We start from the raw sequence: 56,378 nt of genomic DNA on the forward strand, positions 1-56,378 counted from the left end.
TCCCTGTGAGAGACGAGGCTTCGGCGTTGGTGCGAACAGGGGCGTCGCAGAGGCGCAGCGCAGAACAAAAAGCCGTCCCGAGGGACGGCTTCTATTCAGTAAAGCAAACTTCTCCGCCTACTTCTTGGCAAGAAATTTCGTCGCCAGGTGCACCCAATACGACGAGCCGACCGGCAACAGTTGATCGTTGAAGTCGTAGCTCGCGTTGTGCAGCATGCACGGGCCGGCCCCGTGGCCCGATTCCCGGTGGCCACCATCACCGTTGCCGAGGAATGCGTAGCAACCGGGCTTCTCGAGCAGCATGAACGAGAAGTCTTCGGCACCCATCGTCGGCTCGACCTTCGCGTCCACGCGATCTTCCCCCACCACCTCGCGCATCACTTCCGCCGCAAATTGCGTCTCCGCGCCGCTGTTCACCGTTGGCGGATAGTTGCGAAGGAACGTCACTTCGACCGAGCAGTCGTAAGCCTCCGCCGTGCTTTCCGCGATCTTGCGCAGACGCGATTCGATCAGATCGAGCGTTTCCGTCGTGAACGTGCGAACGGTTCCTGCAATCCAGGCCTCGTTCGGCACCACATTCACCGCGTCTCCGGCATGGATCTGTGTAATCGATAGCACTGCCGTGTCGAGCGGCTTCTTGTTGCGCGTGATGATGCCCTGCAGGCCGTTCGCGATCTGCACGGCCGTGAATACCGGGTCGCGTCCGTTGTGCGGCAGCGCGGCATGCGATCCGACACCCTTGATGTTGATGTGGAATTCATTGCTCGACGCCATGATCGGCCCTTCGGTCACACCGAAGAACCCCGCCGGCATGCCGGGCCAGTTATGGATGCCGAACACGGCGTCCACGGGAAAGCGCTCGAACAGGCCATCCTTGATCATGGCCTTGGCACCGGCGCCGCCTTCCTCGGCGGGCTGAAAAATGAACACGATGGTTCCGTCGAACTGGCCGTGCTTTGCCAGATACTGCGCGGCGCCGAGCAGCATTGCCGTATGGCCGTCGTGGCCGCACGCGTGCATTTTGCCGTCGTTGCGGGAGCGGTGTTCGAAAGTATTGAGTTCCTGAATGGGCAGCGCATCCATATCGGCGCGCAGGCCGATCGATTTCGGGCCGTTGCCGCGCTTTAGCATGCCGACAACGCCCGTTTTTCCCAGCCCACGATGCACTTCGATACCCCATTCGGCAAGTTTCTGGGCAACGAGATCGGCGGTATGGGTTTCTTCGTAGCGTAGTTCGGGATGAGCGTGGATCGTTCGTCGAAGGGTCTGGATTTCGCCCTGGGCGGACTGGATTTCCGGAATCAGTTTCATGGCGAGCTTTGTGTGACAGGTGTGCAGCCGGGAATGAGCCGGCTCTGGACGAACCATTCTACGCCCAACCTTTTTTTTCGCGCCAACTGTCGGGATGGGCTGTCAGGGCTCGTGCAGAGACAGACTAAAATTGCGGTTACGAACCCACGCTTCACCCGATGGATTGCCGATGAACGCCCCAGCCGAATTTGCCCGTGCGGTCTGCCCCCACGATTGCCCCGATACCTGCGCGATGCGCGTGACCGTCGAGAACGGCCGCGCGATCAAGGTCACGGGCGACCCCGATCACCCTCCCACCCAGGGCGTGCTCTGCACGAAGGTGAGCCGTTATGCGGAGCGGGTCCATCATCCGAAGCGTCTGACGCAGCCGATGAAGCGCGTCGGCCGCAAGGGCGAGGGGCGTTTCGAGCCGATCAGCTGGGAGGAGGCGTGCGAGATCGCAGCCGCTCGCCTTGGCGAAATCTCCCAGCGTGCGCCCGAAGCGATCGTGCCTTATAGCTATGCGGGCACCATGGGGCTCGTGCAGGGCGACAGCATCGCCCAGCGCTTTTTCCACAAGCTCGGCGCCTCGCGTCTGGATCGCACCATCTGTGCCGCCGCAGGCGCGGCCGGGCTGCGCTACACGTACGGCGCAGCGCTCGGCATGCACACGGAGTTCTTTGCCGAAAGCGAAGTGATCCTGATCTGGGGCGCCAATCCGATTGCTTCGAACCTGCACTTCTGGACACGCGCCCAGGAAGCCAAGCGCCAAGGCGCCACGTTGATCGCCATCGATCCGTACCGTTCGCTGACCGCCGAAAAGTGCCACCAGCACATCGCGCTGAAGCCCGGCACCGACGGTGCGCTCGCGCTGGGCATGATGCACGTCCTGATCGTGGAAGACCGGCTCGACCACGACTATATCGCCGCGCACACGCATGGCTACGAAGCTCTCAAGGCGCGCGCACTCACCTACACGCCGGCGCATGTCGCGCAGATCTGCGGGATCGACGAGCAGGCGATCGTCGACCTCGCGCGCCTCTATGGCTCCACCCGCAAGGCGGCGATCCGCATGAACTACGGCCTGCAGCGCGTGCGCGGCGGCGGCAACGCCGTGCGTGCGATTGCCTGCCTGCCCGCGCTCACGGGTGCGTGGCGCGAACGCGCGGGCGGCGTATTGCTCTCGTCGTCGGGCTGGGCACCCACGGATGCCGAGGCGCTCCAGCGCCCCGACCTGATGCCGGGGTGGCCGAAGCAGTTGCCGCGCACGATCAACATGAACCAGATCGGCGATGCGCTGACGCACGCGGGCGACGCGGCGTTCGGGCCGAAGGTGGAGGCGATCGTCGTCTACAACTCGAATCCGGTGGCGGTCGCGCCCGATTCGGGCAAGGTCGCCGCGGGTTTCGCACGCGAGGACCTCTTTACCATCGTGCTGGAGCAGTTCCAGACCGATAGCGCCGATTACGCCGATCTGCTGCTGCCCGCAACGACGCAGCTCGAGCATCTCGACGTCCACAAGTCGTATGGACACACGCACGTGATGGCGAACCTGCCCGCAATCGCGCCGGTGGGCGAGGCGCGTCCGAATACCGAAATCTTCCGCATGATCGCGCGCAAGATGGGCCTGACCGAGCCAGCGCTCTTCGAAAGCGACGACGAGGTCGCGGCCCAGGCCTTCCGCTGGGACGATCCGGCATTGGCCGGCACCGACTGGGAGACCCTGAAATCCAGCGGCTGGGTGAAGCTCAAGATTGCCGACGCGCCGTTCGCAAACGGCGGCTTTCGCACGCCGTCGGGCAAGTGCGAGTTCCACAGCAACGTGCTGGAGCGCGCCGGGCTCGACCCGTTGCCAGACTATCTGCCGCCGTACGAGTCGGCCGACGGCGCCCCCGAACTCGCGGCCCGCTATCCGCTTGCGATGATTTCGCCGCCCGCGCGCAACTTCCTGAACAGCACCTTCGTCAATGTCGAAAGCCTGCGTGCGACCGAAGGCGAACCGCACGTGGACCTGAATCCTGCCGACGCCGCCCCCCGCGGCATCGAGGACGGCGACAAGGTCCGCATCTTCAACGACCGCGGCACGATGCACGCGCGCGCCCGCGTAAGCGAACGGGCCCGCGAAGGTCTCGTGGTCGGGCTGTCGATCTGGTGGAAAAAGCTGGCCCCCGATGGCCGCAACGCCAACGAGGTCACGAGCCAGGCGCTGACCGACCTGGGCGGATCGGCCACCTTCTACGACTGCCTGGTCGAAGTCGAACGCGCCTGATGGTTTCCCCGAGCGCCCGGCGCCGCGCCGGCGGCTGCACCCGTTTGCGCCTGCGTGCGCCTGCAACGGCGTGTCGCCGGCGTTCGAAGGGCTTCTCTAACTTGCTGATTCACCGGATTAAAGCACCGGGCGTCATGCTACGATCCAAGTTTTAGCACGATCATTCGAAAATTGACGGAGGAGACGCCGCATGGAAAAAATCTGGCTGAAATCGTATCCCCCCGGCGTTCCAGCGGAAATCGACCCGGGGCGCTACGCGTCCATCACGGCGCTGCTCGAAGAGAGTTTCAGCGCCTACCGGACGAAGCCTGCTTTCGCATGCATGGGCAAGTCGATCACCTATGGCGAGCTCGACGATCTTTCGCGTCGTCTGGCGGCCTGGTTTCAGTCGCGCGGCATTGCGCGCGGCGCGCGCATCGCCATCATGATGCCGAACGTGCTGCAATACCCGGTCGCGCTTGCGGCGATCCTGCGCGCAGGCTACGTGGTCGTGAACGTGAACCCGCTTTACACGCCGCGCGAACTCGAACATCAGCTCAAGGACAGCGGCGCGGAAGCGATCGTCATCCTTGAGAATTTCGCTGCGACGCTCGATGCGGTGATCGCGAACACGGGCATGAAGCACGTCGTGGTCGCGTCGATGGGCGACCTGCTGGGCGTGAAGGGCTGCATCGTCAATTTCGTCGTGCGGCGCGTGAAGAAGATGGTGCCCGCGTGGACGCTGCCTGGCCACGTGCGCTTTAGCGATGCGCTGTCTGCCGGCGCGCGCGCGAGCTTCAAGCCCGTCGAGCAGAAGCCGGAAGATATTGCGTTCCTCCAGTACACGGGGGGCACCACGGGTGTCTCGAAAGGCGCGACGCTCCTGCATCGCAACCTCATCGCCAACGTGCTGCAGTCGGCCGCCTGGAGCGAGCCGGCGCTTTCGAAGCTGCCGGCCGGCATGCAGCCGGTCACGGTTGCGGCGCTCCCGCTCTATCACGTGTTTGCGCTGACCGTCTGCGGGCTGCTCACGATCCGCACGGGCGGCCTCGCGATCCTGATTCCGAATCCGCGCGATATCGCGGGCATGATCAAGGAACTCGAAGGCTACGCGATCACGACGTTCCCGGCGGTCAACACGCTGTACAACGCGATCCTGAATCATCCGGATTTCGGCAAGCTCGACTTCTCGAAGCTGCTCGTGGCCAACGGCGGCGGCATGGCGGTGCAGGAGGCGGTGGCGAACCGCTGGTTCGAAAAGACCCAGACGCCTGTCGTCGAGGGTTATGGCCTGTCCGAAACGTCGCCCTGCGTCACTTGCAACCCGACCACGGCCACGGAATACACGGGAACGATCGGCCTGCCGCTGCCCTCGACCGAAATCTCGATCCGCGACGACGGGGGCAACGAACTGCCGGTGGGCGAGCCCGGCGAGATCTGCATCCGCGGCCCGCAGGTAATGGCCGGCTACTGGCAGCGCCCCGAAGAGACCGCCAAGGTCATGACGGCCGACGGCTACTTCAAGTCGGGCGACGTGGGCGTGATGAACACGCGTGGCTACATCAAGCTCGTCGATCGCAAGAAGGACATGATTCTCGTCTCAGGCTTCAACGTGTACCCGAACGAGGTCGAAGACGTGGTGGCGAAGCTGCCGGGGGTGTTCGAGGTGGCGGCCGTGGGCGTGCCCGACCCGCATTCCGGCGAAGCGGTGAAGCTCTTCATCGTGAAGAGGGATCCGGCGTTGACCGACAAGGACGTCTTCGAATTCTGCAAGACGCAGCTTACGGGGTACAAGCGTCCGAAGATCATCGAATTCCGCACCGATCTGCCGAAGACCAATGTCGGCAAGATCCTGCGGCGCGAGTTGCGCGACGGCCGCGCCTGAGCGGCCCAAAGCCGTGGCGACCTGCAGCGACCATACGTGTGAAGTGTGAAGTCAGAGCCTGTCCCGATGGGGCAGGCTTTTTTTTGCGCGCGTGATTCCGTGCCGCAAAGAAAAAAGGCGCCCGAAGGCGCCTTTGAGACTGAAGCGGCTGTTCTTCTTAGAACTTGTGGCGGATACCGATACGTGCCGTGAACACGTTGTCGTTGCTCGATGCCGAGAGGCCGTTGATCGCGGCGACAGCCGGATCGTTGAGCGAGTTCGTACCCGAAGCGTGCTGGTACACGCCGACCAGGTAGACGTCGGTGCGCTTGGACAGGAAGTAGTCCGTGCCGAGCGAGTACTGGTAGTACTTCGAACCGTCGTTGCTCGTGCCGTTCTTGAGCGCGACGCTGTTGCCGTCCGTGTAGTCGAACGCGAAGCCAGCCAGCAGGGCCGGCGTGAACTGGTACTTGAAGTTCGCTTCGACGTTGTTGAACGTGGCGTTTTCGCCCTGACGATAGATCGTCGCGCCGTTTGCGCCCAGGTCGCGGAAGCTGACGTTCGAGTACGTCAAGCCGAACGTCGCTGCGCCAAACGTGTACGCGCCGCCTGCGCCGATCACCTGGTAGGTGTTGGCGTTCACGAAGCCCGAGTAAACCGGCGTCGTGACAGCCGATGCCGTCGAGCTCGAGGTGTTGTTGCCGAACAGGCCGCCGGTGTTCGACGGCGTGCGTGCGTTCAGGTAACCGACACCGAGGGTCAGCGGACCGTTGCTGTAGCCCGCGCCCAACGACCAGATCTGGTTCTGCGTGAAGTTGCCAGCCGTGCCGCCGAAGCTGTACGTGCCGCCGAACGTCAGGCCTGCGTAGTTCGCGCTCGTGTACTTGATCGTGTTGTTGGTGCGGTACGCGTTGTTGAAGTTGTCCAGGTCGCCCGGGTGAGCGGCGATGTAGCCACCCCACTGGTCGCCCACTTCCAGCGGACCGACGTAGTCGACGACGGAGTCGTACTGGCGACCCAGCGTGACCGAGCCGTATTGCGAGCTCGACAGGCCGACGTAGGCTTGACGGCCGAACATCAGGCCGCCCTGGCCGAGCTTGCCGGTGTTCACGTCGAAACCGTTTTCGAGCACGAAGACCGCCTTCAGGCCGCCGCCCAGGTCTTCAGCGCCGCGCAGGCCCCAACGGCTGCCTTGCAGCACGCCGCTCGACAGGTTGTACAGGTGCTTGCCACCCGAGTTCGTGTTGATGTTGAAACCTTCGTCGATGATGCCGTAAAGCGTGACGCTGCTCTGCGCGTGAGCAGCACCCGCGAACGCGCCCAGCGCAGCGAGCGCGAGAAGCGACTTCTTCATTGATGGATCTCCAGTGTTTGCGAATCTTGTGCGTCTTATAAACGGAGCCGATTTATTGTCTGACGTTGGCTCCGCCAGCTAACTTCGCGAGAAGTTGCTCGTAATGTAACAAAACGGTTAATCGTGACAAAGGGAAAGCCTGGCGCCGCTAAGTACCTGTTTCGTTTACACAACATGGTCTAGAATATGCGCCTATCTATCGGCGCTGCCCCTTATTGACGGCAGCCCATTTGTTCCTGTAGTGCGGAAGACGGCTGCGCCTTGCGCCCGGGCACCGGAAAGGGAGGTTGGATGACGCTTGACGAGTTGATTACCGAATTCGATCGGGGCCTGCGCTCGATAACGGGCGTGTCGCGCATGACGCGGCCGATGCCTCAGCCGGCCGCGCAGCCCGAAGCCACGGCTCCGGCTCTCGCTGCCGAGGGCGTGGAATCGGCCGGGTCCGCTGGGTCTGGGTCCGCCGGGCCCGGGGAGTCTGCGCCGGGCGCGGCAGGCGAACTCACGCCGGCCGAACGCGCGCACGCCGCCGGCCTGATGCGCGTGAATCACGTCGGCGAGGTGTGCGCCCAGGCGCTGTATCAGGCGCAAAAGCTCGCTACGCGCTCGCCCACGCTCAAAGCGGCGTTCACCCAGGCGGCGCTCGAGGAAGAGGACCATCTGGCCTGGACCGCGCGCCGTCTCCAGGCGCTCGACTCGCGCCCGAGCCTGCTCAATCCGCTCTGGTATGCCGGCGCGATGACGATCGGCCTCCTGGCGGGCCGGTTCGGCGACAAGGTGAGCCTCGGCTTCATGGCCGAGACGGAGCGCCAGGTCGAACATCATCTGGACGGCCACCTCGAAAGCCTGCCGGCCGCCGATCTGGAGTCGCGTGCCGTGGTCGAGCAGATGCGCATCGACGAGATCGCGCACGCCAGGTCGGCGACGGACGCCGGCGGTATCGAACTGCCGCTACCCGTGCGTTCGCTCATGCGTGCGGTATCCAAAGTGATGACCCGTACGGCCTACTATATTTAACCGCTCGAGCGGGACGGCGCGGCTCGCCGTCCCGCTATTGCTTTCGTTGATTTAGCGCTTCACCCGACCCGCTTTAATCCCCCCGGAATCCCACCGCCCCCGCGTTTTTCGCCAAGCTTTTCACGTATCACCTTCACAACCCGCGTTAGCTCATTCATTCATAACGGTTTTTGGCTTTTCGTCTGACTTGAGGAAGTGCCGCTAAGTCCTTGTTCTAACGGATAAATTTCGTCAAGAAATGGCCTCTCTCCCTTGACCCTCGTGGGGCGTTCCTCTAAAGTGGGAGACAGTGTGAGAAAGTGTTTTTTTGTGTGATTCCGGGCGCGCATTCGGGTAAATTCATTTGAATTGGGGCGGGCGGCGAACGACGCCGCGTGAGGGGGAGCAAAAGTGTTCCAGGGGGCGTCGGCGCTAACACTCGATGCGAAAGGACGGATGTCGATTCCGTCGCGCTATCGGGACGCGCTGCAACAACAGGCAGAAGGACGGGTGACGATCACCAAGCACCCGGACGGCTGCCTGTTGCTATTTCCGCGCCCCGAATGGGAAGTGTTCCGTGCGAAGGTCGCCGCCTTGCCGATGGATGCGCACTGGTGGCGCCGCATCTTTCTCGGCAATGCGTCCGACGTCGATGTCGACAGCGCGGGCCGCGTGCTCGTCTCCCCTGAATTGCGTCTGGCGGCAGGAATGGAAAAGGAAGTCATGCTGCTTGGCATGGGTAGTCATTTTGAGTTGTGGGATGCACAGACCTACGCCGCCAAGGAACAGGCGGCGATGGCGCAGGGCATGCCCGACGCCTTGAAGAATTTCACGTTCTGATCGCGGGTGAACGAGCTATGGCATCTGCGATGGGACAAGGCAGTTTGCAGCATCGCACGGTGCTGCTCGATGAAGCGGTCGATGCGCTCGTCACGCGCGCGGACGGCGTCTATGTGGACGGCACGTTCGGGCGCGGCGGCCACAGTCGCGCGGTGCTCGGCCGGCTTTCCGAAGCCGGCCGGCTGATCGCGTTCGACAAGGATCCGCAGGCGATCGCCACGGCCGCGACCATCGAGGATCCGCGTTTCGCGATCGTGCATGAGAGTTTTGCTTCGCTGCGCGAGGCGCTTGCGTCGCGCGGAGCAGGGCGTGTGTCGGGGGTGTTGCTGGACCTTGGCGTGTCGTCGCCGCAATTCGACGACCCGCAGCGCGGCTTCAGTTTTCGCGCGAATGGCCCGCTCGACATGCGGATGGACCCGACGCGCGGCGAGTCTGCTGCCGACTGGCTGGCGCGGGCCACGTTGCAGGAACTGACGGAGGTGATTCGAGATTATGGGGAAGAACGGTTTGCTTTTCAGATTGCAAAGGCGCTTGTTGCTCGCCGGGCAGAGTCCGACCGTCTCGGGCCTCTCGACAGCACGGGCGAGCTTGCCCAAATCGTGGCTAACGTCGTCAAGACCCGTGAGAAGGGTAAGGATCCGGCAACCCGCACCTTTCAGGCTATACGGATTCACGTCAATCAAGAGCTTGCGGAGCTGCAAGTCGTACTAGAGGCGGCGCTCGCGTCGCTTGAGCAGGGGGGGCGGCTGGTGGTGATCAGCTTTCATTCGCTCGAAGACCGGATCGTCAAGCGGTTCCTGCAGGCGCACGCCAGTGCGCCCGCGGTGGATCGCCGCCTGCCGATCCGCGCCGTCGATCTGCCCAGCCCGCCGCTCAAGCTGCTCGGCCGCGTGTTCGCGAGCGACGAGGAAGTCGCCGCGAATCCGCGTGCCCGCTCCGCCGTGATGCGCATTGCGGAGCGCATCACGCCATGAATCGCCTGAACATCTTCCTGCTGATCGTCGTGATGGGCTGTGCGTTGTCGGTCGTCAACGCCACCAACCAGCAGCGGCAGATTTTCATCCAGTTGCAGCGCGCGCAGGCCGAAGAGCGCCAGCTGCAGCAGGACTACGACCAGCTTCAATATCAGCAGAGCGCGCTGTCGCGAACGGCGCGCGTCGAACAGATCGCAACCGATTCGCTCAAGATGCAGCCCGTCACGACCGGACGCACGCAATACCTGACGCTCGCGCCCGGCGCCGCCACCGCCACGGACGCGCCGGTGCCCACGTCGGCGCCGGCTTCCTCCCCGGCCGCTGTCACCGGCCGTCGCGGAGGCGTGCGATGAAAAAGGGCAACAGCCGCAAGAGCGTCGCCTTTTCGTCGAATCCGATCCTCTCCGTGCGCCTGCCGATGTGGCGCTCGAAGCTCGTCGTGTTCATGCTGTTCATGGCGTTCGTCGCGCTTGCCGCGCGCGCGTTCTGGATTCAGGGCCCGGGCAACGCCTTCTATCAGAAGCAGGGCGAAAGCCGCTATCAGCGCACGCTCGAACTGCCGGCCACGCGCGGCAAGATTCTCGACCGCAACGGGCTCGTGCTCGCCACGAGCCTGCCCGTGCGCGCCATCTGGGCGATTCCCGAAGACGTGCCCGACGACCTCGGCGCCGACAAGCTCACGCAGCTCGGCCAGCTTCTCGGCATGTCCACGACCGATCTGCGCAAGAAGCTCTCCGAAGACAAGACCTTCGTCTACGTGAAGCGCCAGGTGCCGCTCGACGTGGCCAGCAAGGTGGCGGATCTCGATATTCCGGGCATTTATCAGCGCAACGAATACAAGCGTTTCTACCCCGAAGGCGAGGTGACCGCTCACCTGATCGGCTTCACCAACGTCGAGGACGAAGGCCAGGAAGGCGTCGAACTGAGCGACGAGAAGATTCTCGAGGGCGTGCCGGGCATCCGTCACGTCATCAAGGACCGCATGGGCCACGTCGTCGAGGACGTGGACGAGCAGGTCGTGCCGCACGACGGCCAGGACGTGAGGCTCTCGATCGACAGCAAGATCCAGTACATCGCCTATTCGAACCTGAAGGCGGCCGTCGAGAAGTTCAAGGCAAAGGCCGGCGCGGCGATGGTGGTGGACGTGCGCACGGGCGAAGTGCTCGCGCTCGTCAACTATCCGACCTACAACCCGAATGACCGCTCGCACCTTACGGGCGAGCAGTTGCGCAACCGTATCCTCACCGACGTGTTCGAGCCGGGCTCGATCATGAAGCCGTTCACGGTGTCGCTCGCACTCGATCTGCACCGGGTCTCGCCGACTACCCTGGTGGATACGGGCTCGGGCCACTTCACGCTGGACGGCGCGACCATCACCGACGATTCGGCGTTCGGCGTGCTCACGGTGGGCGGCGTGATCCAGAAGTCGAGCAACATCGGCGCGACCAAGATCGCGATGACGCTCAAGCCCGAGGAAATGTGGGACATGTACACCAGCATCGGACTCGGTCAGGCGCCGAAGGTCGGGTTCCCCGGCGCGGCGGCGGGCCGCCTGCGTCCGTGGAAGAGCTGGCGCCGCATCGAGCAGGCGACGATGTCCTACGGCTACGGCCTCTCGGTTTCGCTGTTCCAGCTTGCGCGCGCGTACACGGCGATCGCCCACGACGGCCAGATCCTGCCGGTGACGATCTTCCGCCACCCAGGCGACGATCAGCCCGTTACCGGCACCCAGGTGTTCTCGCCCACCACGGCGCGCGAGGTGCGCACGATGCTCGAAAGCGTCGTGTCCACCCAGGGCACGTCGCCCGAAGCGGCCGTTCCCGGCTACCGCGTGGGCGGCAAGTCGGGTACGGCGTACAAGCACGAAAGCCACGGCTACGACAAATCGAAGTACCGCGCCTCGTTCGTCGGCATGGCGCCGATGCCGAATCCGCGCATCGTCGTGGCCGTCTCGATCGACGAACCGACCGCCGGCAGCCACTTCGGCGGCGCGGTGTCGGGCCCGGTATTCTCGGCCATCGTCGGCGACACCCTGCGCACGCTCAACGTGCCGCCCGACATGCCGGTCAAGCAGCTCGTCGTCTCCGACGACAGCGCGCAGGCCGCTGCGTCCAGTGGCGCCTCGGGCGCCGCGGCCGCGCCGCTCAAGCACGCCTCGGCTTCGTCGAAGCCGGCGGTCGCCGCGCGCCGCATGACCGTCGCCGATAACGCCAATAATCGACCCGGAGTTGTCCGATGAGCGCCACGCGCACCCAGCATCCCGCGCACCGGCAGATCGCGGACGCGCTCGCGTGGCTGCGCACGCACGCGGCGGCCACGGCCAACCTGCATGCGGACACGCGCTCGCTTCAGGCGGGCGACGTGTTCCTCGCCTATGCCGTCGAAGGTGCCGATAACCGCCCGCACATCGAGAACGCCGTCGAGCGCGGCGCGGCCGCCGTGCTGTATCAGCCGGAAGGTTTCGCGGGCCAGCCGGACGCGTCGATGTCGCTTGCGGTGCCGCAGCTCGACGTGCTGGCGGGCGAGATCGCGAGCGGCTGGTACGGCGACCCGAGCGACGCGATGCTCGTGGTCGGCGTGACCGGCACGAACGGCAAGACCTCGTGCAGCCAATGGGTGGCGTCGGCCCTTGGCGCCCTCGGCCAGAAGTGCGCGATCGTCGGCACGCTCGGCAGCGGCTTTCCGGGCGCGCTCGTGCATACGGGCTTCACTACGCCCGACGCGCCGCAACTGCAGCGCAGTCTCGCACGGCTGCGCGGCGAAGGGGCGCAGGCCGTGGCGATGGAAGTGTCCTCGCATGCGCTGCACCAGGGCCGCGTGAACGGCACCTCGTTCGACATCGCGATCTTCACGAATCTCACGCAGGACCATCTGGACTATCACCGCACGTTCGAAGCCTACGAGGCCGCGAAGGCGCGTCTTTTCGCATGGCGCGGTCTGCGCGCCGCGGTGATCAATGCCGACGATGCCGCCGGCCGGCGCTTCCTCGCTGCCACGCGCGGCCATGCGCGCACGATTGCTTACGGGGTCGAAACGCCCGCCGCCGATGCGCCGGTCGCGCACGCGTGGCTGCGCGCGTCGAACGTACGGGCGACGGCCACGGGTACGGCGTTTCACCTCGCCACGTCCGACTGGGGCGACGCCGAAATCGAGGTGCAGACGCTCGGCCTCTTCAACGTGAGCAACCTGCTCGGCGTGCTGGGCGCGCTGCTGGCCGCGAACGTGCCGCTCGTCGCGGCGCTGAACGAACTGGCGAAGCTGCAGCCGGTGAACGGCCGCATGGAGCGGCTGGGCGGCCGCGTCGATCATGACGAGCCGCTCGTCGTGATCGATTACGCGCACACGCCCGATGCGCTCGAAAAGACGCTCGAAGCGCTGCGCCCGATGGCGGCGGCGCGCGGCGGCGAACTCATCTGCATGTTCGGCTGCGGCGGCGACCGCGACGCCACGAAGCGTCCGCTGATGGGCGCGATTGCCGAACGCCTCGCCGACCAGGTGGTCGTGACGAGCGACAACCCGCGCAGCGAAGCGCCCGCGGCCATCATCGAGCAGATCGCGGGCGGCATGCAGGAGCCTGCCAGGTCGCGCCGCATCGAGGACCGCGCGAGCGCGATCCTGCAGGCGGTGCGCGGCGCGGCGAAGGAAGACGTCGTCGTGCTGGCCGGCAAGGGGCACGAGGCGACTCAGGAAATCATGGGCAAGAAGCGCGCGTTCTCCGATCAGGACCACGCGCGGCTTGCACTCGCCGCCCGTACGACTCACGGGCGCGGAGGCGGTGAATGACGATGCTTTCCCTGCGCGAAGCGGCAACGTTGATTCCGGGCGCAAGCGTGCTCGGCGACGAAGAGGCCACGTTCGCGCGTATTTCGACCGACAGCCGCACGGCCGGCCCCGGCGATCTGTTCGTCGCACTCAAGGGCGACCGCTTCGATGCGCACGACTTCCTCCCCGACGTGGCGGGGCGCCACGTGAGCGCGGTGCTGGTTTCGCGCAGCCCCGGCGACTGGCGCATTCCGGCGCTGCGCGTGGACGACACGCGCACGGCGCTCGGCGCGCTTGCGCTCGGCTGGCGGCGGCGCTTCACGCTGCCGCTCGTCACCGTGACGGGCAGCAACGGCAAGACGACGGTCAAGGAAATGATCGCTTCGATCTTCGCGGTCGCAGTTGGCGAAGCAAACCGGCTGGCCACGGCCGGCAACCTCAATAACGACATCGGCGTGCCGTTAACGCTGCTGCGTTTGTCCGGCGCGCATCGCCTCGCGGTCGTCGAACTCGGGATGAACCATCCCGGCGAGACGGCGCTGCTCGCGAAGTTTGCCGAGCCGACCGTTGCGGTGGTCAACAACGCGCAGCGCGAGCACCAGGAGTTCATGGCGACGGTGGAAGCCGTCGCGCTCGAACATGCCAGCGCGATCCACGCCCTGAAGCCCGAAGGTGTCGCGGTGTTTCCCGCCGACGACGCGTACGCGGGCATCTGGCGCGTGGCCGCCACCGGTTCGCAGATTCTCGATTTCGCGCTGCATACGGCAGAGCGCGGCGTCGATGCCGCAGTGACGGGGAAGCTCGCGGGCAATCGCCTTGCGATTGCCGCGCCGCAGGGGCATCTCGAAGTCGAACTGCAGGTGCTGGGCGCGCATAACGCGCACAACGCGCTTGCGGCGACGGCGGCGGCGCTTGCAGCGGGCGTGTCGCTCGATGCGATCCGCCGCGGGCTCGAAGCGTTCTTGCCGGTGAAGGGCCGTTTGCAGGTGAAGCATGCCGCGCTCGGGGAACTTGCGGGCGCGACGGTGATCGACGACACCTACAACGCGAACCCCGATTCGGTGCGCGCGGCGATCGACGTGCTCGCGGCGCAGAACGCGCCGCGCGTGCTCGTGCTGGGCGACATGGGCGAAGTCGGCGACGAAGGCCCCGCGTTCCACCGCGAGGTGGGCGCGTATGCGAAGGAGCGCGGCATCGACGCGCTCTACACGCTGGGCAACGCCGCGCGCGACACGTCGGCGGCATTCGGCGCGAACGCGCTGCATGCGGCGAGCGTGGGCGAACTGGTGAACGCATTGGCGCAGGCCGGCTACGGCGGCCGCGCAACGATACTCGTGAAAGGCTCGCGCTTCATGCAGATGGAGCGCGTGGTGGCAGCCCTGACGAATCCGCACAACCCTGCGCCGGACGCTGCGTCCGGCGCGCACTGAAATACGAAGGAATACAAGGCATGCTACTGGCGCTGGCGCAATGGCTGCAGAATGACGCAAGCTTCTTGCGCGTGTTCAGTTATCTGACCTTCCGCGCGGTGATGGCGACCATCACCGCGATGGGGTTCGGGCTCATGCTGGGCCCGTGGGTCATTCGCAAGCTGACCGCGATGAAGGTCGGCCAGGCCGTGCGTACGGACGGCCCGCAAACGCACCTCGTGAAATCGGGCACGCCGACCATGGGCGGCGTGCTGATCCTGTTGGGCATCGCCGTTTCGACGCTGCTCTGGGGCGATCTCACGAACCGCTTCATCTGGATCGTGATGCTGGTGACGTTCGGCTTCGGCCTGATCGGCTGGGTGGACGACTATCGCAAGGTGGTCCACAAGGACCCGCGCGGGATGTCCTCGCGCGAGAAGTACTTCTGGCAGTCGGTGATCGGCCTCTTCGCCGCCGTGTATCTCGCCTTCAGCGTTTCGGAAGCGAGCAACGTGCGCGTGTTCGATCTCTTCATGGCATGGGTGCGGAGCGGTCTCTCGATGGGCCTGCCTGCGCGTGCCGACCTGCTGCTGCCGTTCCTCAAGTCGATCAGCTATCCGCTCGGCGTGTGGGGCTTCATCGCACTCACGTACTTCGTGATCGTGGGCGCGAGCAACGCGGTGAACCTCACCGACGGCCTCGACGGGCTCGTCATCATGCCCGTGGTGCTGGTGGGCGCCTCGCTCGGCGTGTTCGCCTACGTGATGGGCAGCTCGGTCTATTCGAAGTACCTGCTTTTCCCGCACATTCCCGGCGCGGGCGAACTGCTCATCTTCTGCTCGGCCATGGGCGGGGCAGGGCTCGCGTTCCTCTGGTTCAACACGTATCCGGCCCAGGTGTTCATGGGCGACGTGGGGGCGCTGGCGCTCGGCGGCGCGCTCGGCACGATCGCCGTGATCGTGCGCCAGGAAATCGTGCTGTTCATCATGGGCGGCATTTTCGTCGCGGAAACGTTCTCCGTGATGCTGCAGGTCACGTGGTTCAAGTACACCAGGAAGCGGTACGGCGAGGGCCGGCGCATCTTCAAGATGGCGCCGCTGCACCACCACTTCGAGCTGTCGGGCTGGAAGGAGACGCAGGTGGTCGTGCGTTTCTGGATCATCACGCTGATGCTGTGCCTGTTCGGCCTGTCCACGCTCAAGCTGCGTTGAAGTTGCCGGTCGCGCAGTCTGCGTAGTCGAACCGGCGGGTTACACCAGTCATAAAAAGGGAAAGCAAGCGATGTTTGGCGAGAAGTTTCGGGATCGGCAAAAGCCGATGGTGCTCGTGCTGGGGCTCGGTGAATCGGGCCTCGCGATGGCGCGCTGGTGCGCGCGGCACGGGTGCCGCCTGCGTATCGCCGACACGCGCGAGACGCCGCCCGGTTTGCCCGAACTCGCTGCGCACGGCGTCGATGGCGATTTCGTGGGCGGCCCGTTCTCGACGGCGCTGCTCGACGGCGTCGAACTCGTCGCCATCAGCCCGGGCCTTTCGCCGCTGGCCGCCGACCTCGTGCCGCTGATCGCGGCCGCGCGCGAGCGCGGCATCGACGTGTGGGGCGAACTCGAACTCTTCGCGCAGGCGCTCCGGCATCTCGGCGAGAGCGGCTACGCGCCCAAGGTGCTCGCCATTACCGGTACGAACGGCAAGACCACCACGACGAGCCTGACGGGTCTCCTCTGCGAACGCGCAGGCAAGCGCGTGGCCGTGGCCGGCAACATCAGCCCGGCGATGCTCGACAAGCTCGCCGAAGCCATCGACAACACCGCGCTGCCCGACGTGTGGGTGCTCGAACTGTCGAGCTTCCAGCTCGAAACGTCGCACACGTTTGCTCCCGACGCTGCGGCGATCCTGAACATCACGCAAGACCATCTGGACTGGCACGGCGGCCTCGACGCCTACGCCGCCGCGAAGGGCCGCATCTTCGGTGCGCAGACCACGCGCGTGCTCAACCGCGACGACGCCCGCGTGATGTCGCTGGCGGCCGACGCCGGGAACGCCGCACGCATGGTGACGTTCGGCCTCGACGAGCCGCAGCATCCCGGCGACTACGGCATCCTGCGCGAGAGCGGCATGCTCTGGCTCGTGGAAGCGCACGACAAGGACGCGGCCGACGAGCCGGTTTCCCCGCGCCGCCGCAAGCAGCGCGAAGCCGCGCCCGTGAACCTGGGCCTGAAGCGCCTGATGCCGGCGGACGCCCTGCGTATCCGCGGCCTGCACAACGCGGCGAACGCGCTGGCGGCCTTCGCGCTCGCCCGCGCGATCGATCTCGCCGCTGCGCCGCTTTTGCACGGCCTGCGCGAATATCGCGGCGAGCCGCATCGCGTGGAGCTGATCGCTTCGATCGAAGGCATCGATTACGTCGACGACAGCAAGGGCACGAACGTGGGCGCCACGGTCGCCGCGCTCGACGGCCTCGCGCAGCGCGCCGTGCTGATCGCCGGCGGTGACGGCAAGGGCCAGGACTTCGCACCGCTCGCCGCACCTGTCGAGCGCTGGTGCCGCGCCGTGATGCTGATTGGCCGCGACGCGCCCCTAATCCGCGCCGCGCTCGAAACGACGGGCATCGCGCTCGCCGATCATCCGACACTCGAAGCCGCGACGCGCGCGGCGACGGCGCTCGCCGAACCCGGCGACGTCGTGCTGCTTTCGCCGGCGTGCGCGAGCTTCGACATGTTCAAGGGCTACGCCCATCGCGCCGCCGTGTTTCGCGACACGGTCGAGGAAATCGCCGCAGAACGGGGGACGATGATATGAGCTGGTCCGAACGGTTCGGTGCGCGTCTGTCGCGCGAGGGCAATGGCGGTGGGGCGGCCGGCGGCGCACGCCCGGGCGCGAGCGGCCTGGCGAGCGTTGTCAACGGCGTGCGCCCGGCGCGCTCGCGCATGCTCGACTACGACCACTCGCTGTTGTGGGCCGTGATCGCGCTGCTGGGCCTGGGCGTGGTGATGGTGTATTCGGCGTCCATCGCGATGCCCGATTCGAAGAAGTACGCCTCGTACCACGACTACGCGTTCCTCGTTCGCCATATCGCTTCGCTCGTGGTCGCCGCGATCGCAGCCGTGGTGGCGTTTCGAATCCCGATCTCGACGTGGGACCGCTACGCACCGAAGTTCTTCCTGATCGCGCTCGCGATGCTCGTAGTCGTGCTGATTCCGCACATCGGCAAGGGCGTGAACGGTGCGCGCCGCTGGATTCCGCTCGGCATCACGAACATGCAGCCTTCGGAAATCATGAAGCTCGCCGTGACGATCTACGCGGCGAACTACACGGTGCGCAAGCAGGAGTACATGCACAGCTTCGCGAAGGGCTTCCTGCCGATGGCGTTCGCCGTGGGCGTGGTGGGCGCGCTGCTGCTGCTCGAGCCCGACATGGGTGCGTTCATGGTGATCGCCGCGATCGCGATGGGCGTGCTGTTCCTCGGCGGCGTGAACGGCAAGCTGTTCGGCGGCCTCGTGGCGACGGCGGTGGGCACCTTCACGATGCTCGTGTGGCTCTCGCCGTGGCGGCGCGAGCGGATTTTCGCGTACCTCGATCCGTGGGACGACCGCTATGCGCAGGGCAAGGCCTATCAGCTCACGCACTCGCTGATCGCCTTCGGCCGCGGCGAGTGGTTCGGCGTGGGCCTCGGCGGCAGCGTCGAAAAGCTCAACTATCTGCCCGAAGCGCACACCGACTTCATTCTCGCCGTGATCGGCGAAGAACTCGGCTTCGTCGGCGTGCTGATCGTGATCCTGCTGTTCTACTGGATCGTGCGCCGCTCGTTCGAAATCGGCCGCCAGGCGCTCGCGCTCGACCGCACGTTCGCGGGCCTCGTCGCGAAGGGCATCGGCGTGTGGTTCGGCGCGCAGGCCTTCATCAACATGGGCGTGAACCTCGGCCTGCTGCCCACCAAGGGCCTCACGTTGCCGCTCGTGAGCTACGGCGGCTCGGGCATTGTGCTCAACTGCGTCGCCGTGGCGCTCCTGTTGCGCGTGGACTATGAGAACCGGGTCTTGATGCGCGGAGGGAAGGTATGAGCGCAGCACCGCGCACGCTGATGGTGATGGCCGGCGGCACCGGGGGGCACGTGTTCCCGGGGCTCGCGGTCGCGCATCGCATGCAGGCGTGGGGCTGGCGCGTGGTGTGGCTCGGCAATCCCGCAGGCATGGAAGCGACGCTCGTGCCGAAGCACGGCATCCCGATGGAATACGTGCGCTTTGGCGGCGTGCGCGGCAAGGGCCTCAAGACGAAGCTGATGCTCCCGCTGAATCTGCTGCGCGCCTTCACGCAAAGCCGCGCGGCGCTCGCGCGCGTGCAGCCCGATGTGGTGCTCGGCATGGGCGGCTACATCACGTTCCCGGCGGGCGTGATGAGCGCGCTCTCGGGGCGCCCGCTCGTGCTGCACGAGCAGAACTCGATTGCGGGCCTCGCGAACAAGGTGCTCGCAAAGCTCGCGAAGCGCGTGCTCGTGGCGTTCCCGGGGGCGCTCCCGCATGGCGAGTGGACCGGCAATCCGGTGCGCGAAGAACTCGAGCACGTGGACGATCCGCAGGCGCGCTACGCGGCGCGCACCGGTGCGCTGCGCTTGCTCGTCGTGGGCGGCAGCCTCGGTGCGGCGGCGCTCAACGAGGTCGTGCCGCGCGCGCTCGCGCTCATCGAACCGGGCGAGCGCCCGCGGGTCGTGCATCAGGCGGGCGCGAAGCACATCGACGCCTTGAAGGCCCACTATCTCGAAGCCGGACTCGAACCCGGCGACGCGGTGCAACTCGTGCCGTTCATCGACGACATGGCGAGCGCGTACCACGAAGCGGACCTCGTCATCTGCCGCTCGGGCGCGATGACGGTGGCCGAGATCGCGGCGGTGGGCGTGGCGGCATGCTTCGTGCCGTTCCCGTTCGCCGTGGACGACCATCAGACCACCAACGCTGCGTTTCTCGCCGACAAGGGCGCCGCGCAGGTGGTGCAACAACGCGACCTGACGGCGGAAGGACTCGCCGACTGGCTGCGGCAACAAACCAGAGAAACGCTGGCGGAAATGGCCGGGCGCGCCCGCGCGCTCGCGAAACCCGACGCCGCCGACGAAGTCGCGAGCATTTGCGCGGCCGTGGCGGGCGCTAGTGCGGGAGGAAAGCAATGAAACACATCGTCAAACATATCCATTTCGTCGGCATCGGCGGCGCGGGCATGAGCGGCATCGCCGAAGTGCTCGTCAACCTGGGCTATCAGGTGAGCGGCTCGGACCTCGCGAAGAACGCGGTCACGGAGCGGCTTGCCGCGCTCGGCGCACGCGTCGCGATCGGGCACGACGCCCAGAACATCGAAGGCGCGAACGCCGTGGTCGTCTCCACGGCCGTGCGCAGCGACAACCCCGAAGTGCTCGCGGCGCGTCATCGCCGCATTCCCATCGTGCCGCGCGCCGTGATGCTCGCGGAACTGATGCGCCTGAAGCAGGGCATCGCGATTGCCGGCACGCACGGCAAAACCACCACCACCTCGCTCGTGGCGAGCGTGCTGGCGGCGGGCGGGCTCGACCCGACCTTCGTGATCGGCGGGCGCCTCATCAGCGCAGGCGCGAACGCGCGCCTCGGCACGGGCGACTTCATCGTGGCGGAAGCTGACGAGTCGGACGCCTCGTTCCTCAATCTCTTCCCGGTGATCGAAGTCATCACGAACATCGACGCCGATCACATGGACACCTACGGGCACGACTTCGCGCGCCTGAAGCAGGCGTTCATCGAATTCACGCACCGTCTGCCGTTCTACGGCATCGCGGTGCTGTGCGTGGACGACCCGAACGTGAAGGAGATCCTGCCGTTCGTCTCGAAGCCGATCATCCGCTACGGCTTCGCGCCCGATGCGCAGGTGCGCGCGGTGAACGTGGTCGCGCGCGAAGGCAAGATGTATTTCACGGTGATGCGCGAGGACGCGCCGGCGCTCGATATCGTGCTGAACCTGCCGGGCACGCACAACGTGCAGAATGCGCTGGCCGCGATCGCGATTGCGACCGAACTGGAAGTGAAGGATGCCGACATCCAGCGCGCGCTCGCGGAATTCAACGGCGTGGGCCGCCGCTTTCAGCGCTACGGTGAAATTCCGGTCAACGGCGGCGGCGCCTACACGTTGATCGACGACTATGGCCACCACCCGGTGGAGATGGCCGCCACCGTGGCCGCGGCGCGCGGCGCGTTCCCGGACCGCCGCCTCGTGCTGGCGTTCCAGCCGCACCGCTATACGCGCACGCGCGACTGCTTCGAAGATTTCGTGAAAGTGCTGTCCACGGTCGACGCGCTCGTGCTGACCGATGTCTACGCTGCCGGCGAAGCGCCGATCGTCGCCGCCGACGGCCGCGCGCTCGCGCGGGCGATCCGCGTGGCGGGCAAGGTCGAGCCGGTGTTCGTCGAAACGGCGGACGAGGTGCCGGACGCGCTGGCCGCCGTGGTCCGCGACGGCGACGTGGTGATTACGATGGGCGCGGGTTCGATCGGCGGGGTGCCGGGCCGGATCGCAGCGCAGGAACAGAAGGTGTGAGCGACATGAGCAGTATCGACCCCAAACAATTCGGCAAGGTTGCGGTGTTGCTCGGCGGCGAGTCCGCCGAGCGCGAAGTCTCGCTCAACTCCGGCCGCCTCGTGTACGAGGCGCTGCGTGGCGCGGGTATCGACGCGCATCGGTTCGATCCGTCCGAGCGGCCGCTTTCGGCGCTCAAGGACGAGGGTTTCGTGCGCGCGTTCAACGCGCTGCACGGCGGCTATGGCGAGAACGGCCAGATCCAGGGCGCGCTCGACTTCTACGGCATCCGCTATACGGGCACCGGCGTGCTCGGCTCGGCGCTCGGGCTCGACAAGTTTCGCAGCAAGCTCGTGTGGCAGCAGCTCGGCATCCCGACGCCGCCGTTCGAAGCCGTGATGCGCGGCGACGACTACGCGGCGCGGGCGCCCGCGATCGTCGCTAAGCTCGGCCTGCCGCTCTTCGTGAAGCCGGCGAGCGAAGGTTCGAGCGTGGCGGTGATCAAGGTGAAGGCCGCGGACCGGCTCGTCGCCGCCATCGAGGAAGCCGCGAAGCACGACAGGATCGTGCTGGTGGAAAAGAGCATCGAGGGCGGCGGCGAGTACACCGCGTGCATCGCGGGCGACCTCGATCTGCCGCTCATCAAGATCGTGCCGGCGGGCGAGTTCTACGACTACGACGCGAAGTACATCCTCGACACGACGCAATACCTGATTCCGTGCGGCGTCGCGCCCGAGGAAGAAGTGCGCCTGAAGCAGCTCGCGCGCCGCGCGTTCGACGTGCTCGGCTGCACCGACTGGGGCCGTGCCGACTTCATGATCGACGGCGCGGGCAACCCGTACTTCCTCGAAGTGAACACGGCGCCGGGCATGACCGATCACTCGCTGCCGCCGAAGGCGGCGCGCGCGGTCGGCATTGCGTACCAGGACCTGGTCGTGAAGGTTCTTTCGCTCACGCTGAAGGATTAGGCCCTCCCATCAACCCAGATCGACGAATTGCTCCGAGCCCTCTGAGACAACAATCGCAACAGCCTCGACATGTGGAATAACGTACGCCAGCTCAACCTCGCCGCCAACGCCCTGCACGCGCTGCTCGTGCTCGCGCTGCTGGCGGCCGGCGGCATCTGGCTGGTGCAGCGCCCGAACTTCGCGCTGCGCGAAATCCGCATCGAGGGCGACACGGACCACATCAACGCGCCCACGGTGCGCGCGAGCGTGGTCGGCCACCTGAAGGGCAACTTCTTCACGGTCGATCTGGACGCCGCGCGCCAGATGTTCGAGCAGATGCCCTGGGTGCGCCACGCGAGCGTGCGCCGCGTCTGGCCGAACGCGCTTGCCGTGTCGCTCGAAGAGTACAAGCCGCTCGGCACGTGGGGCAGCGATCAGCTCGTGAGCACGGACGGCGAGCTCTTCACGGCCAACCAGGGCGAGCTGGACGAGGATCTGCCTGCGTTTGACGGGCCGGACGGCAGTGCGAAGGACGTGGTGGCGCGTTACCACGACTTCCAGAAGTGGTTTGCGCCGCTCGGCCTCACGCCCGACGAAGTGACGCTTTCGCCGCGCTACGCGTGGACGGTGAAGCTTTCGAACGGCATGGAGGTGGAGCTGGGCCGCGAGCGCAACGCGGACACACTCGGGGAGCGCACGCACCGGCTCATCGTCGCATGGTCGGCGGTCACGCAACGTTGGGGGAAAGATATCGAATATGCGGACTTGCGCTATCCGAACGGTTTTGCGATTCGGGCGGCCGGCATGCGCTTCATCAGCGACACGGCCCCGGGCAAAAAGTAACAGCACATCACACGCAACGAGCACGCTATGAGTAAAGACTACAAGGATCTGCTGGTCGCCCTCGACATCGGGACGTCGAAGGTGGTGGCCGTCGTCGCCGAAATGAAGGGCGATGGCCACTACGAGGTGATTGGTCTCGGCCAGAGCGAATCGAAAGGGCTCAAGAAGGGCGTGGTGGTGAACATCGAGGCCACCGTGCAGTCTATCCAGCGCGCGCTGGAAGAAGCCGAACTCATGGCCGATTGCAAGATCACTAACGTGTTCACCGGCATCGCGGGCAGCCACATCCGCAGCTTCAATTCGAGCGGGATGGTCGCGATCAAGGAGAAGGAAGTCACGCAGACCGATGTCGCGCGCGTGATCGAAACGGCCAAGGCGATCAACATCCCGACCGACCAGCAGGTGCTGCACATCCTCACGCAGGAATTCATCATCGACGGTCAGGAAGATGTGCGCGAGCCGATCGGCATGAGCGGCATTCGCCTCGAAGTGAAGGTGCACATCGTGACGGGCGCGGTGAGCGCGGCGCAGAACATCGTGAAGTGCGTGCGCCGCTGCGGCCTGGAAGTGAACGACCTGATCCTGCAGCCGCTCGCTTCGTCGCTCGCCGTGCTGACCGACGACGAGAAGGAACTGGGCGTGGTGCTGGTGGACGTGGGCGGCGGCACGACCGACATCGCGATCTTCAGCGAAGGCGCGATTCGCCATACCGCGGTGATTCCGATTGCCGGCGACCAGGTCACGAGCGACATCGCGATGGCGCTGCGCACGCCCACGCCGGACGCGGAAGACATCAAGGTGAGCTACGGCATCGCGAAGCAGGCGCTGGCCGATCCGGACGAGATGATCGAAGTGCCGGGGCTCGGCGAGCGCGGTCCGCGCACGCTGTCGCGCCAGGCGCTGGCGGCCGTGATCGAGCCGCGCGTGGAAGAACTCTTCTCGCTCGTGCAGCAGGTGGTGCGCGAGTCGGGTTACGAAGAACTGCTGAGCTCGGGCGTCGTGCTGACGGGCGGCGCCGCGATGATGCCGGGCATGGTCGAGCTGGGCGAGGACATTTTCCTCAAGCCGGTGCGCATCGGCGTGCCGGAGTACGCGGGGGGGCTCGCCGACGTGGTGCGCAACCCGCGCTACTCGACGGCGATGGGCCTGCTCGTGGAAGGCCGCTCGCAGCGCATGCGCGGGCGCAAGGTGGCCGTGCAGTCGGGGTCGATGGGGCAGGTCTTCACGCGCATGAAGGACTGGTTCCTTGGCAACTTCTGACGAGGGATGCGAGACGGATTGCAAGACGGATTGCGGTACGGGTTTGCGTAGGTAAGCGCCGGTGACGGCGGCTGGCGCGCGGTGGAGGGTTGCCCGATCTTCCACCGGATAACAGCCGAGGAGCGGTATCTTTTTCTTGACGGAGGCAACATGGAATTCCAGATGCTGGAAACGGAAACCAACGGCACCATCATCAAGGTGGTGGGCGTCGGTGGCGCTGGCGGCAATGCTGTTCAGCACATGATCAACCGCGGCGTGCAGGGCGTCGATTTCATCGTCATGAACACGGACGCGCAGGCACTGTCGCGTTCGCGCGCATCGGCCGTGATCCAGCTCGGCAACACGGGTCTGGGCGCCGGCGCGAAGCCGGAGATGGGCCGCGCGGCGGCTGAAGAAGCACGCGAGCGCATTGCCGATGCACTGCTCGGCGCGCACATGGTGTTCATCACCGCGGGCATGGGCGGCGGCACCGGCACGGGGGCGGCCCCGGTCGTGGCGCAGATCGCCAAGGAGATGGGCATTCTGACCGTCGGCGTCGTGAGCAAGCCGTTCGAATTCGAAGGCGGCAAGCGCATGCGCGTGGCAGAAGCCGGTGCGCAGCAACTGGAGGATCACGTCGACTCGCTGATTGTCGTCCTGAACGACAAGCTGTTCGACGTGATGGGCGATGACGCCGAGATGGACAAGTGCTTCCAGTGCGCGGACGACGTTCTGAACAACGCAGTCGCAGGCATTGCCGAAATCATCAACGTCGACGGTCTCGTGAACGTCGACTTCGAAGACGTGAAGACGGTGATGGGCGAGCAGGGCAAGGCGATGATGGGCACGGCCACGGTGGCCGGCGTCGATCGCGCGCGCCTCGCGGCGGAACAGGCCGTGGCGAGCCCGCTGCTCGAAGGCGTCGACCTGTCGGGCGCGCGTGGCGTGCTGGTCAACATCACGTCGAGCCGTTCGCTGCGTCTGTCCGAAACGCGTGAAGTCATGAACACCATCAAGAGCTACGCCGCGGAAGACGCGACGGTGATCTTCGGTGCCGTGTACGACGACGCGATGGGCGACGCGCTGCGCGTGACCGTGGTCGCGACGGGTCTCGGCCGTGCGGCGAAGAAGCAGCAGTCGGCCGCGCCGATGACGCTCCTGCGCACCGGCACCGACAATCATCCGATCCCGACGATGCAGACGTACGCACCGCAGGCGTCGGCTGGCGCGACGGCCGACTACGGCGCGCTGGATACGCCGGCTGTGTGGCGCACCTCGCGCGACACCGCGGCTTCGCACGTGCAGGCGCTGCAGGAAAAGGGCGTCGATACGTACGACATCCCGGCGTTCCTGCGCAAGCAGGCGGACTGAGTGCACGCGGTCTGGCTGCGGTGCGGGATCGGGGCAGGGCTTCAATAGCGCTTCAATAGCGTCTTGAAGCGCCCGTTCCGGCCGGCACCCGGGCAGACGATGCACGCGTCGCAATGAAGGCCAGCAGGGCCGCATCCGTGAGGATCTGCGGCAAGGACGAGCGTCCGCCACGCTTTGGGTGGCGGCAGGGCGGCGTGCCGCCTGACGATCCTGAAAGACTGATGGCAGATAATTGCGGAGTACCGCGTGTAACATGCTGGCGCATCGATGCGAAGGACGAGCCATGATCAAACAGGGTGAAGCGCTGCCCGACGCGACCCTCCACGAATACGTCGAGGACGCGCGCGAAGGCTGCACGCTGGGGCCGAACAGCTTCAGCGTGCGCGAGCAGACGGCAGGCAGGCGCGTGGTGATCTTCGGATTGCCGGGCGCCTTTACGCCGACCTGCTCGGCGAAGCACGTGCCGGGCTATGTCGAGAAGGCGGACGCGCTTGCCGCGGCCGGCGTCGACGAAGTCTGGTGCGTGTCCGTCAACGACGCGTTCGTGATGGGCGCGTGGGGGCGCGATCTGCGCACCGCGGGCAAGGTGCGCATGATGGGCGACGGCAGCGCGGCTTTCACCCGGGCGCTCGGTCTGGAGCAGGATTTGTCGGCGCGTGGCATGGGAATCCGTTCCCAGCGCTATGCGATGGTGGTCGAAGACGGCGTGGTCAAGACGCTGTTCGTCGAAGCACCCGGCAAATTCGAAGTCAGCGATGCGGCGAGCATGCTCGCCACGTTGAGCCCCGCGTGAGCGTTCACGCCCGTGTCACGTTGCCGCAGCGCAACGGGCCGGCAGCGCAAATGTGACGGGCCATTACGTAGCATCAGGCGGGCTGGTGACCGGAAACGCCTCCGTTCCGGCCATCGGCTCGTCGTTTATCCTGATAGCGTAACAACGGGAAACAGATTGTCACGCTGCGGAAAACGACGACCGCGTCCATCTGGAGTATAATTCGCGCTATGAATTAAAAAGTCCCGATTGGGATTTTCAATGAGTAGATCACTATGTTGAAGCAGCGAACCATCAAATCGATCGTGAAGACGGTCGGCATCGGCCTGCACTCGGGCCGCAAGGTCGATCTGACGCTCCGCCCGGCGGCGCCGGATACGGGCATCGTGTTTTCGCGCGTCGATTTGCCGAACGCGGTGGACATCCCCGCGTCGGCGCTGGCGGTCGGCGACACGCGCCTCGCCTCGGTGCTGCAGAAGGACGGCGCGCGCGTCTCGACGGTCGAGCACCTGATGTCCGCGTGCGCGGGCCTCGGCATCGACAACCTCTACGTGGACGTGACCGCCGAAGAAATTCCCATCATGGACGGCAGCGCGGCCTCGTTCGTGTTCCTGATCCAGTCGGCGGGCATCGAAGAGCAGAACGCGCCCAAGAAGTTCATCAAGGTCAAGAAGCCCGTCGAGATTCGCGAAGGCGACAAGTTTGCCCGTCTCGACCCGTATTTCGGCTTCAAGCTCAAGTTCACCATCGATTTCCGCCACCCGGCCGTGGACAAGACGGGCCAGGTGCTCGAAGTCGATTTCGCGAACACCTCGTACGTGCGCGAAATCGCGCGCGCGCGCACCTTCGGCTTCGCACACGAGTTCGAGATGATGCGCGACCTGGGCCTCGCGCGCGGCGGCAGCCTCGACAATGCCATCGTGCTGGACGAGTACCGCATCCTCAACAACGACGGCCTGCGCTACGACGACGAGTTCGTGAAACACAAGATGCTCGACGCGATCGGCGACCTCTACGTGGTGGGGCATCCGCTCCTCGCTTCGTACACGGCGTACAAGTCCGGGCACGGCCTGAACAACGCGCTCCTGCGCGAGTTGCTCAAGCACGAGGACGCGTGGGAGATCGTGACGTTCGACGACACGCAGAAGGCGCCGCGCGGTTTCGGCTACGAGGCGCAAACGGCGTTTGCGTGATTGAGTCTGACGACTGGCGCAATGCGCGACAAAAAGGGTGGCTCGATGCCGCCCTTTTTTATTTTGCACCGCGATTGCCTAGCGCTTCTTCACATGGCGCGCGGCCATTTTGGCCAGCGCCTCCTGGAGCGGCGAGGGCGGCAGTTCTTCGCTGAGCGCCATCAGCGCTGCGGCGCCCATCGGCGACATGCGCGCCTGCTTGGGCGGCTTGGGGTCCTGGACCGACTGGGGCCGCACGCGGATGCGCACCGAATCGACCGGCCAGCCGCGCGCGCGCAGGTCGGCCACGAGACGCGGCTCCAGGTGCCGCAGCCTTGCCGCGAGCGCGTTGTGCGCGGCGAAGAGGGCAAGCTGCCCGTCCTTGATGAAGCCGGGTTCGACGCTCGTCGCCAGATAATCGGGCAGGAGCGCCTGCAGATCGCGCCGCATCGAAGCCATTTGCTCGACGCCGGCGCGCAGCGGCGCAAACGCGTCGGTGCGGCTCAGCAGTTCGGCCACGGGCTGCGCGTAGCGCGGCCTGGACGGCCTTGAAAACGGCGAGAAACGGCTCATGTCGGATAGGTTTGGAGTGCGCGCGCGTGGCTCGCGACCGGGTGCCGTCATTGTAGCCTGCGCGGTGTGTGCCCACGCGCCTTCCGGCTCATCGGCCAGAGCCCGCCCACGGGCGGCTCCGGGCCGCCGGGAGGCTTCCGGCGCGGGCATTTTGCGCGTGCGGCCCGTCTCGCGCCTGACACAGGCGGGTGTGAGGGCGCGTGCTAAAATGCCCGATTCGAATCCACCAATTTGGGCTTAAGCCGCCGAGGTCCTTCCGATCCGGGTGCATCGCGTACGTCGGATGCTGTTTGCGTCTGATGGGCGAAGGAATCCCGGCTGAAGCCGCGACGCAGACACCGATCCGATGACCACCGGTTTCTTACAGAAAATCTTTGGCAGCCGCAATCAGCGCCTGATCAAGCAATATCAGAAGACGGTCGCGGCGATCAATGCGCTCGAACCGCAGATCGAGCAATACACCGACGAGCAACTGCGGGCGAAAACCGCTGAATTCCGCGAGCGCGTCGCGAAAGGCACGTCGCTCGACGAATTGCTGCCCGAAGCCTTCGCGGTCTGCCGCGAGGCCAGCAAGCGCGTGCTGAAGATGCGCCACTTCGACGTGCAGCTGATCGGCGGCATGGTGCTGCACTACGGCAAGATCGCCGAAATGCGCACCGGCGAGGGCAAGACGCTCGTCGCGACGCTCGCGGCCTACCTGAACGCGCTTTCGGGCCGCGGCGTGCACGTCGTGACGGTGAACGACTACCTCGCCCAGCGCGACGCCGAGTGGATGGGCCGCCTCTACAACTTCCTCGGTCTTTCGGTCGGCATCAACCTGTCGCAGATGGACCACGCCATGAAGCAGCAGGCTTATGGCGCGGACATCACCTACGGCACGAACAACGAGTTCGGCTTCGACTACCTGCGCGACAACATGGTCTACGAGACCGAGGCGCGCGTGCAGCGTGCGCTGAATTTCGCGGTCGTCGACGAAGTGGACTCGATCCTGATCGACGAAGCGCGCACGCCGCTCATCATCTCGGGCCAGGCCGAAGACCACACCGAACTCTACGTGCGCATGAACGCGCTGCCGCCGCTGCTCGAGCGCCAGATCGGCGAAGAGAAGGCCGACGGCACGGGCGTCGAAAAGCCGGGTGACTACACGCTCGACGAAAAGGCGCGCCAGGTGTTCCTTACGGAATCGGGCCACGAGAAGGCCGAGCGCATGCTCGCCGAGTGGGGCCTGATCGGCCAGGGCGAGAGCCTCTACGCGCCGCAGAACATCACGCTCATGCACCACGTGTACGCCGCGCTGCGCGCGCACACGCTGTTCTACAAGGACCAGCACTACGTGGTGCAGAACGGCGAAGTCATCATCGTCGACGAATTCACCGGCCGTCTCATGGCCGGGCGCCGCTGGTCGGACGGGCTGCACCAGGCCGTGGAAGCGAAGGAGCACGTGAAGATCCAGAGCGAGAACCAGACGCTCGCTTCGATCACGTTCCAGAACTACTTCCGCATGTACGCGAAGCTCTCGGGCATGACCGGCACGGCCGACACCGAAGCGTACGAATTCAACGAGATCTATGGGCTCGAGACGGTCGTGATCCCGACCAACCGCGTGCCCAAGCGGATCGACAAGCAGGACCAGATCTACAAGACCGCGCGCGAGCGTTACGACGCCGTGATCCGCGACATCCACGAGTGCTACGAGCGTGGCCAGCCGGTGCTGGTGGGCACGACGTCGATCGAGAATTCGGAACTGCTCTCGCATCTGCTCACGAAAGCCGGCCTGCCGCACGAGGTGCTCAACGCGAAGCAGCACGCGCGGGAAGCGGCGATCGTCGCCGAAGCGGGCCGTCCGCAGCGCGTCACGATCGCCACCAACATGGCGGGCCGCGGTACCGACATCGTGCTGGGCGGCAACGTGGAGAAGCAGGCTTCGTTCATCGAAGCCGACGACGCGATTCCCGCCGATGAAAAGGCGCGCCGCATCCAGAAGCTGGGCGACGAATGGCAGACGCTGCACGATCAGGTGAAGGCCGCAGGCGGCCTGCACATCATCGGCACCGAGCGCCACGAGTCGCGCCGCATCGACAACCAGCTGCGCGGCCGTGCGGGCCGGCAGGGCGATCCGGGCTCGTCGCGCTTCTATCTGTCGCTCGAAGATCCGCTCCTGCGCATCTTCGCGGGCGACCGCGTGCGCGCCATCATGGACCGCCTCAAGATGCCGGAAGGCGAGGCGATCGAAGCGGGCATCGTGACGCGTTCGATCGAGTCGGCGCAGCGCAAGGTCGAAGCGCGCAACTTCGACATCCGCAAGCAGCTGCTCGAATACGACGACGTGTCGAACGACCAGCGCAAGGTGATCTACCAGCAGCGCAACGAACTGCTCGAAGCGCATGACATCACCGAGACGATCGGCGCGATGCGTCATGGCGTGATTACCGAGATCGTTCATCAGTTCGTGCCGCCGGGCAGCATCGAGGAACAGTGGGACGTGCCCGAGCTCGAGGAAGTGCTGCGCAACGAATGGCAGCTCGACCTCGCGATCCAGGAGATGATCAACGAGTCGTCGTCGATCGACGCCGGAGAGATTCTGGAAGCCGTACAGGCCGCCGCCGACGAAGCCTACGAGCAGAAGGTCACGCTGGTGGGCCGCGAGTCGTTCAGCGCGTTCGAGCGCTCGGTCATGCTGCAGACGCTAGACCGCAGCTGGCGCGAGCATCTGGCCGCGCTCGATCACCTGCGCCAGGGCATCCACCTGCGCGGCTATGCGCAGAAGAACCCGAAGCAGGAATACAAGCGCGAGGCGTTCGAACTCTTTGCCGCGATGCTCGAAGCGGTGAAGCAGGAAGTCACGCGCATTGTCATGAACGTGCAGATCCAGTCGCCGGAACAGCTCGAACAGGCCGCCGAGCAGCTCGAAGAGCAAGGCAGCCATCTCGAGAACGTGGAGTTCCGTCACGCCGAATTTGCCGAAGCCGCCGCAGGCCCGACGGCTGCGGCGCCGGCCGCGGCCGACGCCGCAGCGGCCATGGTGGGCGCGGCCATGAGCCACGCCGGCCAGGGCGCGGCGCCCGACGGCCAGGACGTGCCGAAGGTGGGTCGCAACGACCCGTGCCCGTGCGGCAGCGGCAAGAAGTACAAGCAGTGCCACGGCAGGATCTCGTGATGCGAAGCGGTGCGCGCGCGCATTTGCAGTGGCGCGCCGCCGCGCAGCACATGCGGCTCTGCCGTTGATTCCGGTGGCCTGGACGTCGTTCCAGGCCTTGCCTTTTGATTCCCAATGCCGGCCAGGCTCGATGCGCCTCGGCCGGCATTGCCTTTTCGACAGGTCGCCACCATGGCTGTCAATTTCCCCTCGATCGATCCCGCCCAACTCCATCCGGTCGCCGGTGTGACGCTGGGCTGGGCCGAGGCCAACATCCGCAAGCCCAACCGCAAGGACGTGCTCGTGATCTCCGTCGATGAAGGCGCGAGCGTTGCGGGCGTGTTCACGCTCAACCGCTTCTGCGCGGCGCCCGTGACGGTGTGCCGCGAGCACCTCGCGAAGGTGCGCGCCGGCGGCAAGGGCATCCGCGCGCTCGTGATCAACACGGGCAATGCGAACGCGGGCACGGGCGAGCCCGGCCTCGCCAATGCGCGCGCGACCTGCGACGCGCTGGCGAGCCTCGCGGGCATCGAGCCCTCGCAGGTGCTGCCGTTCTCGACCGGCGTGATCCTGGAGCCGCTGCCGGTGGATCGCCTGATCGCGGGTCTGCCCGCCGCGCTGGAGAACCGCAAGGCCGCGAACTGGTACGACGCCGCCCAGGCGATCATGACCACGGACACGCTGCCCAAGGCCGCCTCGCGCCAGGTCGCGATCGACGGCCACACGGTCACGCTCACCGGCATCAGCAAGGGTGCCGGCATGATCAAGCCGAACATGGCGACGATGCTCGGCTTCCTCGCGTTCGATGCGAACGTGGCGCAGCCGGTGCTCGACGAACTCGTGAAGTACGTGGCGGACCGCTCGTTCAACTGCATCACCATCGACGGCGATACGTCCACCAACGACTCGTTCATCCTGATCGCCTCGGGCAAGTCGAGCCTGCCGGCCATCGCCTCCACGGACTCGCCCGCTTACGCGGCGCTGCGCGACGCGGTGACGGAAGTCGCACAGACGCTCTCGCAGCTCATCGTGCGCGACGGCGAAGGCGCGACCAAGTTCATGACCGTGCAGGTGGAAGGCGGCAAGGACGTGGCCGAGTGCCGCCAGATCGCCTATGCGATCGGCCACTCGCCGCTCGTGAAGACGGCGTTCTACGCCTCCGATCCCAACCTCGGCCGCATTCTGGCCGCGATCGGCTATGCGGGCGTGACCGACCTCGACGTCGAAAAGATCGACCTGTATCTCGACGACGTGCTCGTCGCGAAGGCCGGCGGCCGCAATCCCGAGTACCGCGAGGAAGACGGCCAGCGCGTCATGAAGAACAGCGAAATCACGATCCGCGTGCTGCTCGGCCGCGGCAACGCGCAGTCCACGGTGTGGACCTGCGACCTTTCGCACGACTACGTGAGTATCAACGCGGACTACCGCTCCTGATTCCGGTCTCAAGGCTATGGACAAGCTCGAACAGTTTCTGACCCGCGCCGAGGCGCTGCTCGGCCGACTCGAATCCGTGCTGCCGCCCGCGGCGCCCGACGTGGACTGGAATGCCGCCGTGGCGTTCCGCTGGCGCAAGCGCCAGGGCCGCGGCTATCTGCAGCCGGTGCCCTCGGTCTCGTCGATCTCGCTCGACGACCTGCAGAACATCGACCGCCAGAAGGACCTCATCGAACGCAACACGCGCCAGTTCGTGCAGAACAAGCCCGCGAACAACGTGCTGCTCACGGGCGCGCGCGGCACCGGCAAGTCGTCGCTCATCAAGGCGTGCCTGAACGCGTTCGCGAAGGACGGCCTGCGGCTCATCGAAGTGGACAAGGACGACCTGCACGACCTGGGCGACATCGTCGATCTGATCGCGACGCGCCCCGAGCGCTTCATCGTGTTCTGCGACGACCTCTCGTTCGAGGAGGGCGAGTCGGGCTACAAGGCGCTCAAGGTGGCGCTGGACGGATCGGTGGCCGCGCAGGGCGACAACGTGCTGATCTACGCGACCTCGAACCGCCGCCATCTGCTGCCCGAGTACATGAGCGACAACGAGACGTACAAGCACATGCCCGACGGCGAAATCCATCCCGGCGAGGTGGTGGAGGAGAAGATCTCGCTGTCCGAGCGCTTCGGGCTGTGGGTGAGCTTCTACCCGTTCAAGCAGGACGACTACCTGACGATCGTCGGTCACTGGCTGCGCCACTTCGGCTGCAACGACGCCGAAGTGGAGGCCGCGCGCGGCGACGCGCTGGTCTGGGCGCTGGAGCGCGGTTCGCGCTCGGGCCGCGTGGCGTGGCAGTTCGCGCGCGACTGGTCGGGCAAGAAGGTGCAAGGGGCATGAGCGGGCAGACGAAGGGCGCCGGCGCAGCGGCGCGCCCCGTGACCGAAGTGGCCGTCGGCGTGCTCGTGCAGCCCGACGGCCGCTATCTGCTCGCGCAGCGTCCCGAAGGCAAGCCTTACGCGGGCTACTGGGAGTTTCCGGGCGGCAAGCTGGAGGCGGGCGAGTCGGTCGAGGCCGCGCTTGCGCGCGAACTGCACGAGGAACTGGGCATCGACGTGAAGGCGTGCCATCTCTGGCATACCCTCGAGCACGATTACCCGCACGCCTATGTGCGCCTCTTCTTCTGCAAGGTGACCGAGTGGGACGGCGAGCCGCACGGGCGCGAGGGCCAGGCGTTCGTCTGGCAGTCGTTGCCGGCGAGCGTCGAGCCGCTGTTGCCGGCGACGATTCCGGTGCTCGAATGGCTGGCCGCCGAGTGACGCAGTGAGGTGAGGCAAACGAGTGAGGCAAACGAAAAGGCCGCTGTGCAGCTCAGTTCGCACAGCGGCCTTTTTGCCGATGCATCCGGCTATCTATTGACGGGTGTCCGTGGGCGGCGCTTCGTCGTCGGGCGGCGTATCGTCATCCGAGCCGCCGATGCGGTATTTCTCGGCCGCCCACGCGCCCAGATCCATCTGCTTGCAGCGTTCCGAGCAGAACGGGCGGAAACGGTTTTCCGGAACCCAGCGGACATCCTTGCCGCAGGTTGGACATTTGACGACGGTGGCCATGCTTTCGAAGGGTCAGTCGGTGGGCGCCGCGCAAGGCGGGCGCCGGGTTGGCAAAATGCGGGGCGAAATCCGGTTCGGAAAAACGGCGCTGCCCGCTGTCACAGGCTGCACAGCGTTAGCTGGAACGGCACGTCCACGTCCACGGCGCGCGGGCGCAGATCGCCGTCCTGCACGGTGAAGCGCACCCACAGCATGTACTTGTTGGCGCTTGCTTCGGGAATCACGCGCAAATCCGGTGCCACGCGCACCTGCATCAACTGATAGGCGCGTCCCGACAGCATCTGCTGGTAGCTGCCCTGCATGGCCATCACCTTCGACGCCTGTCCCGATTCGCGCGCGAGGCGCAGCACGATGGCGGCGGCATCGCGCAGCGGCAGCAGCGGCATGACCCATTTGGCAATGTCCTGGCGGCGCTGGTCGGGATGCAATTGTTGCCACGCGTAGTAGGACGGCAGGTCGAACTTGCAGGTGCCGCCCGGAATGATCGCGCGGCTGCGAATGCTGGCGAGCCATTCGTTATCGGCCAGGTGCTGGCCCGTCTTGCCCTGCATCTGCGTGAGGCCCGCGAGGGTCTGCTCGATCTCGCCCAGCACGGTTTCGAGCGCATTCTGCTCGATACCCGGATTGCCGCGGAACGGCGCAAGCGTCTGACGCTGCCTTTCGAGCTCCTTCATCAGGTCCGACTTGAGATCGGCGCGGCCGGCCACTTCCGCGATTTCGAAAAGCGTCGTGAGCGCAACGTGATGTTCCCTCGGATCCTCCTGAGTCAGGAAAAACGTGAAGCGCTCGAACAGGTCCTCGAGGCGCAGCAGCGTCCGGATTCGCTCGTTGAAGGGATACTCGTAAAGAATCAAGCGCGCTCGCCTCGGGCGTGGTCGGTGAAGGATTTGCAAGACATTCTAATGCCGCGATGCTGCGGTCGCAATCGCGGGTGGAATGGCCGGCTGGTGCGGCTTCTTCACGGCTTACCCGCGACTGGCTCACGGTTTCCCCGCAACCTCCTCGCGGTTTGCTGCAGTTTTCCGCGGTTTCCCGTCGTTTCCCGCCGCTTCCTCTTCCTGGCGATTCTCCAGGCGGATTCCCTCTGCGCGGGCGTTCAGCTGTTTTCAGCCTCGCGCGCCCGCGGACCCCGCGAGCGCGAGGTAACGCGCGTGCAGCCTATCCACGTCTTGCGAGAGCGCTTCGAGGGTGGCGCCGTCGTTGACGATGATGTCGTCCGCGGCGGCGAGCCGCGCCTCGCGCGTGGCCTGGCGAGCAATGATGGCTAGCACCTGCTCGCGCGTGAAGCCGTTGCGGCGCATCACGCGCGCGATTTGCGTCTCGACGCTGCAATCCACGGCCAGCACGCGTTCGACACGCGTTTTCCACGTGCCCGATTCGACGAGGAGCGGCACGACGACGATGACATACGGCCCGCTCGCCGCAAGCGAAGTGCGTTCGGTCTCGTAGCGGATGAGCGGATGCGTGATCGCTTCGAGCCGCTTGCGGGCCGTTTCGTCGCTGAAGACCAGCGCGCGCATGCGGGCACGATCCATGGAGCCATCGGGCGCCACGAATTCGGGGCCGAACTGCTCGCGGATCGCCGCCATCGCGGCCCCTTGGGGTGCCGTGATGTGATGCGCAATCGCATCGGTATCGACGACGGGCACGCCGTGCGCCGCGAACAGGTCCGCCACGGTCGATTTGCCGCTGCCTATGCCGCCTGTCAGTCCGATCGAGAACATCGATCAGGTCCCCCACACGAAATACAACGGTGTCCCCACGAACAGCGTGACGAGTGCCCCTGCCGCCAGATACGGGCCGAAGGGCAAAGGCTCCTCGAAGCGCATGCGCCCGGTCCAGGTGGCGACGAGGCCAACCACGGCACCGCCGACGGCGGCGATCACGACGATCTGCGGCAGCGCGCCCCAACCCAGCCAGGCGCCGAGTGCCGCGAGCAGTTTGAAGTCGCCGTAGCCCATGCCTTCGACGCCGCGCAGCAGCCGGAACACCCAGTACACGCACCAGAGCGCGAGGTAGCCCGCAATGGCGCCGATCACGGCCGTGTGCAGCGCAACGAACGTGCCCCACAGATTCACGATCAGCCCGGCCCAGAGAAGCGGCTGGGTGATCTCGTCGTAGAGCATCTGGTGTTCGAGGTCGATCGCGCTGGCGGCGATCAGCGCCGCGCACAGCGCGAATGCGGCCAGCGCCTTGCCCGAAGGCCCGAACGCGGCGAGCGCGAGCACGGCGCAGGCGGCGCCCGCCAGTTCTATGAGCGGGTAGCGGGCGCTCACGCGCGCGTGGCAGTGCGAGCAGCGGCCGCGCAATGCGAGCCAGCTCAGCACGGGAATGTTCTCCCAGGCGCGCAGCACGTGGCCGCAATGGGCGCAGGCGCTGCGCGGCAGCCACAGGTTGTAGCGCTCGGGCAGGCCATCGCCGGCAAAGAGCTGGCCGGTGGCTTCCGCGGCGTCGGCGCGCCAGGCGCGTTCCAGCATGATCGGCAGCCGGTGCACGACCACGTTGAGGAAGCTGCCGACGATGAGCCCGAGCACGATCGCAAACCCCGTCAGCAGGGCGGGCGGCAGTGTGGCGAGCGCGGCGCCGATGGCATTGGCCGGGCCGGCGGGCACGAGATCGGAGGCGGAAGCGGACAGGAAATGAATGGGCATGGCGGGTGCGGAAATCTGGCAGCGATGCTACACCACGTTGCCGAGTTGAATGATGGGAAGATACATCGCCACCACGAGGCCGCCGACCAGCGCGCCGAGCACGACGATCACGAGCGGTTCGCACAGGCTCGCAAGCAGGCCGATCTTCTCGTCCACCTGGCGGTCTGCGAGCGAGGCAACGTCGAGCAGCATGGCGTCGAGCGCGCCGGATTCTTCCGCCACGGCCACCGGCTGGATCACGTCGCCTGGAAAGCAGCCGGCGGCGCGCATCGCGCTGGCGAGCCGCTCGCCATGCCGCAGCCGCGCGCTGATGCCGGCGCTCGCGTGATCGAAGAAGGCGTTGCCGCTTGCGTGCGTGAGCGAGTCGAAGGCGTCCGCGAGCGGCGTGCCGGCCGTGAGCAGGGTGCCGAGCGCGCGGCTCCAGCGTGCCGCGCACAGTGCCGTGAGGAGCGGGCCCACGAAGGGCAGTTTCAGCACGGCGCGCCCGAAGGCGATGCGCGCGCGAACGGAGCGGCGCAGCACGCCTTGGGCCGCGAACACCGCAGCCGCGGCGCACAGGGCTGCGGGCAGACTCCAGCGTGCGGCACCGGCCGAGAGCATCAGCACGAATTGCGTGGGCGCGGGCAATGCGGCGCCGAAGCCGTCGAAGATCTGCTTGAAGGTCGGCACGACCCACACGAGCAAAGCCGCAGTGATAGCCACGGCCAGCAGCATGACGGCGACGGGATAGGTGAGCGCGGCGCGGACTTTGGAGCGCTGCGCAGCGGCGCGCTCGCGGTCGTCGGCGATGCGCGCGAGCACGCCCGCAAGCGTGCCCGATGCTTCGCCCACGGCAACGAGCTGGCGATAGAGCACGCCAAAGCGTGCGGGATGGCGCGCGAGCGAGTCGGAGAAGCGCAGGCCGGCCGTTAAGTCGCGCGCAAGCGCGGCCGCGATACGGGGCATGCCGCCCGGGCCCGGCGACTGCGCCAGGAGTTCGAGCGAGGGCGCAAGTGGCAGGCCGGCCCGCTGGAGGCTCGATAGCTGGCGGGTGAAGCGCGTGACGTCGGCGTGGCTGGCACGCGGCACCGGTGCTGCGCGCCGCTGCTCCAGCGCTGTGACCGTGATGCGCTCGCGTTTGAGCGCGCGCCGGGCGGCGGCCATGTCGGCGGCGATCAACATGCCGCGGCACGGGCCGCCCGAGGCGTCGATGCCCCGCCACGCGTAGCGCCATTCGGCCGCCGTTGCGCCGTCTTCCGCGCGCGCCGGCATCATGGCGAATCCGTTGCGGCAAGCGCTTCGGCGAGGCTCGTGGTGCCGTCGCGTACTCGCCCGAGCGCCGCCTCGCGCAGCGTTGCCACGCCTTCCTCACGCGCCTGGCGGGCGATGACGCGCGCGCCTTGTTTCGCCACGATCAGATCGCGCAGCGCATCCGATATCGGCATCACCTCGTGAATCCCGATGCGCCCGCGATACCCGATGCCGTGACACGCCTCGCAGCCGCGGGCGGCATAGATCGGATGGCCCGCGTCCAGCCCGGCGGCGCGCAACGTGGCAGCCGATTCGCCGGCGAGGGCACGGCATTGCGTGCAGAGCTTGCGCACGAGCCGTTGTGCCGTGACGAGCCGCAGCGCGCCGGCCAGGTTATAAGGTTCGACGCCGATGTCGATGAGCCGTGCCGCGGCGGCCGGCGCGTCGTTGGTGTGCAGCGTGGAGAGCACGAGATGCCCGGTCTGTGCGGCTTTCACCGCGACGCTGGCGGTTTCCTCGTCGCGAATCTCGCCGATCATCACGACGTCCGGATCTTGCCGCAGCAGCGCGCGCAACGCGAGCGCGAAGGTGAGGCCGGCTTTCTCGCGCACGTTGACCTGGTTGATGCCGGCAAGCTGGATTTCAGCCGGATCTTCCACGGAGCACAGATTGCGCGAGTCGTTGTTGAGCCGTTGCAGGAAGCAGTAGAGCGAGAGTGTCTTGCCGCTGCCGGTCGGCCCTGTTACCAGGGCGAGGCCATGGGGCGCGCGGATCGCCTCGGCGACGATTTCCTGCTGCGCTTCGTCGAGCCCGAGCGCGGCGAGCGAGAGATTCGCGGGCAACGCTTCGAGCCGCCGCAGTACGAGTTTCTCGCCGAAGAGCGTGGGCAGCGAATTCACGCGATAGTCCTCGGCGGGTTGTGCCGGGCCCGATGGCGCGAGCCGCAGCCGGCCGTCGAGCGGAATGCGCCGCTCCGCGATGTCCATGCGCGCCAGCACCTTGACACGGGTGATGAACGGGTCGCGCAGATGGGCCGGTGGCCGAGCCGCTTCGTGGAGCACGCCGTCGATGCGCAAGCGGATACGCCAGCCGTGCTCGAGCGGTTCGACGTGCAGGTCGGACGCGTTGCGGCGCGCCGCTTCGCGCAGCGTTTCGGTGAAGAGGCGCACGGCGGGCGCGTCGTCCGCATGGGCCGCGGCGAGCGAGGCGGATGGCGCGGCGCGCGCGATGCCGCCGCTCGCCGCGCTTTGCACGGCGGCATACGCGCGACGCGAAGTCTCGCGATAAGGAATGGTTAGCATGGAATGCCGGCTGGGGGGCCGCCTGCGTGAAGGAACGGCTCCATCATCGAATGGCGCACGAGCGCACGCCATTCGTCCGGATGGCTAACGACGCTTAAGGATGCTGAATGACGCTCAGGATGCTCAACGACCCGGCAGGAGCTTCTTCGCCTTCTTCAACGGGCTGGTGCGCGGCTTCGCACCGGGCTTGAAGAGCTTCACCGTGCGCACGGCCTGATCGTCGCTGCGCAGCACTTCGAGCTTCGCGTCGCCGATCTGCACGCACACGTCGCCCTCCGGAATCTCTTCGAGCACTTCGAGGATCAGACCGTTGAGCGTCTTCGGGCCGTCGGTGGGCAGTGTCAGATGCAGCCAGCGGTTGAGTTCGCGCAAGGGCATGCTGCCCGGCACGATGCATTCGCCGTCCTCGTTCCAGCCGCCGCGGCCCGTGCCGCTGCGTGGCAGCGTGGTGGTGAATTCGCCGATCAGCTCTTCGATGATGTCTTCCGGCGTCACGAGACCTTCCATCTCGCCGTATTCGTTGACCACGAGCGCGACGCGGTGGCGGCTTTCCTGGAAGTACTGAAGTTGCTGGAAGACGGGGGTGCCGGTGGGCACGAAATAGGGATCGTCGAGCAACTCGCGCAGCGTATCGCGCTCAAGCTCCTGGTTGTGCAGCGCCGAGAGCGTCTTGCGCACGTGCAGCACGCCCAGCACGCGGTCGATGTCGCCTTGATAGACGATCAGCCGGTTGTGATAGCAGGTTTCGAGCTGGTGCAGGATGTCGTCGAGCGGGGCGTCGAAGTCGAGCGCCTCGATGCGACGGCGCGGAATCATCACGTCGTCGACGGTGATGTTTTCGAGGTCGAACAGATTCAGGAGCACGCTTCGGTGCTTGGTCGGCATGAAGCTGCCGGACTCGAGCACCATGGTGCGCAGCTCTTCGGTTGACAGTCGCTGCTCGCGCGCGTCGCGCGTATTGATGTGCAGCACGCGCAGGACGGTGTTGGCGAACAGATTCACGAACCAGACGATGGGCTTCGTCACGCGCATGAGCGGCGCGATCAGAAGGGCCGCGGGCAGCGCGATCTTTTCCGGGAACGTGGCGCCGACGATCTTCGGCGTGATTTCCGCGAACACGATGATCAGGAACGCGACGATGCCGGTCGCGATCGACAGCACGAGGTTGTTGTGGCCGAACGTGTGCAGCGCGATCGAGGTGGTGAGGACCGGGATGATCGTGTTGAAGAGATTGTTGCCGATCAGGATGACGGTGAGCAGCAGGTCCGTGCGGCCGAGCAGGCTTTGCGTGGTTTTCGCGCCCAGCGCGCCCTGGTTTGCAAGGTGTTTGAGCCGATGACGGTTGAGCGCCATCATCGCCGTTTCGGAGATGGAGAAGAGGCTGGAGCAGATGAGCAGGACGAAAACGGCGCAAATCTGCGCCCACAACGGGAGTTGGTCCACGCGTCGCGTAAGTAAGAGAAACGGATGGGGGGACTATAGCAGAGAGGAATTGGCGTATCGGACGTTGCCGCACGCGCGGCGTGCCGGGCCCGCCTGCAGGGAATGGCCAGGACACTTGCCCAGAACGCGGACGAAAAAAAACCGCGCGATGCGCGGTTTTTTCGAAATTCTGGTCGGGGTGAGAGGATTCGAACCTCTCTGTGTCGACCGTAGAATAAGGCTTTCCGGGGAATTCGTCAACATCAAATGCGTGTCGAATTGACAAGGTTTCAAGCCTAGAGGTTACCACAGACAGCACTGGTTTCTCCCGGATTTTCGAGTGCACACGCATGGTGCAAGCGTTCCTCCAAGCAACAAAGTCTATGGTTCCCCCCGTTTTTGCAAGGCTGATGTTCGACGCTGTGGTTGGCTTGCGTAGATCTATCCGGCGTCGTTGTGGGGATCGCTCCCCGTTCCACAATGAGAGTCGCGGCTGACGGTCCTAACAAATGTCCGGCCTATCTTGCCTGATCGAGGGCATGCGGATTGGGAGCCACATAGGTGCCCACACGCGTCTTGCTTTTAGCGTGTTATGGCAGCAACATCGTTGACACTCCGGACGTTTCTAATATAATTAATATTAGAAACAGTACATCGGAGCACATCCAAGATGGCAAGGCCTATGGCGCCCGTACCACTTCCGGTTTTACAGGCCGGCGAGGTTCATCAACAGCTTGGTGAACTGACACAACACCTCACGGACAACCCGGACGTCGTACGCTTTTCTGTCCAGGTCGATAACCGTACTGGGATAGTGTCCGCCAATGTGCAGCACCGGGATGGACGTGTCCAGCATAACGAATGGGTCGCAAAGGGTTTGAGTCAGACTACTCGGTTTGACCCTCGTTCGCTCACGATTGAAGACCGAAATGGTGCTGTTCTGTCCTTGCTTAACCAAGGTCTCACGCAGACGGAAGTGGCGAAGCGCATTGGGATTTCTCAGTCACGAGTGGCGCAGATCAAGAAATTGTCATCCACGTAAATTCACCAAACTATGCCCGCTCGGTGGGCTGTCGAAAGGACTCTAGAGATGCCGAAATCTACTAACCTCACCGGTGCGTTCGTTGACGGTGCCGTCGATCTCATCGAAAAAGTTTCAAGTCCGGCGTCCCGAGCAGGCTCCGCCGTCGAGCGCGCCGGCCGTATGCTTGAAGAAGACGTTGATCCTGAAGTCATTGCATTGCAAATGACGAAGAACAGCCCAAATGGTAAGCGTTATACCGCTGCCAAAGTCTTGGCGTATGGCGATCTCTATGAGGACTCGAAGACCAAAGCTCCTCTAACTGCCAAGCAAACCCGTGCGATCATCAAGGATCAGCGTGCCCAGCGGGGAGACGATAGCGAGCCCGTACTCGCCTGATCTTGCCCTTCCAATGAACGCCTCTAGCAGCACGTGCCAGATCAGCATCGACGAGCACTCAAGCATTCTCTTCACCGAAATGCATCTGGCGGATATGAAGGCATGCCTTTCGGCGCTCGACGATAACGAAGGCGAGCCGACTGCAACAGCCGGACGCGGGTGACAGAAGAACACGGAAAAGGGAGTGAGCGAATGCTATCGCAGCGAGTCTGTGATAGTTAATCTATCTTACCATACTGCTTTGAGTTCACTTCATCCACAGGCGAGACGCGGCCATAGACGAAACCCGGTCCATGGATGACTTCAGTCATCTTGACCGTGTTGGCCGCCGCGTCCTTTGCGATGCTCTGTGACACACTGGCAAGCACTTCTTCGGACGAGCGGTTGCCAAGCAGAAAACTCAGCAGGTCACTCATGCTCATCTCCTCGGGAAAACCCTAATATTCTATCATACGGGCCGAGCTGTCATCACGAGACCACTCGGTACTGGCCGACCAGTTGCACCAATAACCGCAGGAAAGGTACCAATAGTGGCATAAAAAGGCGGCTCCCGTCATTGTTCAAAATACCCTCTTTCGAACAGTGGACGTTCAAGACGCCGACACACACCCTTTGCAATTTCTGCTCCTCACCAACCGGGGTGTCCTGAGCAGCAGGAGCGGGAGCGTTACCTGAGGTCGCGCCTGCAGATGGTCCTCCACCGTGTGTAGTTCCCGACGCCTTTTTATGTATATCGTCCTTTTTTTGCTCCACTTCAAGGGGAATGGACACAAAACTCTTTAACTCGCCCCGCATTGCCTCGAAATATTCGGTCACCTGAGCGCGGGTCCTCTCGGTAAAGTCGCAGTATTCGTCAAACGTCACCAGTAGCTCATCAATGCTGTTGAAGCTGGTGTACCGCAAGTTGACCGCTGCCCACGGGGCGCCGGGCAGCACCCGGAACAGGGTCTTCTTGTCCCCGACGCTCACCGTGGCTTCGGGTGGAATGGGCAGTGCTATCGCCGGTGTCTGCGCAGCGCCAGAACGATCGTGGTCATCGAGTGTTACGGCAAGCGATGGGGACAGGGTAAGTACGCCATCGAGATGACGGGTGCGGGGCGTCGGCAGGTCGTCAGAGAACAACAACTGCTGTTCCAGCGAATCGCGCGTCTGGTCGTCGCAGGCGTCGAGCCAAGCCTTGTCACGAAGCAGCATGACGTTGGCGGAATAGACGGTGTGGCCCGGCTCGCGGTCAAAGCTGCTAGCCAATCGGGCGACGCAATCAAGCACCTGCCTGATGGCATCTTCAAGAATGTCCTTCCGCTGCTCAGTAAATGCCAGCAGCCCCAGCGGATACGCCTTCTCGTAGAGGTCCTGAAAAGTGGTCAGGAAGCCGTGTGGGGGCAGGGAGCGCAGGTTCCGAATCATCTCCCGCAATTCGTCACTCTGCACGATGAGGTCGCGCTGCGCACGCCGTGTCCCCTTGGTCTGCGCCCATTGCTGAACGACGAAGCCCACCGCGAAAATCAACAGCAGTACCCAGAAGAAACGCGCCGTTCCCGGCTGGCGTACATACTCGGCAAGGTCAAATGGATGTGAAGTCGGGAGATTTTTCTTTATATCGTCGGTATAGAGAGACGCCCAGAAGCCAGCGACCACGCCGGTAACCGCGATGGCGGCGACAACCAGGGGAAACGAAAACACCCACTCGAGTAGGCGCAAGCACCACCCAACGAATGTAGCCGCCCAGCGGAACGGAGTTGCGATGGCCAGAAACGCGCGGTGCCGTCTGGCCATCTTTGCCCAGTCGTCGACTTGGCTTCGCAGCGTCGGCGGTCGACCGAAGGTCTTTTTTCTTCTTGTCATCGTTAGTGTCCTTCCGCGTCTCAAGACGGCTCGCGAAATCGAGGCCTCGGCGTTTCCTGGGTGTCCGGGCGTCTGATGCTTAGCGCGAAGTATATCCGACCCTCGGCGCCGGGCGGTCCCAATCCGGTCGGCATTCAGGGTCCGACTGCATGCGGACCACGTTGATGAGCAAGGGCAGGTGGGTCGCGACGCGCCGGGCCGGGCCAAGGAGATGGTATTTCGACCGAGACACGAATCGCGACGAAGGTCTGCTCGTTGCCTTGCATCTGGGCAAACAACCGTTCATAGATGGCACTGATGGCCTTTTCAGCGCGGTCGAAGGCCCGCGTGCAGTGGAAGGCCGTGCTCGCGACACGGCGGTCATCGGTCTTACTTACGCAGCACTGATGGGCGTCCCAGCCGTGGCACTTGGCTGCGCCGACTCACCGACTGACACGATGATTAACGTTGAACTTACTGTGATTGACGTCGATCGCGAGTATCAGGAGACGATCCCCGTCTGCTGCGTAGTAACCGAACAAGACGTCCGCTCACATAAAGATCGTATTACTGCAAGCCTACAAGATTCAGTATCCACTGGTGTAGCTTTGCTGGATCGTGCTGGTGAACTCTTTCCTCGGCTACGTTTCGGCCCCAAGGCCGTGGAGCAGTCGTGGGGTCCTTCACCAAACCCGATTTCAATGCGCTGGAGGGGCGGCAGCTAACGGGCGGCCTTCCGTCGCTTGGTAAGCGGAGGTAACGAACGAAAACCTCGCCGCCCAACAATATGAAACACATCATCATCGTCGCTGTCGCCGCGAACTGATTCACCAACCTTAGGGTGAGATGGTGTCCGGAAGTACGGGGGGCAAATCCATGCAGTGGGAAGCGACTGGGCGAATTACTGGATTCTTCTTGATGGGGAATGGGCGGTGGAACAAGGTGGCAAGGTCGTACGCGTGGGACGTTCTGATCCGGGGAAGTGGTTTCCAGAATATGTGCCGGAGGATATCCGTCACTATGTCACCAGACAGCTAGACCAGTTTTCCCGGCTTCATGACGCGAGCCAACAGAAGCTCGGCGATTTGCGCCGACGCGCGGATACGGGCACCGACGAAGCCGACCAGGTCGAGGTACGGAACGAAACCAAGCGCCGTGATTACTGGGTGTTGGCAGCGGCACGGATGCAACGGATCGTGTCTGATCTGCGGCTGCGCACTGTGTTCGAGCAGCTCGAAGCGGAGGTCAGTGATGGCAGTGAGTGCGTCAGCTTCTTCCATGCTGCACTGAACGCGGATAACGACTACAGCGAGTTCCGCGATGCAAACAAGGAGGCTTTGAGCGTTGCGCAACAAATCTCCGTGGCAGCCGATCGTCTCGCAGAGATGCTCCAGCAATTTGAGCGCGTCGGCATCGGTGGTCCGTCGGAGTTCTTCTCGGTACGAGAACTGCTGCGGGTGGCGGATTGTACCGGTGTCCGCGCGGGGAGGCGTCAGAGATGGCTCGCCGACCGCGATTCGCTTCTCGGCAGCAGCATTGCCGACGAGCCGGGTAACGATGATCGTTTGAAGATGCTCTGGGCGTCAGCCCCACTAGCTGAAGATCTGCTTCGGGCCATGGCATCGGCCGCGCGGCGCTTCGAGCCATACGAGGACGGACCGGCCGGCGCCGCGCTTGACAGTCGGCAGCGCAACAGGAAGTGGGAATACCTGCGAGCCTTCATCTACGAGCTCCTCGATAACGGGTTCAGGCCGTCCAGCCCGAAGATATCTGCGGCAGTTGCTGCAATGGCAACGGTTGTGCTCGACACCGAGGACGTCACTGATGACGATGTCCGAAAGGCAGTCAAGCGCGTCGCAGCTTACTCGACTGAAGAAATGGGGCGGTAGGCGCGTCGCCGTGCTCGCGTAGTACGTGTGCGCGCTCGACCGTCACTGCGGCTCTATCTCGATGTCGCCCGACGGCCGGTTCAGTGCGCGCGGTATGCGCGTACCGGCTGCCGTCGGCGGTGTGGGCGCGGTAGCTGGCAGGCCCAGCGCGCGCGTATCGGCAATTCGATCGACCGGAACTTCCAACGTAGCCAGCACGCGCGCCAGCCAGTCCACGATGGCGGTCGGCGCGGCCCGGGCGATGTGCGTGCCTGCGGCCTTTCGGTTTGCAGCGGGCCGGAATGCACCGGCCTGAACGCTCACGGTTTCAGAAACTCACGCCGGAAAAATCTGGCGAGTATCTTTTTCTCGATGGCACGCGATCGATAAATTCTACTCAACGCTGTCTCGGCGTGTATCTGGCGATCTTCCGGAGAGAGTATGGAGCAGAATTTCAGAAACCCCCTTGCCCTGTTACGATGCGGGCAGGTCATGAGCGAAACCGGCCTGGCTCGGCCGACCATCTACGCGCGGATGAGTCGCGGCACGTTTCCGAAGCCGGTTCGGAGCGGCGAGAACTCGGTCGGCTGGCGGGCCGGCGATATCGATGCCTTTCTGAAAGACCCCGCTGGCTATCGCGCGGAGGGCTGCTGATGTGTGCCCTGTTCGCTCACATCGAACCCGCCGACTATCCGCTGTTCGTCTGGTTGCGTATTTCCGCCAGCGCTGAACCCGCGCGCAAACCGGCGATGCTCGTCGCGCACACCGATCTGAACGACGTGCTAATGCTGCTCGACGCGGCGAACTCGCCATGTGCGGAGGCGCTGATCGTATGATCAATGGCCACGACCCCGGCCGCGCTCGCACCGCGTTATTCACTCTCGATTCGGGCTGCTCCCGCGAGGAGTGGGTGCGCATCGGCATGGCGGCGAAAGCGGCGGGTATTCCGGAAGGCGACTTCGTCGAGTGGTCGTCGACCGCGGCGAATTTTGGGGGCGAGCGCGAGGCTCAGTCGGTCTGGAAGAGCATCAAGCCCGATGGCGGCATCGGCGAGGGAACCCTGTTCAAGATGGCGCAGGATGCGGGCTGGCGCGACACGTCGAGCGCGGCTGGAACTCGTTCGCACCGTCCGGTGAAGGCTGCTCCGAAGCGCGACAGCGCGCGCGAGTTACGCTCGGCGGAGACGGCGCGAGCCGATGTTGTCGCGGCGCTTGAAAGCTATCCGGCCGCTAGCGCGGACCATCCGTACATCGCGGCGAAGCGCGGTGACGCGGCCGGCCTGCGCATGGTGCCGACCACCAGCAAACTGACGATCGGTGGCCAGAGCGTCGCCGGCTGGCTCGCCGTGCCGGTGAGCTCGCTCGACGGCGAGTTGCGCACGATTCAGTTCATCCCGCCGCCGGGCACAGGCAAGAAGCTGAACATGTCGGGTGCCACGTTCGCCGACGGCCTGCTCGTGGTCGGCGACATCGCGGCCGACAGCACCGTGTGCGTGTGCGAAGGCATCGGGCAGGCGTGGGCGTGCACGCGTGCGGATCACCACACAGCCGCTGCGGTGACGTTCGGCGCCAGCCGCTGCCGCACAGTCGCGACATTGCTGCGGGACCGTTACCCGGAGGCCCGCATAGTGATCGTGCCTGACCGCGGCAAAGAGGCGGACGCCGAGGCGATCGCGCGCGACATCGGTGGCATGTGGGTCGAGCTGCCCGTGGAGAAGCCCAACAACTACGACGCCAACGACTTCGAGGCGGAGCACGGCGTCGACGCGTTGGCGGACCTGCTGCGTGGCGTCCGCCGGCCCGAAGCGCGGCTTCCGCTGGACATCATCTTCGCCGATGAATTGCCGGACACTGTAGCGGCGCCTGACGAGCTGGTGCAGGGTGTGCTGACGGTCGGCGCCAGCAGCGTGCTCTACGGCGATTCGAACAGCGGAAAGACGTTTGTCGTGATCGATCTGGCCGCGGCGATCGCCCGTGGTGTGCCCTGGATGGAGAGGCAGACTGAACCCGGCCTGGTGATTTATCTCGCCGCCGAAGCGCCGCGATCCGTGATGGCGCGCCTGCAGGCCTATCAGGTGCACAACGGCCTGCGCGTGCCGAATTTCGCGATCGTGCGCAACCCCATCAACCTGTTCGACGGCGAGGCCGACTCGCAGGCCATTATCGACACGGTGCGCCAGCTCGAAGCGCAGCGGCAGCAAAAGGTGCGGCTCATTGTTGGAGATACGCTTGCGCGGTTGAGCGCCGGGGCCAACGAGAACGCCGGGCAGGACATGGGGCTCGTCATTCAGAACTTCGATCGCATCCGCACCGAGTGTGACGCGCACTTTATGCTGATCCACCACTGCGGCAAAGTGGCAGCCGCTGGCGCTCGCGGCTGGAGTGGCATCCGTGCTGCGATCGACACCGAGATCGAGGTGACCAATTCCCCGTCCGGTTGGTGCGCCGAGATCACGAAACAGCGTGACCTGGCCAGCAAAGGCGAGCGCATCGGCTTTCGTCTGGACCGCGTGGAGCTCGGCCTGTCGAAGTGGGGTTCTCCGGTCACTTCGTGCGTAGTGCTGCCGGAGGACGCTGCGCTCCGCGTGGTAACGAGTAAAAAACTCGGCGCGGTCGAAGGGGCAGTCTTGGAGTTCTTGAAGGCGCGCAACGCCGGTGCGAAAGGTGCTGATATCGCAAAGCACTTCGATGGGCAATACAGTCGGCAATCGATCTATCGAGCCTGCAAGACGCTTGCCGAGGCGAGACGGCTGCACCACACCGCCGGCATTTACGACCTCGCCCGAGGTGCTTAATGAACGGGTCAATTTTGTTGCGTTTAGCCGTTCGGCGGAGGAATTCTGAAGCCGTCCCGGACGTGTCGCGTTTGCGCCGCGCGGCATGTGCGACAAATCGACTGTGGCGATGCGGCGCAACTGGTTGGAATGCTCGCCAGCATTGCGGCTCACCGATATATGTGGGCGTTGCATTTGTCGCGTTTAGCTGGCGCGACAGGCGCGACAAGGCCTACTGCAGTTTTGTCGCGTTTGTCGCGTGTGTCTATAAGACACGCGACAACGCGACAAACGGGGTGCACGGCGTCTTTCTGGAATATTCAGTGTCTCAGACAGTTGAATTACCCACCAGGCGTCAGAACCGACGACATCCATTGGAATGGAAACGATTGGTTGTCGCGCAGACATTTGAAACGGGGGCCTCGATTGCGCGGGGCGCGCGCGAGAACAACGTGAACGCCAATCAGGTGTGGGTCTGGCGCAAGCTGCACGCACAGGGGTTACTGATCGAAGACTCGTCGACAGAAACCATGTTGCCTGTCGTTGTCGATGTGCACAGTCACATGAGAGATATGACGCACGCACCGGCGTCCGCCGAGACCACAACCAGTAGCATCCATATTCCGATGAGCAGGGACGCCGGACGGTCTGGCCTGTTGCTGTCACCTACGATGTCCAGGCCACACTCATTGCGGCGTGGTGCGAGCTGAGCGGCGATTACCGGCATTTCCGTACCGACCGGATCATCGCTGTTACGGCGCTGGACGAGGCACTTCCCACGGACCAGGGCCGTTTGCTGCAAGGGTGGCTGGAACGACCATCGTTCAAGGACGCTGTCGCGTGAACCCTGGCACGTCCCACTGAAACCCCGGCATGTGGTGGATCTGGCGCCGCTGCGTTCAGCGATGAATGAGAAGTGCCGGAGATGCGTATGTCGGGAAAACCGCCTCAGGTGATCAGCCTGAGACGGTTTTCAACTGCTGGCCATTACTACTGCAAACCCCGCGTTGGCGGGGGAAACTACCTTTGCCACCCGGGAACCGTGACGTGTACCTTCAACTCCCTGAGGTCCAGGGAATAAGCCGGGACGTCGGTGAAAAAAATGATACGTACCTTCAAACCCCGCGTGAACGGGGAACGCTGCATTTTGTCGGCCGACAACGGAGATAAACACGCTCCCTGAAATACATGAGAGACATGGGTACGCCGCTTTACTCCAGCAAACCCTGTGCACAAGCCACGGGGAAAACAACACCTCGATCATCCGGCATTTAACTCCAGGGCCATGGTGGAGCAACAGCCAATGCCTTCTGACATGCCTCCATCAACTTCAAACCCCGTGCGCACGGGGAGCGCGAAATTGATGATCTGACAAACGCGAGTCCGGACCTTCAAACCCCGCCGAGGCGGGGAACACGATTTTCAGACGACCTTGTGATCGACCCTGCATCCTTCAATCCCCGCGTGAGCGGGGGACACCTTAACCCGTTCGACTGCCTGGCCAGTGCTTCTCCTGCGGCCGCAGGAGAATTGTCAATCGGGTGAGGCAACTATAAACCAATCCTGATTGTGGGGGGAAGAGAATTGTGCGATTTTTTTGCAAATATCCGTCTGGAAGATTTAGGGTGATTTTTTATAGAAATTAATGTGGAATTTTTGTTTTAAAAATTAATCTGGAAGATTTGCGATGCCGAACGAGGCGATGAAATAATCGATAAAAAACAGGAGGGCCGCTTGGCCCTCCTGTTTCCTGGTTAGAACGGCAGATGGCCTGCATCATCTGGTGGCAGCGGAGTACCTGGCCCGCGGCCTGGTACCGTACCGATTGCCGTTGTGATGAGTTCTCCCGTTTCAACACAGCGCCATGCCCAGGCGGTGCAGGTGTCAAGATCCGGTACCCTGCGCCAATTCTGGAAACGGTACGGACGGAATTGCCATTGCGCACCGTGCCGCGTGTGAAATACAACAAGTCGCCCGACCGAACCGACCGGCGTTTCAGTGCTGTCGATCCAGACAGTGAGCAATTCGTCGTCGCAGTTGAAAACGGCCTGATTTCGGGTGGCATAGACGAGCATGGTATCCAGAATGAAGTCACAAGTGACCTGTTTGCCGATTTGTGGAATGTTTTCCATCAGAAACTCCTGTTATGTCAGAGCCCATTAAGGGAAAATTTTTGGTCCTGACGACTGGTGATGGAATACACCGGGTGATAAAAAGGAATCGGCTGAATATGCATACCTGTTACCTCGTCGACAGATTAATACCCCTATAACAGACGCGCGTATAGTGATTTTCAGGATTACTGTTAGGATCGCCATGCGATCCGTGAAAGGGTCGGTGGTCCACACACTCGATTGAATGTGCCGGGGCCGCCAACCCCAGACGCATTCGCGCACTTCATTTCCAGTCGACTGCCAATCGCCTGGAAATAGCCGCTGTAGCGTGGTGCCCGTAGTGGGGCTCGCCATGCTGCGCAGGGCGCTGGGAGGTGTAAATCCTCCCTTCGACCCAATCCATTGAAACTGATGATGGTGTGATCGAAGTCGGGCGACGCGGAAACGGGCATCCAGGTGACTGGAATGACCCTGCCGCATGTGAATGGGTGGAAATCCCAGCAGCGGGTGGCCCGAGAGGGTCAGACGTTGCCCTGGGCGGTGGGCTTCTGAGGCGTCGGTAACGGCGCAGGGGTGAGAGGGGAAACCTGGATCACCTGGTACTCACTGGCGCAAGCCACTGAGATCGATGTACAGCTTAAGCCGTTCATTGCGTCCGTAGAGGATGCATCCGGGTAAGTCGTGGCAGGCCGCTGGCCAGTTCGCCGGGAGGTGGGCTGGCTAGTCAGGGCGTGTTGATGCGTCAGTGCAGTAAGGGAGGGGCTCTGGAACCTCGCCCCCCTGAAACCCGCTGCTAGGCGGGGTAGGCCCAGAGGGCTAATCATTGATAGCGGAGCGCGGCGGCGTGTCACGTCGACACATGCGAGCTAACGCGGGAATCACCAACGGCCGATTGAACCTGGGTGGCACCAGACAAGGTACGGGTGAGGGAGACCGGCTCAGTAGCGATGAGGCAAGGGCAGACCTGACGGTTGTCCATGCGGAGCGAAAGGCCGGGGCGGTTTATTGAAGTGCGCGAGTGTGTTCTGAGTCATGTCAGGGCCTGGCAGCCCTGCTCATTTTCACGGAGAAACGAGGAAGTAAAAACATCAGACCAACGACCATTGTGCCAAAGCCGTCACAGAACGTGACGCAAAACGCTGCCGGGGTAGTACCACCCGGCAGTTTTCCTTTCTGTTGCCGGTTCAGCGGGCCTGCTGATATAGGCCGGCCTGCGACAGGGCCAAGTGCGATTACATTTCGCGGGCAGCGGCAAGCAATCGGCTTCGCGCCCGTTTCGATGCCTGCCCGTAAAGCAGGATCAATTCCGCCAGTTCGTCGTCGTCTGCATAGAAGTAGGCCACGGGTACCGAAAGCTCGGCAGCCAGCCGGCAGGCGAACGGGTAGTCTACCTTGTGGATATCCAGTTCATAGCGGTTGATGCGCGTGCTGGCGACGAAGGGATCAAGGCCGGCCGCGATGCCAAGTGATTTTTGCGACAGGCCGGCGCGAAGTCGGGCTTCTTTCAGCCGACTTCCAAAAACCGTATTTCCTGCTGCCGACATTGCGGAACCCTGTATCTTTCAGAGTTACGAATGTCGTAGTTAATGAATTTTCTCGATACTACGAAGGTCGTAGTGGTCGGGTATGACAGTCCAGACGCCTGCCTATGCCTGCCGTTTCTCGTCGCGAGCTTTCTTCGCCTTCTCGGCTTCGAGTTGCTTCGCCGCCAGCCAGAATGCGCCGATTGCGATCGGGATGCCGACCGCAATAATGTACAGGGTCAGTACCATGGCGCGTATCAAATCAGGGAAGTCGATATGGGAAGCGATTTGTGCCCGGTGATTTTCGGTCAGCGCCGATTTCCGGCGCTGTTATGAGCGTTGACATTGGCCGGCTCGTCCAGGTGCCGACTGCATCGACTGTCGCCTATCTCCCGCCGAACCGCTTCAATCGCGCCGGTGAGTGGCAGGAAGAATAGCCGTGGCGCCTCTCTGGCCGCCGTGATGAATTCGCGCATGAAAGCATTCACTGGAGATACTCCTTCGATACGGGGGGAATCTTCCGGTAACGGTCAGTCCACATAGTTTTACGACCGATGTGGATCGTCGTAGAAAATGTTTCCCGAGAACCACGAATACTCGGGATCGGTGTGCCAGTCTGCGGCCGAGCCGTGACGTTCCGGCCAATTCCGTGAATCGTCGTCGTGAAGGCTTGGGAAATCGACGTCGTCGTAACGCAGTGCATGGGAAGTCGCTTCCATTCCACGATCGAATGGATCGTCCCAGTCAGATCGCCGTGCTCTGCCCGATGGTGCTTCATTAAATAGCCGGGCGAGAGAAGACAGCATGGGCGCAATCAACAGACCGACGATGGGCGCGGCGACCGCATGCAAGCAGCGGTCGGCGGTATACAGGTCGATATGGAAATGCGTCCAGACGCCATCCAGCAAAACTTCGATCAGGACCGCCGTTGCAAACGTCAGCAGACCCACCAGTGCCTGAATCAGGAACGGCGCCCGGATCAATCGGCGATAGGCCTGTATTGGCGACTTCATCTTGTTCCCCTCCTGTTGCGAGTCTCCGGGCCATTCCGCGGAGGCGAGTAGCTCACATGACATCGCCCCGTCTCGATAGCGCTCCGGCATGAGCAGGCTGTCAGTTGACACACTACGAATATCGTAGCAATCTATTCACGTAACAGCTACAAATAATGCAACGCTCCGGCAGGAATTTGCGCCGGACGAAAAAGACAGCACCTCGGGGCCAAGAAATTGAGAAGTAAAAGTCGAAACACTTCGCCGTGACGCGCTGCTCACGCGCCTGACCTGAATCGCCTTTCAGGTTCCAGCTATCTACCATTTGTTGTCATCCATGCCGCGGACAGGATGCTGTCCGCCGCTGCGCGTCGCTTTTACTTACGGGGATCAACAATGAAGAAGCTTCTGCTTGCCGCATCGCTCGCGGGTGCGATTGCGTTATCTGGCTGCGCAGTCAATACGACGCCGCTCACCCGGGAGCAAGTCGCCGAGAAGGTTGCGGTCAAGACAGGTTATCCGGGCTGTAACGGCTGCAACATGGTCCGGACGTATGCCGCACCGCAGTTCTACCGACAGCAGTTCGTCAACGATCCGGATTTCCATGGCTGGCTAGATCTGAATTTGCAGCTGATTTCGACCAACTACAACACGGCCGGGCATGCGCAGGCGTACCGGATTGTCGCTGGCGTGATCGTGAATGGTGGATTCGTGGATGCGTGGCGGACGAACCATCCTGAAGAGCGTTGCCCGACCGATAACGAGGTTGAGCATGGCTATCACGGCTTCCATGCGGGCCAGGGCATCGAATTCTGGCTGGTGAAGAACGACGGCACCTACGAGCCGCTGGGCCATGTTGCCGACATGAATGGCGAGACGATCAAGAATCTCGAATGCTTCAACAACACCGGTAGCGGGGCGTCGTGGACCCAGATGATCGACCTGCCGGTCAGCGTGCTTGAGGATGCGTATCGCCAGAATCAGCCCGTCCGGATTTTCGCGGGCAAGACGCTGACGAAATACGAATCGACGAGCGATGGCTACAAGCCGGTGACGGTCGCGCACGAGGTCCGCAAGGGTTTGACGTTCGAATTCAGCCCGGATTACGTGGGTGGCTTCGTGGATGGCCTGAAGCGTCTGGGAGCCGACATGGCCGCCGTGCGTTAAGGCGGATTCGTCCGGTTCCGACAACTATTAATGATGCCGGGTTCGGCCAACGCAGCTGGCCGAACCATTTTTTACGGGGGATGGCGATGCGAGCCAGCGTGTTGAGTGCGGCGGTAATTATTGCGGTTGCGATGTCTGCGTGCGGGGGCAGCGGAAATAACGGAAAGAGCGGGAATATCGGCAATCAGACTGCCGCACCGAGCACCGTGACCACGATTCAGGGCGTCGCTGCAACCGGTGCCCCGCTGGTCGGTGCGACGGTGCAGGCGATTCAGGCGTCGAACAGTGCAGTCTGTCTTCAAGGGACGGTGACTGGCACGGATGGCTCGTTCCAGCTGACTGCCCAGACTGGGCAGAGCGGCTGCACGATTCCGTATCTGCTGTATGCGCAGACGGCGCAGGGGCCGCTGCTTGCTGTCATGCCGACAGGTGAGGCGCTGCCGGCTAATGGCACCGTGACGATGAACCTCACGCCGATCACGACCGCGATCTATTTCGGCACGGTGCCGGTCAGCAGCACGGCGAACAGCGCGGCTCTGGCGCAGGCACTGACCAATGTATCGGCATCGAGTTTCGCCGCGACGCAGAACAATCTGCTTCAAGCCTTGCAGCAACTGTATCCCGCCGCGATCTACCCTGGCGTGACGTGGTCCGGTTTCGATCCGGATGCGGTCTTTACGGCCAATCACACGGGTATCGATTTCGTGTTCGACAACATGGTCTTGACCTTGCCGCTTACGGTGAGCGTCCAGGCAAGCTCCGTGACGACTTCGGTGACGAATCCGGCAACGGGGCAGACGGTCACGATGACCTCCAGTGAGAGTGGCGGGTCGGCCGGGGCGGTGAGCCAGCTTCAGCCGCTGTCGTCTTCGGTGGTCCAGAACGGCGCGACCGTCAGCTTCACGGGGATCAATTACGACTCGGAAGGCGTGTTGAACACGGTCACGGCAGTAGATGCCGGTGGTGCGCCGTGGGCAGGTGCCATGATTTCCGATATCGGAACAAATGCTGTGGCCGGTACGGGGCAGCAGACATCCCTCACCGCCAATGGCACCGGCGGATTCAACTGGTCTTCACCGGTTGTCGCGGGCCTGACGTTTAACTTGAATGCCAGTGACTCGAATCTGCCTGCGGTTGCGATGGTCTGCGAGTCGATTGGCGGTGCGCAGACGTCGACCGATGTTCTGATCCCATCCAATGCTCAGCCCATCACCGATCCGGCCCAACTGACCGGCATCAGCTTCAATCGTTACTACGCCAACTGTTCTCAAGGCGGAACCTCGCCAGCGATGACGACGGGCAACTATCTGTCCATCGATGGTGCGGGCAATGCGGATTTCACGGTCACGAGTAACGGCACAACGAGCAATATCGCAATTCCCGAAGCCACATTCGCGTCTTCATTGAACGGTACCGCATACACGGGGAACAACGCGAAGGCCGCAGATGTCTGGTATGCCTACCAGTACCAGACGGCGACGGGGCTGACCCGTTACGCCATCGTCGAGCATCGCGTGCCGACCGCCGCGCAGTTGGGGAGCGTCGCACTCTGGTTACAATAGGCGGCCTCGACTATCGATCGGAGGCCCTTTCTGGAAATCCACCCATAACGGTTGCGCCGTTTGCTGCCTGCCGGCGTGTGTCGATGAAATCTTGCACGACACGTATCACGACGAAGACAATCACTCGGACTATCAGGGCGCGGATCGTATATCGACAACGCCTCGACACCGGACGGAACCGGG

The 56,378-nt window shown here is 64.1% G+C and carries 52 protein-coding genes and 1 pseudogene; 35 read left to right on the forward strand and 18 right to left on the reverse strand.

Annotated features, from left to right (window positions below):
- Window positions 1–117: 117 nt before the first annotated feature.
- On the reverse strand, window positions 118–1,311 hold the full coding sequence (locus BFE01S_RS29725) for a M20 aminoacylase family protein (RefSeq protein WP_028228630.1): 1,194 nt from the start codon (window positions 1,309–1,311) through the stop codon (window positions 118–120).
- Between the two features lie 169 nt (window positions 1,312–1,480).
- Between BFE01S_RS29725 and BFE01S_RS29730 the strand changes: the two genes are divergently transcribed.
- Both BFE01S_RS29730 and BFE01S_RS29735 read left to right on the forward strand, forming a co-directional pair.
- Window positions 1,481–3,559, forward strand: coding sequence for a molybdopterin-containing oxidoreductase family protein (locus BFE01S_RS29730; protein ID WP_028228631.1), 2,079 nt, complete (start codon window positions 1,481–1,483; stop codon window positions 3,557–3,559).
- 190 nt (window positions 3,560–3,749) lie between these two features.
- A complete protein-coding gene (locus BFE01S_RS29735) occupies window positions 3,750–5,423 on the forward strand; it encodes a long-chain fatty acid--CoA ligase (RefSeq protein WP_028228632.1) in 1,674 nt (557 codons plus the stop codon).
- A gap of 157 nt (window positions 5,424–5,580) precedes the next feature.
- Here the strand turns inward: BFE01S_RS29735 and BFE01S_RS29740 are convergent, their stop codons facing one another.
- On the reverse strand, window positions 5,581–6,756 hold the full coding sequence (locus tag BFE01S_RS29740) for a porin (RefSeq protein ID WP_028228633.1): 1,176 nt from the start codon (window positions 6,754–6,756) through the stop codon (window positions 5,581–5,583).
- 291 nt (window positions 6,757–7,047) lie between these two features.
- Here BFE01S_RS29740 and coq7 point away from each other — a divergent pair, with 291 nt between their 5' ends.
- The 18 genes from coq7 (at window position 7,048) to lpxC (ending at window position 27,627) form a co-directional block, all read left to right on the forward strand.
- Window positions 7,048–7,770, forward strand: a complete 723-nt coding sequence (gene coq7, locus BFE01S_RS29745; RefSeq protein ID WP_028228634.1) for a 2-polyprenyl-3-methyl-6-methoxy-1,4-benzoquinone monooxygenase — start codon at window positions 7,048–7,050, stop codon at window positions 7,768–7,770.
- A 390-nt stretch (window positions 7,771–8,160) separates the two neighbouring features.
- Window positions 8,161–8,589 (forward strand): division/cell wall cluster transcriptional repressor MraZ, encoded by a 429-nt coding sequence (mraZ, locus tag BFE01S_RS29750; RefSeq protein ID WP_028214080.1) that lies wholly within the window; start codon window positions 8,161–8,163, stop codon window positions 8,587–8,589.
- A 17-nt stretch (window positions 8,590–8,606) separates the two neighbouring features.
- Window positions 8,607–9,563, forward strand: a complete 957-nt coding sequence (gene rsmH / locus BFE01S_RS29755) for a 16S rRNA (cytosine(1402)-N(4))-methyltransferase RsmH (RefSeq protein WP_156967205.1) — start codon at window positions 8,607–8,609, stop codon at window positions 9,561–9,563.
- Window positions 9,560–9,916 carry a cell division protein FtsL gene (gene ftsL / locus BFE01S_RS29760; protein WP_028228636.1) on the forward strand — a complete coding sequence of 119 codons (357 nt, stop codon included), beginning with the start codon at window positions 9,560–9,562 and terminating at the stop codon, window positions 9,914–9,916. The genes rsmH and ftsL overlap by 4 nt, the downstream gene beginning before the upstream one ends.
- A complete protein-coding gene (locus BFE01S_RS29765) occupies window positions 9,913–11,802 on the forward strand; it encodes a peptidoglycan D,D-transpeptidase FtsI family protein (RefSeq protein WP_028228637.1) in 1,890 nt (629 codons plus the stop codon). Before ftsL ends, BFE01S_RS29765 begins: the two co-directional genes overlap by 4 nt.
- Window positions 11,799–13,346, forward strand: a complete 1,548-nt coding sequence (locus BFE01S_RS29770) for a UDP-N-acetylmuramoyl-L-alanyl-D-glutamate--2,6-diaminopimelate ligase (RefSeq protein WP_028228638.1) — start codon at window positions 11,799–11,801, stop codon at window positions 13,344–13,346. Before BFE01S_RS29765 ends, BFE01S_RS29770 begins: the two co-directional genes overlap by 4 nt.
- Complete coding sequence (locus tag BFE01S_RS29775) at window positions 13,343–14,755, forward strand: UDP-N-acetylmuramoyl-tripeptide--D-alanyl-D-alanine ligase (protein ID WP_028228639.1); 1,413 nt, start codon at window positions 13,343–13,345, stop codon at window positions 14,753–14,755. The genes BFE01S_RS29770 and BFE01S_RS29775 overlap by 4 nt, the downstream gene beginning before the upstream one ends.
- 20 nt (window positions 14,756–14,775) lie before the next feature.
- On the forward strand, window positions 14,776–15,945 hold the full coding sequence (gene mraY / locus BFE01S_RS29780) for a phospho-N-acetylmuramoyl-pentapeptide-transferase (protein ID WP_028228640.1): 1,170 nt from the start codon (window positions 14,776–14,778) through the stop codon (window positions 15,943–15,945).
- A 70-nt stretch (window positions 15,946–16,015) separates the two neighbouring features.
- Entirely contained in the window at window positions 16,016–17,530 is a 1,515-nt protein-coding gene (gene murD, locus BFE01S_RS29785) for a UDP-N-acetylmuramoyl-L-alanine--D-glutamate ligase (RefSeq protein WP_028228641.1), read from the forward strand.
- Window positions 17,527–18,792, forward strand: coding sequence for a putative lipid II flippase FtsW (ftsW, locus tag BFE01S_RS29790; protein WP_028228642.1), 1,266 nt, complete (start codon window positions 17,527–17,529; stop codon window positions 18,790–18,792). Before murD ends, ftsW begins: the two co-directional genes overlap by 4 nt.
- A complete protein-coding gene (gene murG / locus BFE01S_RS29795) occupies window positions 18,789–19,892 on the forward strand; it encodes an undecaprenyldiphospho-muramoylpentapeptide beta-N-acetylglucosaminyltransferase (protein ID WP_028228643.1) in 1,104 nt (367 codons plus the stop codon). Before ftsW ends, murG begins: the two co-directional genes overlap by 4 nt.
- Window positions 19,889–21,283, forward strand: a complete 1,395-nt coding sequence (gene murC, locus BFE01S_RS29800; RefSeq protein ID WP_028228644.1) for a UDP-N-acetylmuramate--L-alanine ligase — start codon at window positions 19,889–19,891, stop codon at window positions 21,281–21,283. Before murG ends, murC begins: the two co-directional genes overlap by 4 nt.
- A gap of 5 nt (window positions 21,284–21,288) precedes the next feature.
- On the forward strand, window positions 21,289–22,230 hold the full coding sequence (locus BFE01S_RS29805) for a D-alanine--D-alanine ligase (RefSeq protein WP_028228645.1): 942 nt from the start codon (window positions 21,289–21,291) through the stop codon (window positions 22,228–22,230).
- A gap of 69 nt (window positions 22,231–22,299) precedes the next feature.
- Window positions 22,300–23,052: a cell division protein FtsQ/DivIB gene (locus BFE01S_RS29810; RefSeq protein ID WP_028228646.1), complete on the forward strand. Its 753-nt coding sequence runs from the start codon at window positions 22,300–22,302 to the stop codon at window positions 23,050–23,052.
- A 27-nt stretch (window positions 23,053–23,079) separates the two neighbouring features.
- Window positions 23,080–24,312 carry a cell division protein FtsA gene (gene ftsA, locus BFE01S_RS29815; protein WP_028228647.1) on the forward strand — a complete coding sequence of 411 codons (1,233 nt, stop codon included), beginning with the start codon at window positions 23,080–23,082 and terminating at the stop codon, window positions 24,310–24,312.
- Between the two features lie 150 nt (window positions 24,313–24,462).
- Complete coding sequence (ftsZ, locus tag BFE01S_RS29820; protein WP_028228648.1) at window positions 24,463–25,662, forward strand: cell division protein FtsZ; 1,200 nt, start codon at window positions 24,463–24,465, stop codon at window positions 25,660–25,662.
- Between the two features lie 283 nt (window positions 25,663–25,945).
- Window positions 25,946–26,455, forward strand: a complete 510-nt coding sequence (locus tag BFE01S_RS29825; RefSeq protein ID WP_028228649.1) for a peroxiredoxin — start codon at window positions 25,946–25,948, stop codon at window positions 26,453–26,455.
- 254 nt (window positions 26,456–26,709) lie between these two features.
- On the forward strand, window positions 26,710–27,627 hold the full coding sequence (gene lpxC / locus BFE01S_RS29830) for a UDP-3-O-acyl-N-acetylglucosamine deacetylase (protein ID WP_028228650.1): 918 nt from the start codon (window positions 26,710–26,712) through the stop codon (window positions 27,625–27,627).
- Between the two features lie 78 nt (window positions 27,628–27,705).
- Here lpxC and BFE01S_RS29835 read toward each other — a convergent pair whose 3' ends face one another.
- The gene (locus tag BFE01S_RS29835) at window positions 27,706–28,179 is read right to left on the reverse strand and encodes a DUF721 domain-containing protein (protein WP_028228651.1); all 474 of its coding nucleotides are present in this window, start codon (window positions 28,177–28,179) and stop codon (window positions 27,706–27,708) included.
- 346 nt (window positions 28,180–28,525) lie between these two features.
- Here BFE01S_RS29835 and secA point away from each other — a divergent pair, with 346 nt between their 5' ends.
- From secA to mutT, 4 genes are all read left to right on the forward strand, one after another.
- Window positions 28,526–31,336, forward strand: coding sequence for a preprotein translocase subunit SecA (secA, locus tag BFE01S_RS29840; RefSeq protein WP_028228652.1), 2,811 nt, complete (start codon window positions 28,526–28,528; stop codon window positions 31,334–31,336).
- Between the two features lie 171 nt (window positions 31,337–31,507).
- Complete coding sequence (gene argJ, locus BFE01S_RS29845) at window positions 31,508–32,749, forward strand: bifunctional glutamate N-acetyltransferase/amino-acid acetyltransferase ArgJ (protein ID WP_028228653.1); 1,242 nt, start codon at window positions 31,508–31,510, stop codon at window positions 32,747–32,749.
- Between the two features lie 16 nt (window positions 32,750–32,765).
- The gene (locus tag BFE01S_RS29850; protein ID WP_028228654.1) at window positions 32,766–33,638 is read left to right on the forward strand and encodes an ATP-binding protein; all 873 of its coding nucleotides are present in this window, start codon (window positions 32,766–32,768) and stop codon (window positions 33,636–33,638) included.
- Window positions 33,635–34,057, forward strand: a complete 423-nt coding sequence (gene mutT, locus BFE01S_RS29855; RefSeq protein WP_028228655.1) for an 8-oxo-dGTP diphosphatase MutT — start codon at window positions 33,635–33,637, stop codon at window positions 34,055–34,057. The genes BFE01S_RS29850 and mutT overlap by 4 nt, the downstream gene beginning before the upstream one ends.
- A 93-nt stretch (window positions 34,058–34,150) precedes the next feature.
- Here the strand turns inward: mutT and BFE01S_RS29860 are convergent, their stop codons facing one another.
- The 7 genes from BFE01S_RS29860 to BFE01S_RS29890 form a co-directional block, all read right to left on the reverse strand.
- Window positions 34,151–34,348 carry a DNA gyrase inhibitor YacG gene (locus BFE01S_RS29860; RefSeq protein ID WP_028228656.1) on the reverse strand — a complete coding sequence of 66 codons (198 nt, stop codon included), beginning with the start codon at window positions 34,346–34,348 and terminating at the stop codon, window positions 34,151–34,153.
- A gap of 98 nt (window positions 34,349–34,446) precedes the next feature.
- Window positions 34,447–35,202: a cell division protein ZapD gene (gene zapD, locus BFE01S_RS29865; RefSeq protein ID WP_028228657.1), complete on the reverse strand. Its 756-nt coding sequence runs from the start codon at window positions 35,200–35,202 to the stop codon at window positions 34,447–34,449.
- Window positions 35,203–35,454: 252 nt separating this feature from the next.
- On the reverse strand, window positions 35,455–36,072 hold the full coding sequence (gene coaE, locus BFE01S_RS29870) for a dephospho-CoA kinase (protein ID WP_028228658.1): 618 nt from the start codon (window positions 36,070–36,072) through the stop codon (window positions 35,455–35,457).
- A gap of 3 nt (window positions 36,073–36,075) precedes the next feature.
- On the reverse strand, window positions 36,076–36,999 hold the full coding sequence (locus BFE01S_RS29875) for a prepilin peptidase (protein WP_042339034.1): 924 nt from the start codon (window positions 36,997–36,999) through the stop codon (window positions 36,076–36,078).
- A 27-nt stretch (window positions 37,000–37,026) separates the two neighbouring features.
- Entirely contained in the window at window positions 37,027–38,253 is a 1,227-nt protein-coding gene (locus tag BFE01S_RS29880; protein ID WP_028228660.1) for a type II secretion system F family protein, read from the reverse strand.
- Complete coding sequence (locus BFE01S_RS29885) at window positions 38,250–39,530, reverse strand: GspE/PulE family protein (RefSeq protein WP_084170242.1); 1,281 nt, start codon at window positions 39,528–39,530, stop codon at window positions 38,250–38,252. Before BFE01S_RS29885 ends, BFE01S_RS29880 begins: the two co-directional genes overlap by 4 nt.
- A gap of 123 nt (window positions 39,531–39,653) precedes the next feature.
- Window positions 39,654–40,973, reverse strand: coding sequence for an HlyC/CorC family transporter (locus tag BFE01S_RS29890; protein WP_028228662.1), 1,320 nt, complete (start codon window positions 40,971–40,973; stop codon window positions 39,654–39,656).
- 661 nt (window positions 40,974–41,634) lie between these two features.
- On the opposite strand from BFE01S_RS29890, the gene BFE01S_RS46660 reads away from it, so the two are divergent.
- Together BFE01S_RS46660 and BFE01S_RS40735 are read left to right on the forward strand one after the other, a co-directional pair.
- Window positions 41,635–41,994: a helix-turn-helix domain-containing protein gene (locus BFE01S_RS46660; RefSeq protein WP_169742681.1), complete on the forward strand. Its 360-nt coding sequence runs from the start codon at window positions 41,635–41,637 to the stop codon at window positions 41,992–41,994.
- 48 nt (window positions 41,995–42,042) lie between these two features.
- Window positions 42,043–42,372 (forward strand): hypothetical protein, encoded by a 330-nt coding sequence (locus tag BFE01S_RS40735; RefSeq protein WP_042339035.1) that lies wholly within the window; start codon window positions 42,043–42,045, stop codon window positions 42,370–42,372.
- Between the two features lie 218 nt (window positions 42,373–42,590).
- Here BFE01S_RS40735 and BFE01S_RS29910 read toward each other — a convergent pair whose 3' ends face one another.
- The gene (locus tag BFE01S_RS29910; RefSeq protein WP_028228663.1) at window positions 42,591–42,788 is read right to left on the reverse strand and encodes a hypothetical protein; all 198 of its coding nucleotides are present in this window, start codon (window positions 42,786–42,788) and stop codon (window positions 42,591–42,593) included.
- A 52-nt stretch (window positions 42,789–42,840) separates the two neighbouring features.
- Window positions 42,841–44,217, reverse strand: a complete 1,377-nt coding sequence (locus BFE01S_RS29915) for a hypothetical protein (RefSeq protein WP_028228664.1) — start codon at window positions 44,215–44,217, stop codon at window positions 42,841–42,843.
- A gap of 164 nt (window positions 44,218–44,381) precedes the next feature.
- Here BFE01S_RS29915 and BFE01S_RS44700 point away from each other — a divergent pair, with 164 nt between their 5' ends.
- Complete coding sequence (locus BFE01S_RS44700; protein ID WP_156967197.1) at window positions 44,382–44,921, forward strand: hypothetical protein; 540 nt, start codon at window positions 44,382–44,384, stop codon at window positions 44,919–44,921.
- Window positions 44,922–45,077: 156 nt separating this feature from the next.
- Window positions 45,078–46,085, forward strand: a complete 1,008-nt coding sequence (locus BFE01S_RS29920; protein ID WP_028228665.1) for a hypothetical protein — start codon at window positions 45,078–45,080, stop codon at window positions 46,083–46,085.
- Window positions 46,086–46,127: 42 nt separating this feature from the next.
- On the opposite strand, the gene BFE01S_RS29925 is transcribed toward BFE01S_RS29920, so the two are convergent.
- Window positions 46,128–46,388, reverse strand: a complete 261-nt coding sequence (locus tag BFE01S_RS29925) for a hypothetical protein (protein WP_028228666.1) — start codon at window positions 46,386–46,388, stop codon at window positions 46,128–46,130.
- 117 nt (window positions 46,389–46,505) lie between these two features.
- Between BFE01S_RS29925 and BFE01S_RS29930 the strand changes: the two genes are divergently transcribed.
- From BFE01S_RS29930 to BFE01S_RS46670, 5 genes and pseudogenes are all read left to right on the forward strand, one after another.
- Window positions 46,506–46,718, forward strand: a complete 213-nt coding sequence (locus tag BFE01S_RS29930; protein ID WP_028228667.1) for a helix-turn-helix transcriptional regulator — start codon at window positions 46,506–46,508, stop codon at window positions 46,716–46,718.
- Window positions 46,718–46,900 carry a cupin domain-containing protein gene (locus tag BFE01S_RS29935; RefSeq protein WP_042339040.1) on the forward strand — a complete coding sequence of 61 codons (183 nt, stop codon included), beginning with the start codon at window positions 46,718–46,720 and terminating at the stop codon, window positions 46,898–46,900. Before BFE01S_RS29930 ends, BFE01S_RS29935 begins: the two co-directional genes overlap by 1 nt.
- Complete coding sequence (locus BFE01S_RS40740) at window positions 46,897–48,858, forward strand: AAA family ATPase (RefSeq protein ID WP_042339041.1); 1,962 nt, start codon at window positions 46,897–46,899, stop codon at window positions 48,856–48,858. The genes BFE01S_RS29935 and BFE01S_RS40740 overlap by 4 nt, the downstream gene beginning before the upstream one ends.
- Window positions 48,858–49,547, forward strand: a complete 690-nt coding sequence (locus tag BFE01S_RS46665; RefSeq protein WP_084170243.1) for a transposase — start codon at window positions 48,858–48,860, stop codon at window positions 49,545–49,547. The genes BFE01S_RS40740 and BFE01S_RS46665 overlap by 1 nt, the downstream gene beginning before the upstream one ends.
- A pseudogene (locus tag BFE01S_RS46670) lies at window positions 49,472–49,681 on the forward strand (WYL domain-containing protein); the annotation flags it as partial. The gene BFE01S_RS46665 and the pseudogene BFE01S_RS46670, both read left to right, overlap by 76 nt.
- A gap of 910 nt (window positions 49,682–50,591) precedes the next feature.
- Here the strand turns inward: BFE01S_RS46670 and BFE01S_RS44705 are convergent.
- The 5 genes from BFE01S_RS44705 to BFE01S_RS29960 all read right to left on the reverse strand — a co-directional run bounded on the left by BFE01S_RS44705 (window position 50,592) and on the right by BFE01S_RS29960 (window position 53,487).
- Window positions 50,592–50,969 carry a hypothetical protein gene (locus BFE01S_RS44705; RefSeq protein WP_156967199.1) on the reverse strand — a complete coding sequence of 126 codons (378 nt, stop codon included), beginning with the start codon at window positions 50,967–50,969 and terminating at the stop codon, window positions 50,592–50,594.
- Window positions 50,970–52,183: 1,214 nt separating this feature from the next.
- On the reverse strand, window positions 52,184–52,495 hold the full coding sequence (locus BFE01S_RS29950) for a helix-turn-helix domain-containing protein (RefSeq protein ID WP_028228669.1): 312 nt from the start codon (window positions 52,493–52,495) through the stop codon (window positions 52,184–52,186).
- A 102-nt stretch (window positions 52,496–52,597) separates the two neighbouring features.
- A complete protein-coding gene (locus BFE01S_RS46305) occupies window positions 52,598–52,723 on the reverse strand; it encodes a hypothetical protein (RefSeq protein ID WP_281177416.1) in 126 nt (41 codons plus the stop codon).
- Window positions 52,724–52,782: 59 nt separating this feature from the next.
- Window positions 52,783–52,962, reverse strand: a complete 180-nt coding sequence (locus BFE01S_RS44710; RefSeq protein WP_156967200.1) for a hypothetical protein — start codon at window positions 52,960–52,962, stop codon at window positions 52,783–52,785.
- A gap of 57 nt (window positions 52,963–53,019) precedes the next feature.
- Window positions 53,020–53,487 (reverse strand): hypothetical protein, encoded by a 468-nt coding sequence (locus BFE01S_RS29960; RefSeq protein ID WP_156967201.1) that lies wholly within the window; start codon window positions 53,485–53,487, stop codon window positions 53,020–53,022.
- 330 nt (window positions 53,488–53,817) lie between these two features.
- On the opposite strand from BFE01S_RS29960, the gene BFE01S_RS29965 reads away from it, so the two are divergent.
- Together BFE01S_RS29965 and BFE01S_RS29970 are read left to right on the forward strand one after the other, a co-directional pair.
- Entirely contained in the window at window positions 53,818–54,633 is an 816-nt protein-coding gene (locus tag BFE01S_RS29965; RefSeq protein WP_156967202.1) for a hypothetical protein, read from the forward strand.
- A 206-nt stretch (window positions 54,634–54,839) separates the two neighbouring features.
- The gene (locus BFE01S_RS29970; protein WP_028228672.1) at window positions 54,840–56,195 is read left to right on the forward strand and encodes a hypothetical protein; all 1,356 of its coding nucleotides are present in this window, start codon (window positions 54,840–54,842) and stop codon (window positions 56,193–56,195) included.
- The last annotated feature ends 183 nt before the right edge of the window (window positions 56,196–56,378 follow it).

This window comes from Paraburkholderia ferrariae NBRC 106233 (assembly GCF_000685035.1).
In the GTDB taxonomy this organism is placed as follows: Bacteria; Pseudomonadota; Gammaproteobacteria; order Burkholderiales; family Burkholderiaceae; genus Paraburkholderia; species Paraburkholderia ferrariae.

Coding starts and splice junctions, on each gene's coding strand:
- BFE01S_RS29950 (WP_028228669.1), bottom strand. CDS start 52,495: ATGTCGGCAGCAGGAAATACGGTTTTTGGAAGTCGGCTGAAAGAAGCC.
- murD (WP_028228641.1), top strand. CDS start 16,016: ATGTTTGGCGAGAAGTTTCGGGATCGGCAAAAGCCGATGGTGCTCGTG.
- BFE01S_RS40740 (WP_042339041.1), top strand. CDS start 46,897: ATGATCAATGGCCACGACCCCGGCCGCGCTCGCACCGCGTTATTCACT.
- BFE01S_RS46665 (WP_084170243.1), top strand. CDS start 48,858: ATGAACGGGTCAATTTTGTTGCGTTTAGCCGTTCGGCGGAGGAATTCT.
- BFE01S_RS29765 (WP_028228637.1), top strand. CDS start 9,913: ATGAAAAAGGGCAACAGCCGCAAGAGCGTCGCCTTTTCGTCGAATCCG.
- BFE01S_RS29860 (WP_028228656.1), bottom strand. CDS start 34,348: ATGGCCACCGTCGTCAAATGTCCAACCTGCGGCAAGGATGTCCGCTGG.
- lpxC (WP_028228650.1), top strand. CDS start 26,710: ATGTTGAAGCAGCGAACCATCAAATCGATCGTGAAGACGGTCGGCATC.
- BFE01S_RS29775 (WP_028228639.1), top strand. CDS start 13,343: ATGACGATGCTTTCCCTGCGCGAAGCGGCAACGTTGATTCCGGGCGCA.
- BFE01S_RS29935 (WP_042339040.1), top strand. CDS start 46,718: ATGTGTGCCCTGTTCGCTCACATCGAACCCGCCGACTATCCGCTGTTC.
- BFE01S_RS29725 (WP_028228630.1), bottom strand. CDS start 1,311: ATGAAACTGATTCCGGAAATCCAGTCCGCCCAGGGCGAAATCCAGACC.
- murC (WP_028228644.1), top strand. CDS start 19,889: ATGAAACACATCGTCAAACATATCCATTTCGTCGGCATCGGCGGCGCG.
- BFE01S_RS44700 (WP_156967197.1), top strand. CDS start 44,382: ATGAGCAAGGGCAGGTGGGTCGCGACGCGCCGGGCCGGGCCAAGGAGA.
- BFE01S_RS46305 (WP_281177416.1), bottom strand. CDS start 52,723: ATGGTACTGACCCTGTACATTATTGCGGTCGGCATCCCGATCGCAATC.
- BFE01S_RS29735 (WP_028228632.1), top strand. CDS start 3,750: ATGGAAAAAATCTGGCTGAAATCGTATCCCCCCGGCGTTCCAGCGGAA.
- BFE01S_RS46660 (WP_169742681.1), top strand. CDS start 41,635: ATGGCGCCCGTACCACTTCCGGTTTTACAGGCCGGCGAGGTTCATCAA.
- BFE01S_RS29965 (WP_156967202.1), top strand. CDS start 53,818: ATGCTGTCCGCCGCTGCGCGTCGCTTTTACTTACGGGGATCAACAATG.
- argJ (WP_028228653.1), top strand. CDS start 31,508: ATGGCTGTCAATTTCCCCTCGATCGATCCCGCCCAACTCCATCCGGTC.
- BFE01S_RS29740 (WP_028228633.1), bottom strand. CDS start 6,756: ATGAAGAAGTCGCTTCTCGCGCTCGCTGCGCTGGGCGCGTTCGCGGGT.
- BFE01S_RS29880 (WP_028228660.1), bottom strand. CDS start 38,253: ATGATGCCGGCGCGCGCGGAAGACGGCGCAACGGCGGCCGAATGGCGC.
- ftsA (WP_028228647.1), top strand. CDS start 23,080: ATGAGTAAAGACTACAAGGATCTGCTGGTCGCCCTCGACATCGGGACG.
- secA (WP_028228652.1), top strand. CDS start 28,526: ATGACCACCGGTTTCTTACAGAAAATCTTTGGCAGCCGCAATCAGCGC.
- mraY (WP_028228640.1), top strand. CDS start 14,776: ATGCTACTGGCGCTGGCGCAATGGCTGCAGAATGACGCAAGCTTCTTG.
- BFE01S_RS29885 (WP_084170242.1), bottom strand. CDS start 39,530: ATGCTAACCATTCCTTATCGCGAGACTTCGCGTCGCGCGTATGCCGCC.
- mutT (WP_028228655.1), top strand. CDS start 33,635: ATGAGCGGGCAGACGAAGGGCGCCGGCGCAGCGGCGCGCCCCGTGACC.
- BFE01S_RS29825 (WP_028228649.1), top strand. CDS start 25,946: ATGATCAAACAGGGTGAAGCGCTGCCCGACGCGACCCTCCACGAATAC.
- BFE01S_RS29960 (WP_156967201.1), bottom strand. CDS start 53,487: ATGAAGTCGCCAATACAGGCCTATCGCCGATTGATCCGGGCGCCGTTC.
- rsmH (WP_156967205.1), top strand. CDS start 8,607: ATGGCATCTGCGATGGGACAAGGCAGTTTGCAGCATCGCACGGTGCTG.
- BFE01S_RS29910 (WP_028228663.1), bottom strand. CDS start 42,788: ATGAGTGACCTGCTGAGTTTTCTGCTTGGCAACCGCTCGTCCGAAGAA.
- BFE01S_RS29810 (WP_028228646.1), top strand. CDS start 22,300: ATGTGGAATAACGTACGCCAGCTCAACCTCGCCGCCAACGCCCTGCAC.
- BFE01S_RS29915 (WP_028228664.1), bottom strand. CDS start 44,217: ATGACAAGAAGAAAAAAGACCTTCGGTCGACCGCCGACGCTGCGAAGC.
- BFE01S_RS29850 (WP_028228654.1), top strand. CDS start 32,766: ATGGACAAGCTCGAACAGTTTCTGACCCGCGCCGAGGCGCTGCTCGGC.
- BFE01S_RS29770 (WP_028228638.1), top strand. CDS start 11,799: ATGAGCGCCACGCGCACCCAGCATCCCGCGCACCGGCAGATCGCGGAC.
- BFE01S_RS29875 (WP_042339034.1), bottom strand. CDS start 36,999: ATGCCCATTCATTTCCTGTCCGCTTCCGCCTCCGATCTCGTGCCCGCC.
- ftsZ (WP_028228648.1), top strand. CDS start 24,463: ATGGAATTCCAGATGCTGGAAACGGAAACCAACGGCACCATCATCAAG.
- BFE01S_RS29930 (WP_028228667.1), top strand. CDS start 46,506: ATGGAGCAGAATTTCAGAAACCCCCTTGCCCTGTTACGATGCGGGCAG.
- ftsL (WP_028228636.1), top strand. CDS start 9,560: ATGAATCGCCTGAACATCTTCCTGCTGATCGTCGTGATGGGCTGTGCG.
- murG (WP_028228643.1), top strand. CDS start 18,789: ATGAGCGCAGCACCGCGCACGCTGATGGTGATGGCCGGCGGCACCGGG.
- ftsW (WP_028228642.1), top strand. CDS start 17,527: ATGAGCTGGTCCGAACGGTTCGGTGCGCGTCTGTCGCGCGAGGGCAAT.
- BFE01S_RS29835 (WP_028228651.1), bottom strand. CDS start 28,179: ATGAGCCGTTTCTCGCCGTTTTCAAGGCCGTCCAGGCCGCGCTACGCG.
- BFE01S_RS29730 (WP_028228631.1), top strand. CDS start 1,481: ATGAACGCCCCAGCCGAATTTGCCCGTGCGGTCTGCCCCCACGATTGC.
- BFE01S_RS40735 (WP_042339035.1), top strand. CDS start 42,043: ATGCCGAAATCTACTAACCTCACCGGTGCGTTCGTTGACGGTGCCGTC.
- coaE (WP_028228658.1), bottom strand. CDS start 36,072: ATGTTCTCGATCGGACTGACAGGCGGCATAGGCAGCGGCAAATCGACC.
- BFE01S_RS29805 (WP_028228645.1), top strand. CDS start 21,289: ATGAGCAGTATCGACCCCAAACAATTCGGCAAGGTTGCGGTGTTGCTC.
- BFE01S_RS44705 (WP_156967199.1), bottom strand. CDS start 50,969: ATGGAAAACATTCCACAAATCGGCAAACAGGTCACTTGTGACTTCATT.
- coq7 (WP_028228634.1), top strand. CDS start 7,048: ATGACGCTTGACGAGTTGATTACCGAATTCGATCGGGGCCTGCGCTCG.